The organism is Paenibacillus sp. FSL P4-0081 (assembly GCF_000758565.1).
Taxonomy (GTDB): domain Bacteria; phylum Bacillota; class Bacilli; order Paenibacillales; family Paenibacillaceae; genus Paenibacillus_AQ; species Paenibacillus_AQ phytohabitans.
On record NZ_CP009280.1, the window covers coordinates 3344946 to 3402616 of the forward strand.

The following is a 57671-nucleotide window of genomic DNA, read 5'->3' on the forward strand; positions in this document are numbered from 1 at the left end:
GGAGTTATCTTGCTTATCTGAGGAAAATTATTGTATTTTGTACAACAATCCGTAATTTGGCTCGCTCATCTGCTGAAAATCCTGCATAAAGTACAACAATTCCAGTTGTGTCCCACATTACCGGTGTTATCCCTGCTAGTTAGCCTGTGTCCGCGCTAATCCTTACTATTCTCGCAGCCCTTGCAGCCCCCGCCGCCACGCACCCCCGCCGCCACGCACCCCGCCGCCACGCACCCCCGCCGCCACGCACCCCGCCGCCACGCACCCCCGCCGCCACGCACCCCGCCGCCACGCACCCCCGCCGCCACGCACCCCGCCGCCACGCACCCCCGCCGCCACGCACCCCGCCGCCACGCACCCCCGCCGCCACGCACCCCCGCCGCCACACATTCCGCAATCCACGCACCCCGCAACCCACGCTACGCCGCCACACCCTCCACAATCCACACCCCCCGCCGCCACACCCCCCGCCGCCACACCCCCCGCATCCCCCTGCCGCCACGTACCAAACATCCCCCCACAGATCGCCGTTCAGCACTAAGTACACTTATACAAACCCTCTGACTCCACTATTCAAGCGGGCATAGGCGGTTCAGTATTCTGTCCGTGGATATTAGCAGGGTTTCTGGCTTAAGAGTAGCCCCTCTGAAGCCGCCAAATCGACAAGTGCCACCCGGTAGCGATACAATGGATGTTACATCGTGCATGAAGATTAAGACAGGAATAGGGGAGGTATATATATGACTAAGCTGGTAGTCAATAATATTACAGAGCTGATCGGCGGTACGCCGGTTGTACGCTTGAACCGCATTACCGGGCCGGAGGATGCGGAGCTGTACGTGAAGCTGGAAATGTTCAATCCCAGCGGCAGCGTTAAGGACCGGGCTGCATATAATCTGATCCTGCAGGCAGAGCTGGACGGGCGCCTGCAGCCCGGCGGGACGATCATCGAGCCGACGAGCGGCAATACCGGCATCGGCCTGGCGATGAATGCGGCAGCGAAAGGGTATAAGGCAATCCTGATCATGCCGGATAATATGACGAAGGAACGGATCAATATCCTGAAGGCCTACGGAGCGGAGGTTGTGCTGACACCGGCGGCAGAGCGGATGCCTGGCGCTATTGCCAAGGCAGTAGAGCTGGGCAAAGAGATTGCCGGGAGCTTCATTCCGCAGCAGTTCGAGAATCAGGCGAATCCGGACATTCACCGCATTACCACCGCTCCGGAAATTCTGGAGCAGATGGAAGGCCGGCTGGACGTATTCGTAGCTACGTCCGGAACAGGCGGCACGATTACCGGCACAGGAGAAGCGCTGCGTGAGCAGCTGCCGGAGCTCCGCGTGGTTGTCGTGGAGCCGCAAGGGTCACCGGTGCTCTCCGGCGGCAAGCCCGGACCGCATAAGCTGGTGGGCACCAGCCCCGGATTCGTGCCGGCGATTCTAAATACCGGCATCTATAATGAGATTGTGCAGGTATCCGATGAAGATGCACTGGATATGGTAAGGAGGTTGGCCAGTACCGAAGGGATCCTGATTGGTCCTTCCGGCGGAGCAGCAGTATGGACAGCCTTGCAGGAAGCCCGGCGCCTTGGCCGCGGCAAGCGGGTGCTGTGCATTGCTCCCGATACTGGTGAACGCTACCTTAGTATGGGTATATTCGAATAACTCCACTGGAGGGGACCCTATGAATCGCGTGAAGAGAAGTTCCCGGCAGCGGCTGAAAGCAGCCGGACTGATTATTCTTATGGCGGCAGTAGTCTTCGCCTTGTCCGGCTGTTCAAGGACAGATGGCAATGACAATGCAGGCGGTGCAGAATCTCCGGCCATGCCATCACCTGTGGCGCAGAGTCCGTCGCCAGTCCCGCAGCAGACCGCTGTTCCGCAAACGGCGGACCCTACTGCAGCCGCTGCGGCTACCGAATCGCCTGCCCTGGCGGCATTCCTCGATCCCGCCAAGCTGCAGCCTGTATTCGGCTTCGCCGACGAAACCGGGAGTCATATTCTTGTGACCTCGCAGGAGGAGGGAAGCGGGGAGCAGATGGAATCCCTGAATACCGCTATCGGCAACGGAGGCCAGGTACTGGCCGTGAAGTTCGGGAAGCGGCAAGCGGGGAGTGAGAACAGCAATGGCCGGGAGCTGGCGAATAATTTCGCTAACCTGGCCGGATTTGTCTACACGGTAGAGGGCGGCGCTGCGAAACCGGATGAAACCTATTATCTGGCTGATTCCTCCAGCTTCCCGCCGGCTGCATTAGTAGATCTGCAACCCGCCGACCAGGCAGCTCCGCAGCTTGCCGCCGGAGATCCCGTGCGCAAGAGCATAGCTGCCGTTAAGCACCGGGAGATTCAGTCCGCCTGGAAGCTGGCTGATCTGGCCCTGAATAGGGAGCTGTATCTGGTCCAGTTCACAAGACAGGATAAGGATATGCTGTTCAGTATTGTCCTGAATGAAGACGGTAAGCTCAGCTTCATGGATTATCCTGCGGTTATTGAGAACGATGAATACTCGGTCTGGCGTGTCGATGACGGCGGGGAGATGCGGCCGGAGATGTTCTCGTTACTGTTTGCTGCACAGTCGGCAGACGGATTACTGCTTGGCCTGAACTGGTGGGGAGCGGAGGGTGTGAACTCCTTCTTCCTGCTGCAGCAAGGCAATGCCTTCAAAGAACTGGAGATCCAGTACGGCCGGTACACTTCTCCGATATAAGGCGGGATATAAATCCTTAGCGATGACAAAGGCTCCCCGTCACCTTTTGGTGACAGAGGAGCCTTTGCCGGTTATAACAGGAGGATTAGACTTCGTATCATAGATGATCCTTCTATTATCCGCTGGTGCGGGGTCGTCCTTATTGGCGGCACCGCTTTTTCCGCTTGGATTAAATGCCTTGATCACAGGCCGGAACAGGATATACCCCAGCAGCCCGCCGAAGGTATTCAGAATGAGATCGTCCACATCAAAGGTTCCGATGTAGAATACCGCCTGCGAACATTCAAGCACTGCACTTAACGCCAAAGAACGCAGCAGGACACCAGTGAAAGAGCCGCCGCCTTTCCCGTTCGGGGACAGTAGCACAAGGAATACGCCATAAGGGATAAACAAGGCGATATTTCCCGCGAAATTAACCAGGGTAGTAGCTGTCAGATGATGATACGTATTGGACAGGGTGGCCAGCGGAACGAAGTTTCCTGTATGCAGGCTGCCGGCAATGTTATCCGGGCTCTTCTGCAGCTGCTGCCAGAGAAAGCTGAAGTTAATCGAACCAAACTTGAATAAGATGATTTTGAATAGTACATAGATGTATACGGCGAAAAGTGCCTGCAACCCGTATATTCTCAGTTTGTATGCCGGATTCATTCCGCATCACCGCCTTCTCTAGGTTATATTGTTATATGGCCTGGCTGTTATGGATATACCGTCATAATAACGCCGTCGATATTATTGCCTGAGAACTCCACATGCCGGCCTTCAGGGGTAGGAACCGGAGTATTTCCAGAGACCGCTATATAGGAAATCTGATATTCTGTATCGTTAACGGTAGCGGTAATCGTCTCCTGCTGCTTCAGATAATCCAGGTATTCTTCCAGGGTGAAATGCTTATCCCTCATAATGATGCTGTGCGGCAGGCCGACATAGCGGAAATGCCAAGGCTCATACTGGATGCCGGTAATATCCGTCTTATCTTCAGGATAGCGCAGGATAAATCCGTAATCCCAGGCGTTGTCACGAAGCCATTGCCCTTCCGGAGCCTGGCTCATCGCCATCTGCGAGGAGCCGATATCAAGTGACAAGCCCAGATTATGCTCGCTATGGCCGGGTGGAAGGGCATATTCGGCTCCCTTCTCCTCATAGAGCTGCTTCTGCTCTGAGTTGTTCCGGTATCCGCTGCTGATCAGGAAATTCTGGACACCCTGCCCGGCAGCAGCTCCTATCATAATCGAGAATTGCTCCGCTACCTGCTCGGAGAGCATCGTCTTGTTGTCCAGCAGGCCATAGCCCTCAGTCAGCTCCTGATGCTCAGACAGATTCACAATATCTTTACTGACTCCCGCTTTATGTACAGGGTATTCTTTGTTGACGAGCAGCAGATTGCCCTGATGAACCCTGCTTTTAGGGATAACCGTCAGATTCTTGGAGCCGTGGTCCGTAAGGACTTGAACGATTGGGATGTCCTGTCCGGGGACAACAGCTTCTCTGCCTTGGTACAGCCCTTCATACCCAAGCAGACCGGCAAGAACAACCCAAAAAACCCACTTCTTCATTTCATCTTCCTCCTTGGACTCTATGTCCATAAGAATAGGGGAGTGAATTTAAAAAGAAGTGGGGTAAAGATAAAGTTTTTCTTAAATCTCTACTTGAGCAGACCCGGCAGCCGCACCTCAAAGAGAGTGCGGATCGTGTCACTCTGGACAGAGATCGTGCCGTGGTGCTGCTCGACGATATTTTTGGCAATGAACAGGCCCAGTCCGGTACTGCCTTCCTGATGTGTCCGTGCCCGGTCGCCGGTATAGAACATATCGAAGAGAAAAGGCAGCTCATCTTCGGGGATGCTATCGCCATAGTTGATCACCTGGACAAGCGCATTCTCCCCCTCCGGGTTGCAGCGGATATCGACATACTGGCCGTCTTTGCCATAACGCACGGCATTGGTCAGCAGGTTCTCGAACACCCGGGCCAGCAGCTCGCCGTCCCCGGATATTCTCATCTGCGGAGCCAGCGCAAGGCGGGCAGTCAGCCCGTTGTTCTCCAGCACAGGATATAGCTCTTCGTTCAGCTGGACGAGCAGCTCGCTTAGATCAAGCGGAAGCTTCTGGACGGTCAGCATGCCGTAATTCATCCGGGTAATCTCAAACAGCTCATCAATCAGCTTCTCAAGCCGCTGCGATTTGGTGTAGGCAATCGTTGTGTAATGCTTAACCTGATCGGCGCTTAACTGCCCGTCCTTCAGCACCAGATCCAGATAACCCAGCACGGAGGTCAGCGGTGTCCGCAGATCATGGGCCAGATTGAGCACTAGCTTGTCCTTGCTGTTCTCGGCGAAATCCCCGCGTTCTACCGCCTGCTGCAGCTTATCCTTGGCCAGATTCAAATCGGCGGCAATATCCTCGAACTCATCGCTGGAAGTTATGCTGATGCGGCTTTTGAAATCCCCGTTCGCCAGAAGGCGGATATGGTGGGAGATCTCTTTGAAATAACGGGCATACGGCTTGGTGAACAGGAAGAAGAACAGCAGCGCCAGCGGGATGAAGAAGATCAGGAAGAAATTGAGGTCGCCGAAATTGGCGATCATCCAGCGGAAGCGGGCCAGCGGGTCCTCCAGCTTAACCTGTGAGGTATAGTACATCTGCAGACCTTTATAGAGGGCAAAAGTAATGGCGCCGGAGCAGATCATGCTCAGAACGAGCAGGGAGATCATTTTGAAGCGGAAGCTGCGGAACAGATTAGCCATTGAATGTGTACCCTACCCCCCAGATCGTTTTGATCCACGTGTTTTTGGTCTGTTCTTCGCCAAGCTTCTTCCGCAGGGTGCGGATATGAACCATGACTGTGTTTCCGCCTTCATAATAAGCTTCGCCCCAGACCTGCCGGAAGAGATGCTCTGCACTGAACACCTTCTTGGGATAGCTGGCCAGCAGATAGAGGATATCGAACTCCTTCGGCGTCAGCTCAACCGATTGTCCGTACAGCGTGACCGACCGGCGGTCCGGATCAATGATCAGACCTCCCGTTTCCAGCACTGCCTTGTGCTCCGTAACCGGCTGATTCAGCTGCGTGGACCGGCGGAGCTGCGCATTCACTCTGGCGACCAGCTCCATAGGGTTGAACGGCTTGGTCATATAATCGTCGGCGCCGATGACAAGTCCGGTGATTTTATCCAGATCCGAAGTCTTCGCGCTCAAAAAAATAATCGGCAGCCCGTGCTTCTCCCGGATCTGCCGGGTCACCTCATACCCGTCCATGCCGGGCATCATAATATCCAATACCGCCAGATCAATATGCTGGGATTGGACCGCCTGCACAGCCGCTGTGCCGCTTGTGACCTTGATGGGGTGATAGCCCTCTTTTTCCAGATGCAGTCCGATCAGCTCGGCAATTTCCGCATCATCATCGGCGATAAGAATCGTAATACGTTTCATTTCAATGTCTCTCCTGTATAGTCAGCATGAATTCATACTTGATTGTGCTTTGTTCCTAGTGTACCCTATCGGATATGGTTTCGCGACCTGCTATTATTGTAAGTATGGAGTCCGGACGAGATAAGATTATTTTTAAAATACTTATATTTGTAACATTTATTGCCGGGCATAGCCCGAAAGAGTCATGCCGGGGAAGTCGCGGTAATGATAAAGTTATCTTCAGTATTAGGGAGGCGACAGCGACGTATACCCGAATTAAAGTGCTCATCCTGCTCATTCCAACACTTATGGTCGGCATCTGGGAGTTTGTGCGGCATCAGTTCCTGATGCAGTACATCTCCATGGACATGGGAAACTATTTAACGCCGGTGCTTGTCTTTCTGTTCAGTATTATTCTGCTGCTGCCGCTCTTCCGGATGCTTGAACGGAGCCAGCGGGAGCTGGAACGGGAGCGGGCGGCAACTACGGCGATGGAAGCACGTGAGCTGCTGGCCAAGGAGCTGCATGACGGGATGGCACAGTCGCTGTTTCTGCTCTCCGTGCGGATTGACCGCCTGGAACAGAACCGCAAAGACGGTGAGATCAGCGCAGAGAGCGTAGACCAGATCAAGAAAACAGTTCACGAAGTCAACCGTTATGTGCGTCAGGCCATTGCCAATCTGAAGGTGCCGGTCAGCGGCAAAGAAAGCTTCTCCCTGGAGAGGTCCATTCAAGAGCAGCTTGCCGGAATAGCCGGGGAAGTGATGATTGAGGTGTCGCTGGACTGGCATCTGGACGAGCAGGCGCTAACGTCAGCCGAACAGGCTGAGCTGTTGTCCTGCATCCGCGAAGCCATTATTAACGTGCGCAAGCATACGCGCGCAAGAAAGGTGTCCGTCTCCGGACAAGGCGATAGGCTGAATTGGAACGTGGCTGTTACCGATAACGGTGCCGGATTTGTGCATGCCGATCCTTTTGCGGTGAGCGGGAGCTATGGTCTGCAGATTATGAGAGAACGGGCACGCAGCATGGGCTGGAAGCTTAACTTACAATCCGGTTCTGCCGGAACAGTGGTAGAGATTGCGAAAGGGGGGACGCCGGATGGAACGCTGCCGGGTGCTGATCGTAGATGACCATGCGCATGCGCGTGAAGCCATGAGTGAAATCGTGGCGCTGGATGAACGGTTCGAAGTGATCGGCACTGTTGCGAGCGGGGCGGAGGCGATCGTCTGGACCGGACAATGGATGCCGGACCTGTTTCTGATTGACATCGAGATGCCGGGAATGGACGGGCTGGAGACTACGCGGCGCATTAAGCTGGAGTACCCGTATGTCAAGATCGTCATCGTCACCGTATCGGATGAGATCTCCTATCTGTTCGAAGCGCTCAAGCAGGGGGCGCAGGGGTATCTCCTGAAGAACCTGGCTCCGTCGACCTGGATTGAATATTTGCTGGCGATTGTAAGTGAGGAGGTTCCGCTGAGCCGGGAGCTGGCTTTTCAGATTCTGAAAGAGTTCGCCGTGACCTCCGTCAAGGAGGAGCGGGAGGCATTAACGGCGCGGGAGAAGGAAATACTGGGCTGTGTATCTTCCGGGTCAACGAATAAGGAGATTGCGGCCACCCTCGGGATCTCTGAGCACACCGTCAAAAACCACCTCAAAAACATTCTCCAGAAGCTCCAGCTTCAGAACCGCACGCAGCTCACCCGGTATGCCATGGAGCAGGGACTGGCTTCGCGGGAGCGGGATTTTCCGGGGAAAAGATAGAGCTTACAGAATGATAATGGGATTACATATGAGAGAAGGGGAGATCGAATTGAACAGACTTTTCCGTAAAATAGCAGCACTGGCCGTACCAGCGGCCGCAGCACTAATGGTATTCGCAGCCGTAGCTAGTGCGCATGTAACCGTCAGCCCTACACAATCGAGTGCAGGTGCCTGGGAGACTTACACGCTCAAAGTACCATCTGAGAAAGATATTGCTACAGTGCAGATCGATCTGCGCATCCCGGCAGGAGCTGCATTCAAGCAATATGAGGCTGCTCCCGGCTGGGACGTAACGGTGGATGGCGACAAGGTCAGCTGGATCGCGAACGGAGACGGCATTCTGGCCGGACAGTTCCAGCGCTTCTACTTCACCGTCCAGAACCCGGCCGCCGCAGGCGATATCGCCTGGAATGCCTACCAGCATTATGCCGACGGCAGCGTGGTCCAGTGGTCCGGCGAAGAAGGCTCGGAATCCCCGCATTCCATCACGGCGATCGCCGAAGCTTCCAGCGGAGGCAGCCACTCCCACGGCTCCATGGACATGGCGGATAACGGCACCATGACCATGGACGAGCATGAAGCGATTATGGAGGAAGAGGGTAATAGCTCCAGCGTGTCACCGATGCTGTACATTGCGCTCGGCATCTCGCTGCTGTCCTTCCTGCTGGCGGCGATTGCTTTGCTGCGGGGGAAGAAGGAGTAGGGCTGGGGCATAAGTGGCAACCGTCCTTTGTAGTAATATAATAACCCCGTGCAGGAAGGTGAGCTCCATCATCCAGCGCGGGGTTATTTGTACACTAAATCTGATCATACCCGGAATAATATAGGATTGGGCACAATCAACGGATAACAACTTTCATTAAGGGAGCAACCCCTTAGCTTGCAGTATAGAAAGTTTGGCTTCAGGAATCGCCCGTTGCAGTTCTCCGTTATACAGTTCAATACCTTCCCAGTGCACAAACACGAAAAAATCATCAGTAACCGGCACTTGACCGGTTAAATCCTGTTCATTGAAAGAATAAGCAATTTCCTGCCAGAAATCTTGTCGTTCCTTTTCGCAGTATAAACCCCCGCCTTTAAGATTCCAATATACATAAAGCGTCCGCAGCTTCTCAAGCAGCCCTTCATTCTCAATTCCGGTAAACCAAGTCGGCTGCATTTGAGTATCATTCCAGAGAGTATACTCACATTTCTTGTCTTCAAGCAGTTTCGCCCTTCTCTGCTCAAGTCCGGAATAATATTCCGGATCACTTCCTCCGCTGAATTCATCATTACTCAGATAAAGTCCAAAATAGCAGAGCCTATCATGACTGAATTTTTGGGCGGATTCTTTTAAAAGATTAATAGACTCCGTTACGGCTTCAGTAATCAATGCTGTTCTCAAAGTCAGTGCTTGAGATTCGTTCATATTGTTATACAGCATCTGATTCATTCCGTTGTAGATTTGATATAGCTCACCGGATTCATCGTACTTCAAATAAGTATTAGCGATATGCTGGTAATGATCTTTTCCTACGTATTTAGGATTGCGTATTTCAATAAGCCTTTCTTCTTCATAAATATATTCTTCGATGGTATACCTGTCTTTTGTACTCTCCAGATCAAGACCAGGCATCACATCGTATTCTACTGAATGTTCGGGCTTGCCAGCCTTACCGTAAAAAATCTTGATTGAATCTATCTTCTCTCTGACATACAGCCGTGTAATGATATGATCCGGGTGATAAGAAGTATATCCGACTCCATCAATTAAAAAATCGCAATACGTCACTCTAAGTCTGTTTTCATGATCAAATCCATAATATACTCCAGTGTCCTCTTCAGTAATCTCTCCCCGGCAGTCAGTATTGCGTTCAAACCAATAAGGTGCCAGATCATATCTTTTATCTGTAACAAACTCTGTCCGAACCACACTATCCTCTGCCTCTTTTTTGTAACGTTCATAATGTTCCTGTGCATCCACACAAATATTTAGATAATATTGCGCATCAATCATTTCTGTCAGCCCCTTCTTATCGTAAAATACATCTACTTCGGTAAAACAGTGTAGTCTACAGTTTATCTGCCAATGTATCCCAGGTAAGCTCAAGAATTCCGGTCATATGATCAGGCTCATCAGATACGTAGGTAACCACGGCATTCTTATCCGGAAGCACACCAACATATTGTCCATATGATCCGTCCAGGTGGTATGAATTAGGGTAAGAATTCATCCATAGCTGCTATCCATAGCCCTGCTGATAGTCTGCGGTTGCAAAGTCAGGAGTGAAATCGTCTGTCTTCATCTGGACGGAAGTCGCTTGTTCTACATAACTTGAAGGAAAGAGCTGTTGTCCGTTCCAAGCCCCTTTGTTCAGAAACAGCTGTTCGAATCTGGATAAATGCTCTGCAGTTCAGTGTAATCCTGAAAACTTGGGGGAATCCCAATGGGCATTTGTCCCACTTCAGAAATTCCGTTTCGTGAGTACAGGTATGTAAGTATTCCGGAAAAAATCTACCATAAGGTCATCAAGTTTACAATATCCCTTATAAACGGCAATCCCCACAGCCATGGAAGTAAAAGTTTTGCTTGCAGAATATAATAAGTGAGGCTGGTCCGCCTCAAAATCATGTCTGGCTATTAGCTCGTCGTTCTGCCTGATCACCACGTTCAAAATATGCCGGTTCTGTTCATTCGCAGATACTAATTCGTCTAATATAATATTACAGTGTTCATGGTTCCGCTTCCGTAAGCCACAAAGTTAAGATTATTTGGATTTTGCTTAGTCTTACTATAGCTGGATATGTATTATACTGTAAGTGACGTTGGTATGAAGTTTCTAATATCGAAATCAATTGGAGGAGTGTTTATCTCAATTTAGAAATAAATCTCGTAGACCGTGCTTAGGAGGTGGATATATGGCTGCGAACTTCAATGTAATCACTTTTACCAAAAGCATAATTGATTTAAGTTGGCTATTCGAAGCCGTTCAAGAAAGAGGGTATAACGCTAATATTAATCAGATTGAATCTATCGGAAATTGGGAGTTCAACGACTTAATAAACCACCCGCATGATGTTGAGATAGCGGAAGTCCTCGCGCTTCTTGAGAAAGGCCGAATTATATTAATATTTGGTGAAGTCCAGTCCAATAAGTTTGTGATGATGTTAAGTAAGACCGGAACCACCTATGAAGCAGGACTGTCTCTAGATACAAAATACATAGATTACTTAGACAGAGATACGCTTAATGATGTTACTCGTCCTATCTATGATGAAATTTCGAACCTATTGTTATCTTCTGAAATGGTGAATAATTTACTTGTTTCTGCATTAGGCGTCGAGGTGGTTGTGGACTACGATGAGGATTTTCATAAGATGCATCTTGATAGTCATAATGTGGCGAGATGGGTTTTTGGCACCGAAGAGGGTGCAGGTGAGCGTGATCTTATGGGTTACACGCGGGTAGCTGCTGGTATTTGGGATAGAGAGGGTTAAGTTCTACAGATACGAGATATGAGAATAGCTAATTACGATGACTAGAAGTTCTTCAGGCGGAGATGAGCGAAGTGAGATTCAAGCTATTGATTATTGTGCCGATTGTCATTTTATTAATATCATGTAGTGCTGAAACTAATGTTCATTCTTATAAAAAAGGGGACAACAGGGAGACTGTTCCTGCATTAAGCTACAAAGTTGAAAGTGATAGTTATGCTCAAAACAATATTAACATTACATATCCAAAGCTGGTTGATTTACCGAATGATACAAAGGAAGAAGTTATAAATGACCTGATACGGGTAGAGGCGCTTGGTGTTCTTGAATCTTATTCATTAGATTTGGATAGTCACAATACTTTGGAAATAGACTATCAGATTACATATAAAAGTGATAAGTTCCTAAGCATTCAATATATTGGTTCAGCTCTTAATAAGGGAGGAGCATATCCGTTAAATGTTTTTTATACAACAAATATAGATGTGGATAAAGAAATTAAAGTTAAATTAACCGACTTACTGGAGATCGATGAGGCATTCGTACAAGAATTAAAAAATGGAATCTACAGAAGCTATGATGACAATTTGAATTTGCGAGAGGAAGGAGTTATGAGGGATTATTGGAGCGGGATTAAAGACCAGGAGTTACTTAATGATTTAAAATATACAGATGAAGCGGACGGGGCAAATAATTCAGTGATATTTAGTTATCTCACTCAAGATTCACTGGGGATAAGTCTTTCAGTTCCTCATGCGTTGGGAGACCATCTTGAAATGGAGATCGGTTATGAGAAATTGAGCGAAAATATAAAGGGTGATAATAGCCCGTGGGACTAGTGAAGGAGTATTTATTTTACAAATAAAACCTATAAGTACTACGCCATTTTGCTGAAGATGGAATCACTGTAACTTTCGCTGACTTGCCGGGCTTCAATTGTAATATAGTTGCAAGCACATGCTGAATATTTAAGTAGGAGGTTCATTATGAAAATAGTCAACATAACATTTCCAACTTATCTTTCAAGTATAGAAAACATAGAAAACGACAATATTGATGTCTTCGTAGAGCTAGAGGATGGTGTTACATACACTATGGTTGTGGCTACACCCCAAAATTATTATTGGTATATGGACAAGGAAGGGCTTGATTATGTGCCACCGTCTCCCCCAGATATTATTGTAAGAAGCCTAACGGAAGATAATATCCGGAAAGCTATTGAGGCTTTTGCAGCGGATGATGCTTATTGGATGAAACTTTATTTTCTATCAGGTAAAAGAACAGGTGTTTTTGACATGGATAGAATGAATAAGATGTTGGCAGAAATTAAGAGAATAAATGATGAGATTTTAAATGTTGAATAAGGCGAGGTGAAATGATTTAGAAAACATTTTTCAGGGGAGTAGTGATGATAAGGGCAATTTGTTAGAGTTAGTTTTTAGCACAGTTTATCCGGAATCAATGGGTCTTTAAGAACCAATAAAATGATCTCTATAGAGATTATGGGAAATTATCGGATTTTAAAAGGAGTTCCTTATTTTGAAGATGAATGGTAGTTGTTCTTTCATAATACGTAATGAAACTATAGATTTTGATGACATTACTAGAAGGTTAGCAATTAGACCAACTTCAATCCAGAAGAAGGGGCAGGCCATCAGAAAAGGAGCAGTGAGTCAGGCTCCCTTTGATATTTGGCGATATGAAGTGATAATCTCTGAACATGTTGAACCGGAAGAAGCATTTGAGCTTTTACTGAATGATTTAACTTCAAACTTTAAAGAAATTAATGAGTTAACAGGTCTATATAAAGATGTTGGAATTGATTGTTACTTGAGATCGGATTATGGCCAAATGGGCTTGCAGCTTACGACGGAAATGATGAAGAAAATATCGATTTTAGGATTAGGGCTTAATATACATATTCTTTCCTTTGGTGGGGTTGAAGAGGATGACTAGTGCGAATAGTATTAGTGTGTTTTATTTAGAGGATACGGAACTTGCAGAATTTGAGGCTTCTAACAAAGGTTATCGAAATGATGTTTATGTTATGATATTGAACGATTTATTTAATATAAAGGTTTATGATATCGTGCGTCTTAAACAGGATTTTGAATTGGAGTCAGAGAGTTACGGGTATTACTCAGTCGAACCTAATTTGATTATAGTAAAGGAAGTAACTAAAGAAGCTATAGAATTTGTTGTGAAGAAGTTATATGAGCAGAAGTATTTGGAGTCTATTAAGACTGTTGATGATGATAAGCTTATAGAATATTTTCAATAATGAAACACTCAGAACTACAGGTGGTAATTGCTGCTTATGGTTTCTTTTTTATATATCTAAGTTACCCCTATTAATAGTTCGTGGGAGGAAGTTATGAAAGTTGAAACGTATTTAAAGAAACCCGATTTAATATTGCCCGGCAACTTTATGGATGAACCCAACAAATATTTTATTCATATGGACAATGAAATTGAAATTGAAAAGTACATCCACAAATTTGATCTTAGATATCTGGATGGTGCTATTGTGATCGAATGGAACTACAAAATCGTTCTGGATTATAACTTGTGGGACTCGGTAAATTGTTTGTGGGACTATTTAATGAATGCGTTAGAAGAATATTTGCAAATGGGAAAAGGGGACTTTCTTTTTCCTGATCAGCCCATAAAATTTGAAATGATAAAAGTGAATTCTTATTATATGGAATTGAAAGTTGGAGATGGGAAATACGGACACTTCAAACTTCCCAGTGAAGAATTTATTCATGCTCTATTAAATGGGGCAGAACATTTTTATAGAAGATACAAAGAGTATTTCAATAGTCATAATAATGCGTTTTATCATTCGAAAATAGCTGAAATTAGAAGAAGTTTATATTAAGAATAAAAAATACGCGTAAGATACGGGAAAGGACAGGGGATTCATGTCAATCTCAGCCTCTATAAATATAAGTTTGAGCAATCATAGTTGTGAATGCTTATCGCTACCGGATTTGTTTCAGAATTTTGAAAATGAAGGTTGGACATATGTAAAAAGTAATGGGGAGATTACTATACTGCCTTTGGGTGATGATGACGATTATAATTGGACATCTAGTGTACTTAATAGAGACAGCTTCTTCGATATCTTGAAAAAAAAGCAGGATCAAAAAGAGATTGTTGGAATTGAGTTAATGCGGGTAGATTCTGATGTTGGATGTGAGTTACTTATCTTTAATACAAATCAAATGATGTTTAGTTTATCAATAGCAAGAAAGAAAATTAATGCAAAAGATGATATAGATATTACTGATTTTAGTTGGTATTTGGAACGTATTTTGCCGGTTTTAAAGAATTTACAAGTGGAACAAATAAGCTGTGAACAATTTTAGTAAGGTGTTTTTATTATGGTTCTGATTGAGGTGCTTAGAGGCGATAATTATACGATTTCATATAAATTAATTCAATATGAAGGGCTGATATAATATCTTTAAGATGGAGTTAACATTTGAGAAGCCGTTGGAAAGTATACCTGAAACAGAATACTTAATATCTGATTTAGAACTTGATGATGAAGTGGCTATTCTAATGTGTATATGCAAAGCATTTGAAATTTCACAATCTGTAGCTTTCGTTGTTGGTGGTTTTGGGCAAGATAATTGGCCTGTTGATTGTAGAACGGATCTATGTACTGTTATTGAACAAGTTCCTGATATATTAGGGAAAACAAGAGCGGGTATATACTCCTTTGAATTAGATTTCTACGAACAGGGAATTGAAAGACGGCTCCTATTCAAGGAGGATACAAATCTTGTTAAGGTCACTTGCATTAGTCGTACTAAATGGGAACCTCATCCAAGTTCAATGGTTATGGAAAAGGCCGTAGTTTCCAAAATATTCGAAAAGATTTATAGTGATTTTTGGCATTTAAGCGCTGTGTTGTGTGAAGGGATACATAAGAAATTTTCACGTACTTGCAGTTAGCCCTGATACTTTTATTTATGCACCATCCTATTACGTTATTGAATTTTATCATAATGGTGATATATATTTTGTTAACGGGAAACGGTAGTTTCATTCGAGAGAGTATTAATAAAATAAATGCAGAAAAAGAAACTAGCCTGGACGGTTAACGTCCGGGCCAGTTTAATTAAGCAGAATTATGAGAGATTAGAGTCTATAGCCGCTTCCGCTTATAAAAGCTAACAAATACCGCGGCCAGTAAAAGCAAAACAATCGCTATGCCGGTAGTAACAGCTTCGCTGGTACTACCTTGCTGCTGCGGTGTATTGCCTTGGCCGCCGAAGTCGCCGCCCATGCCGCCACCGCCGAAACCGCCGCCGCCCATGCCGCCGGCGAAGCCCATACCGCCACCCGGGCCGTAGCCGCCCTCGGGGAAGCTCGGACCGCCCATAGCGCCCGGCTCACCGCCGGGAACGCCTTGGCCGGTCTGCCCACCTTGCGCCGCTTGACCTTGCGGCGCACCGCCATTGCCGCCTTGCGGCTGCTGCCCCGCCGCCGCACCGGCACCGCCCTGTGCGGCTTCGCCAGCCGCCGCGCCCGCCTGCCCTAGCGCCGCGCCGCCAGCCGCCGCGCCCGCCTGCCCTTGCGTCGCTGCGCCAGCCGCTGCGCCATCGCCCTGCGCCGCCTGCCCGCCAGGCGCAGCACCAAACCCACCGCCGCCGCGCCCGCCGCCAGCGCCGCCCATACCAGCGCCGCCGAATCCGCCACCACTGCCGTTGCCGTCATTAGTAGCGGGAATCGTGCCGTCGAGCTGCTGCGAGACGTTGCCCGCCATGGTCGACATGAAGGTCTTCACGGACTCGAGGCCGCTCTCATACTGCTCGAAGGTATAGAAGGCAGAAGGGTCGGCCTTCACGTAACTTGCAATCATGGTATCCAGCTCGTTGATCCGGGCCTGGAAGGTCTCATCCTTCAGGTAGCCGCTCAGCATGCTGCGGACAATCTCGTGATATTTCGCTAAGTAAGTCTCATTCGCCAGCAGCTTCGCTACCAGCGGCCGCTCGGCGAGGGTGCCCTGAGTAGGCTCGTCAATCAGCACATCCGAGCCGCCCATGCCGCCGAAGGCCATGTTGTAATCCCACGGCAGGATGGAGAAGATGCCGTCATCTTCATACAGGTAGTAATTCTGCTTGTTGCTGCCGAGATAACTGTCCATATTGCCGGTCACTGCGTTCAAGGCAATATAGCCGAGAGCGTCATCGACATCGATGTATTTTTCATAGTCGGTGCCGTTGTTCAGCTCATCCAGCATGTCGACGAGAATGTCATCGTTTGATTTCTTCGATTTCATCTCAAGGCCGGTGTAGAGTGAAGCGTCATCCCCGAGCCAGGTCAGATCGCTGCCCTGTCCGGTCATCTGGCCTTTATAGAGTGCGCCGTAGGTGTTGCCGAAATGGCGTTCCAGATAGGTATCGCCGATCTGCTCTACCGCCAGATAGAAGCCCTTAAGCTCCCCGTTGACATAGATATTGACGAACGAGTATTTTGGCACGGGCAGTCCCATGCTCTCCGCAAGCTCATAGGTCAGGAATTCCCGCATGTATGAGGCGTCGCTGTAGTTGTTGTTGAGATTGATTTTGGTAATTCCGAACAGGTTCTGATTCACATACTCGTCAAAAGACAGCTTGAAGCTGTACCGGTCCGAATCGCTCATCTGCACCACGCTGCGCAGACTTAAATTCCCTTTGGTCCGCACTCCGACATTATCCATTTGGATGCCGTTATATTCGACGGAGGCCGTCTTGTATTCCTCGGCGCTGGCATTGTCCAGCATATCCTGGAAATCATCCGGGTCCAGCGTGATTTTGACATCTACAACCTTGTCCTTCGGAAAAACCTCTGTACCCTGACTCTGTTCCTCGCTTGATACCGCCTTGTTCTGCGTGTCCGTCATAGTGGTGCTGTTATCCGCAGAAGGATTTGAAATCTGACAACCAGCTATAGCGGTAACCAGCAGCAGGCAACTAAGAATGAGCAGAATCTGCTTACCTCGTGCTTTCATCTTGGGCACCGCCTTTCATGAATATAGATCTACCAGCCTGCAGCAGGCCCGTGATCATGAGACATAGTCGCCGCTATAGCTGATCAGCAGGGCATTCTTGACACCGGTAAGGCTGGAGACCGTGTTCACGAATCCGCCTTCCTTGTCGTCTAGCCGTAGCTCAAGCGTAAGCTCAATATTGCCGGCCGTTACCGTTTTTTGCTTCATATTATACCGTTTCACCGATTTGTTCAGATGGCTGTGGATTTCCTTCTCGCTGTCGTCGCCGTCGCAGTTAATCACCAGCAGGTACGGAGTTTCGATAGAAGAACGTTTAATGAACAGGAACAGGATCAGGCCGATGATGATGGAGCCGATAATAGCCAGTGTGAAGAAGCCCGCGCCCGTTACGATTCCGGCAACAGCTGCCCAGAACAGGAAGATCAGGTCGGTTGGATCTTTGATAGGCGTTCTGAAACGGACGATAGACAGCGCACCGACCATACCGAGTGACAGCACGAGGTTCGAGTTGATCGCGATAATGACGGTTGCCGTGATCATGGTCATGCCCATCAGAGAGACGTTGAAGCTTTTGGAGTATAGGACACCGCTGAAGACCCGTTTGTACAGAATGTAAATGAAGAATCCGATCAGAAAAGCAACGCCGAGCGTAATCAGTATTTTGGAGATGCGGATATCGGAAACGAAGTTGTCGGTCACAGAGCTTTTGATCATATCGGAAAAGGTAGTTGCCGTGTCGTTCGCTCCCTGTGCTGCGGCTGCAGCCAGACTTGCTGTGATGCTCATATCAATAATCCTCCCAAGTGTTGGTTTTTAGAAATTTCCGGCAAATGACGTATTTAGAAGCGGACTGCCGGTTCAGACCTTCAAGCTGCAGGGCAATCCGGATATAATCGGGCAGGTATTCATCGAATTTGACCTCGAAAATAATTAAGCTCCCGTCAAGTGCCCGGACCGGCTGCAGCTCCTTGCTGAATATATCCACCGCATGCAGTCCCGTACGAAGCTCTTTGTCAAAAGTAATCCGCACGTTGCCGTTATGGCATACATAAGGCTCGCGGACATAATCGACGATCACCTTCGGGCGCAGCAGGTTATGCCGCATCTGATTGTAGAGCTCCATAAACAGCGGCTTATCCGGTACATTCAGCACCTCATAGTTGCCGGCCATAATCTCATCGTACATGTCCCGCGTCAGCGGTTCTTTGATTTTGGCGATATAATCATCCATCTTTATTTTTTTCTCAAAATGAATGACATCGTCCTGCACATTGTAGATCCGTATGCGGTATTTGGCACGTTCACGCAGGCCTCCCAGCTTGTCGGACAACGCTGTATTGTTCATATCATCGAAATACAGGCTGCGGATATGGTATTCCCCGCTCTCGTCAGCATTCTGGTCTGTATCCATTAGGCTCTGGAGCCGCTGCCGGATGATAAGATATTGATGATAGCTAATGAAGAATTTCAGCTCGTGCCGGAATTGCAGCCTCTTGTTCATCTCACACCTCATTTCTCTCTCTAAGTTCTTGCGTGATCTGGCCGCTGACCCTATTCTAAGGGACCGACCTTATGATTTTCTTAAATTGAACTGAACGTCAGCTGAATGTTTTTACACTGCGTTTACAAATGTCACGAAATGTAAGGTTATTCCGGGGACGGGGATTTGACTTCCTGATGCCACTGGGGCTACCCTAGAATACAGAAACAGAACGGATCGAGCGGCGGGCTCAGAGAGATTGCAAGAATTGAAGCTGCAGGCGGAGGGAGCACATGAAAGACTTGAAAACATTCATTATCATCGGAATTATAGTCGTTGTGTTGATCATACTGGCGCTTGGCGTGGAGCGGCTCAAATCGGAGCGGGCCGCAGGGGGAGGATCTGAATTCTCGGGTGTACTCTACGATTTGGTCAGTACGTTTAAGGGTGATGCGGCCACCAGCCGCGCCTTTACCTGGTACACCGGGGACCCCGGAGCAGACGGCTGGCTTGAGGCAGTGAAAGGCGGGGCGGCTGATTTTACCGGAGATGGGGTCATTAGGGTTCAGGCAGCCAATACTGTGATCAAGACGGATCAGGGTACAGCAGGCGTGCACAAAGCCGAGATTACCGGACTGGAGCCGGGAACACGCTACACTTACCGGGTTGGCAGCGGGGAGGAACAGGAGTGGAGCCTTGCGTATGAGTTCAGCACTGCGGAAGCGGACAGCGGTCAGGTGACCTTTATCAACGTTACGGACTCCCAGGGAGTAACAGATGCGGATTTCGCAATCTGGGGCAACACCCTGGAACAGGCATTCAAGACCTTCCCGGCAGCAGAGTTTATTGTGCATAATGGTGATTTTACTGAAGATCCGGAGGATAGTGCGGCATGGAACAGTTTTTTCACTCACGCACAAGATTACATGGTTTCGTATCCCCTCATGCCTGTGACCGGTAACCATGACGAGATTGATGAAGAGGCGGAGCTGTTTACCTCACATTTCCATCTGCCGGATAACGGGGCCAAGGATTCGATCGCCGGTACCTCCTATTCCTTCGATTACGGCCCGGTTCATGTGACTGTGCTGAATACAGAGAGTAATCTGAAGAAGCAGGCTGACTGGCTGAAGAAGGACCTTGCAGGTACGGATAAACCGTGGACAATCGTAGCGATGCACCGTCCGGCGTATGGCGGGAACATGTACAGTAAGGTGGAGGACTGGACGGAGATTTTTGACAAATATAACGTGGATCTTGTGCTGCAGGGGCATAATCATGAGTATTCCCGTTCTTATCCGCTGCGCGCCGGTGAAATCGTGCCTGAGAGTGATGGTGGCAATGTTACAACAGGCGGAACGGTCTATGTGGTGACCAACGCCTCCGGGGCCAAATTCAACGAGAAGAAGGAAGACCAGTTCTACCATAAGGTTCATTTCCAGAATAATAAGCCGATGTTCGCCGGAATCACGGTTAGCGGGGATACCCTGACCTATCAGGCGTATGATACCTCTGGCAACAAGCTGGATGAGTTTGTTCTGAAGCATTAGAAATAGGGGTTCTTTTGGATGACATTCCATTAGAACCTTTTATTGTTAAAATAGTAATAAAAAGTGTGAAAATGGTACGATGATTGCTGACAGTTTTCTTATGGATTCGACCGTTTTCCCTCACTGTACAGGTTGTCAGCGCTCTATAATGAAAGCGTTATCAAAGAAAGAACCTGGGAGGTTAGAACCGTGATTCGAAAACGTATCCGAAGAATGGGAATGGTTGTCCTGCTGGCTGCAATGCCCTGCTCATTGTTTACCGTTTCTCCCGCAGTAACTCATGCCGCAGCAAGTGAAGCCTACAACTGGAACAGCGTGGTTACCGGTGCAGGCGGAGGGTTTGTTCCGGGTATTATTTTTAACCAGACTGAGCCGAATCTGATCTATGCGCGGACGGATATCGGCGGTGCCTACCGCTGGAATCAGACATCCGGCAGCTGGACATCGATCAGCGATGCTGTCGGCTGGGTGGACTGGAACAAGAATGGCGTAGATGCGCTGGCAACCGATCCGGTGAATCCGGACAAGGTGTATATGGCTACCGGCACCTATACGAACTCATGGGACGATAATGGACAAATCATGCGCTCCAGCGACCGGGGAAATACGTGGCAGACAACGCCGCTGCCGTTCAAGGTTGGCGGTAACATGCCCGGACGTTCGGCAGGCGAACGGCTTGTGATTGACCCGAATAAGAACAGCATCCTGTTCTTCGGGGCGCGGAGCGGGAACGGTCTGTGGAAGAGCACCGACTCCGGGGTCACTTGGTCCAAGGTCAGCTCCTTCCCTAATGTGGGGACGTACATTCAGAATCCGACGCTTGATTACGGCAATGATCTTGTAGGATTATCCTGGATTACTTTTGATAAAAGCACAGGCACCTCCGGGAATGCCACCCAGACGATTTATGTGGGAGTAGCGGATACGGCAAGCAGTGTCTACCGCAGCACGGACGGGGGAGCAACCTGGAGTGCACTGCCCGGCCAGCCTGTAGGTTATCTGCCGCATCATGGTGTTCTGTCTTCTACAGGTGATCTGTATATTACCTACAGCAATGGCGTTGGGCCGTATGACGGCAGTAAAGGCGAGGTCTGGAAATGGAACAAAACAAGCGGGGTGTGGACGAATATCAGTCCGTCTACGGGAACCGATAACTGGTACGGATTCGGCGGACTTGCCGTTGATGCGCAGCATCCTGACACCGTGATGGTCTCCAGTCTGAATGCCTGGTGGCCGGATGAAGTCATCTTCCGCAGCACCAACGGCGGGGCAACCTGGAGCCGGATTTGGGATTGGGGTAATTATCCGGAACGGACCTATAAGTTCGCAATGGATATCACGGCTGCCCCGTGGCTTGACCATGGAGTAACGTCCACCTCCCTTGATCCTTCGCCCAAGCTGGGCTGGATGATGGGGGATCTGGAGATTGATCCGTTCAACTCCAACCGGATGATGTACGGTACGGGTGCTACCATCTATGGTTCAAATAACTTAGGCGCTTGGGATACCGGCGGTAAAGTCAATATTTCCGTGATGGCGAAGGGAGTGGAAGAGACTGCAGTGCTGGGGCTGATCAGCCCTCCAGCAGGAGCACACCTGATTACTGCACTCGGGGATGTGTCCGGCTTCCGGTATGATGATGTCACTGCAGCACCGGTGAAGTTCCAGACAAGTCCTTCCTGGGCAACCACAACCGGCATCGATTATGCTGAGTTAAGCCCAGCCTATGTAGTACGTGTTGGCGGTGCGGACAAGGAGAAGTCCCCAAGCATGAAGTCAGTCGGGATCTCCAATGACGGCGGCACGAACTGGTATATGCCGAATGCAGAGCCCTCGAACGGGACTAAGACGACTGCCGGGCAAGGCCAGGTAGCTGTATCCGCGAGCGGCAACTCTATTCTGTGGAGCACCTCGGATATTGGCGTGTACTATTCCAAGTCGACCGGCAATTCCTGGACAGCCAGCAGCGGTGTGCCTGCCGGGGCCAAGATTGCTTCGGACCGGGTGAATGCGAATAAGTTTTATGCCTTCTATGCGGGAACCTTCTACGTCAGTACGGATGGCGGAGCAACGTTCACGGCTACGGGAGCAACAGGCTTCCCGACCAATAATGTCGGTAATCTTCAGCCGAATCAGGCCCAGATCAGCATCAAAGCCATGCCGGGCATCGAAGGCGATATCTGGTTTGCCGGCGGCAATACGGTTGAGAACAAATATGGCTTATGGCACTCTGTCAATTCAGGCGCAAGCTTCACCAAGCTGGCCAATGTTGATGAAGCTGACCTCATCGGGTTCGGCAAGGCAGCGCCGGGCCAGAGCTACATGGCACTCTATACAGTAGCTCAGATCGACGGTGTGAGAGGGGTCTTCCGGTCTGATAATGCCGGGGCCAGCTGGGTACGGATCAATGACAATGCCCATCAGTATGCCAAAATCAACATGGCCATCACTGGAGATCCGCGCATCTACGGACGCGTATATCTGGGAACCAATGGCCGGGGCACTTTATACGCTGATCCGGTGAACCCGCCGGCGGCAGGCTCAACAATTACACCGGTCAGTGCCAGCTTCGATAAGAAGACGGCGAATCAGGCGGATATCAACGTGACGGTGACGCTGAACGGGAACACACTAAGCAGCATTAAGAACGGCGCGGCAACGTTGACTGCCGGAACGGATTATACTGTGAGCGGCTCGGCAGTCACGATCAAGAAAGCATACCTGGCAGCGCAGGCGGTGGGCACGACAACGCTGAGCTTCAATTTCAGCGCCGGAGCGGCGCAGACCTTGGCTGTTGCGGTAGTGGATACAACAACGCCGGCCAGCAATTCTGCGATCACGCCGGTAAGCGCCAGCTTCGACAAGAAGACGGCGAATCAGGCGGATATCGCCGTGACGATGACGCTGAACGGGAACACGTTAAGCAGCATTAAGAACGGCGCGGCAACGTTGACCGCCGGAACAGATTATACTGTGAGCGGCTCGGCAGTCACGATCAGCAAAGCATATCTGGCAGCGCAGGCGGTGGGTACGACAACGCTGAGCTTCAATTTCAGCGCCGGAGCGGCGCAGACTTTGGCTGTTGCGGTAGTGGACACAACAACTCCGGCCAGCAATTCTGCGATCACGCCGGTCAGTGCCAGCTTCGATAAGAAGACGGCGAATCAGGCGGATATCGCCGTGACGATGACGCTGAACGGGAACACGTTAACCTCGATTAAGAACGGTGCGGCATCGTTGACCACCGGGACGGATTATAGTGTGAGCGGTTCGGTTGCCACGATCAGCAAGGCGTATCTGGCCGCGCAGGCGGTGGGTACGACAACGCTGAGCTTCAATTTCAGCGCCGGAGCGGCGCAGACCTTGGCTGTTGCGGTAGTGGACACAACAGCACCGGCCGCTGGCGCCATTAAAGTTCAGATGTACAACAGCAGCACAGCGGCTGCGGCCAATACGCTGAGCCCGAAGATTAAGCTGATGAATACCGGCACGGCTGCTGTTTCATTGGCCGATGTGAAGATCAGATATTATTACACTATTGACGGTGAGCAGACCCAGAGCTTCTTCTGCGACTGGTCGCAGGTGGGAAGCGCGAATGTGACCGGGACGTTTGTGAAGCTTCCGGCTGCCAAGACCGGAGCTGATTATTACCTGGAGCTTGGATTTACAAGCGCAGCAGGTTCCCTTGCGGCCGGGGAGAGCATAGATATTCAGCTGCGGGCGTCCAAGTCGGATTGGAGCAATTACACCCAGACCGGAGATTATTCCTTTAATGCAGCAGGTACGGCTTATGCGGATTGGGCCAATATTCCGGCCTATATCTCCGGCAGCCTGGTATGGGGGAATGAACCATCTTGATTAGGAGTTCAAGTAAGTAGAGTAGCAGAGTCTTGAACAGCTTCGAACAGACAGCCCCCTTCCGCAATAGTGCGGAGAGGGGGCTGCTTGCTGTGTGTAGAATGAATCTGCCAGCGCTATAGCGGCTATAAAGTCTGCCCGCTGTCGACTGTGATAATCTGCCCGGTCATGGCTTCCTGAGCGAGCGCGGAGCAGATGAAACGGGCGATATCTTCCGGCGCGGCAATGCTCTGCAGCAGCAGGTTCGGTGCGAGCTTGTGCATCTGCGCTTCCCGGCCCGCCCACCAGCGTGTCGCTACGGCTCCAGGGGCAACGCAGTTGACCCGGATGTCAGGGGCGAGAGCCTTGGCCAGCGACCGGGTCAGACCGTGAACAGCCGCTTTGGACACCGCGTAAGGAAGTGACGAACCGGCACCCGTATTTCCGGCAATACTGCCGAGATTGACGATGGCTCCTTGTCCGCTTGACTTCATATACGGGGCGGCTGCCCGGGCACAGAAGAACATACCTTTGACATTCACGCCGTATAATTCATCCCACACCTCCGAGGTGACGGCTTCCAGATCATCCATAGGAATATGCTGCGTGATACTGGCATTATTCACCAGCAGGTTTACAGTGCCGTAGGTCTGTACTACTTGTTCTACCATTGCCCGTACCTCGGTATTTGCGGACACATCAGCTTGTACAGCAATGGCCTGCCCGCCCTGCGCTATGATCATGTCAACCGTTTCCCGGGCTTCCGCTTCCGAACGGGAATAATTCACGGCAACCTTTACACCTTGCCCGGCAAGCTGAAGGCTGGTTGCCCGCCCGATACCTGTTCCTCCGCCTGTCACTATCGCGACTTTACCCTTCAGATCCATCCTTATCCGCTCCCGACTTCTTATTGTTATGGAATATCCTGAGTACAATTGTATTCAGTTTGCCTGGTTTTGTATAATTGAATGAAATGAAGGATTGGTTCAATAATATTGAACTATATCGAGCGCACTAGAGCAATCTCAACAGCAGATGGTCAATGGACTCTGTAATGAAACATCCTCAAGCTCAGGGAGGCTGAATGCTATTCGCCATTCCCTATTGCACTCTGTACAGTAGAATTCTGTGAAATCGGTGAATGTGAGCAGAAATGAGGAAATCAATTGTATGAAGGACTTGTAGAAAATGCAATGAAGAACGATAGGACGGCGAAAAACGGGATAAGTGTAGGGATAAAATAAATGTATTTTGCCGGGAGTCTTACTGGAAAGAGGTTAGCGAAAATGGATTTCAAAACTTTAAAAACCTTTCAGGCCATTGTGAGCACAGGAAGCTTTAACCGTGCAGCCGAAGAGCTTAGCTATGCCCAGTCTACGGTAACTATGCAGATCCAGAAGCTTGAGGCTCAACTGGGCGTTCAGCTGCTGGAGCGCGGCAAACAGCAGGTGATCCTGACGGAGGCCGGGAGGCTGTTCCATGAGCAGAGCCTGCAGATTGTGAAAGACATGGAGCGGCTGCAGAGCAGTCTGGCTGATCTGCAGTCGGGCGGAGCAGGGAGCGTCCGGATCGGTGTAACCGATCCGACTGCGAGTTACCGGCTGCCGCAGCTTTTGCGCATATTCATGGAACAGTTTCCCCGGATCGTACTTTCAGTAGAGATTGCCGGAACAGCGGCTCTCAGCGGGCGGCTCCTCCGGGGAGAACTCGACATGATTCTGTGCTCCGCCCCGCAGCTTGGGACGGAGCTGTATTTCGAGCCGCTTTTCACCGAGCAATTCGTGCTGCTGCTGCCCGAAGGTCATCCTCTGGAGACGGAGAAGGAGATTACTGCGGACCTGCTTCGCGGACACCGTCTGCTCATTACGGCTGCGGATTGTCCTTACCGTAAGAAGCTGGAGAGTATTTTGCAGGAAGCAGCCGGTCCCCCGCTGAACACCATGGAAATCGGCAGTATGTCCGCCTTGAAATTCTATGTGGAGAACGGTATTGGGATGGCTTTTGTACCTGAGATTACCTTACAGACTCTTCCGTCTGGTACAGTGGTCAGGAGACTATCAGGGCCGGCAGTTGATATGAGCTGCGGAATCGCCTGCAGAATAGCTGATTACCCGCTGAGGGGGGCGAACTTACAAGTCTATCAATTCCTGAAGCGGGAATTGGGGATACCTGTGCATATGTAAATAGAGCTGATAAGAACCGTTTTTGACAACTATACTTTACTTCCACATCCGGCAATTCATGACGAAACTCATGGGCGGCCGGCTTTTTTTGTGTAAGGATTGAATTTATTGTACTCAAAGGGAACCATTGTCCCGCAGCGGACCAATATAGAGTGAAAACCAAGACAGAGAGGAGAGAGACGGATGACTGAGGAAGAGCTGCATGGCTGTCTGCAAAGGCTGAAAGAAGGAGACAAGGATGCTTTCACTGCGCTGCATGACAGCATCAGGCACCAGGTGTACGGGACAGTCTGTCTGCTTGTTGACCGGCAGGGCGATGTGGCTGATGTAGTGAATGAAATCTACATCGAATTGTTCCGTAGTCTGCCGCAGTATGACAGGAATCGGCCTTTTGGGGCATGGCTGAACGGAATGATTGTACGGCAATGCAGCAACTGGAGCCGGAGGAGCTGGCGCAGGCTGCGCATCCAGATCCGCAGCAGGGAGAATGCAACAGAGTTGTTGCTGCCGGGAGCGGATACACCGCTCCTTGAGCAGGAACAGCGGGGAGAGCTGCTCCAGCTGGTTGCTGGGCTTCCCCCTAAACTGCGCAGTGTTGTTGTCCTTCGCTACTATGGGGAATGCAGCTTTGACGAGATTGCCTCTGCCTTGGAGATACCGCTGGGTACCGCTAAATCCAGGCATCACAAGGCAATGCGCAAACTGCGGCAGCATGCCGTATTCACAGAGGAAGATGAGATGAAGGGGGACTATACATGCCTGTCGAAAGTCAATTGAAACGGGAATTTGCCAGCCTTAAGCAGAATACAGTAATGCCGGAACAGCTGGAGACACAGATTTCCGCAAGCTTTGATCAGTACTTCAAATTCCAAAACGAACGGAAAACCAAAAGACATATGCGCGGCACTGCAAGGATAGCGGTTGTTCTCTGCGGCCTGATGCTGTTCGGAGGCGTGGTTTATGGTGCGGAAAGGTTATGGGCCGTTACATATGGTTCTACTGGAATAAAGGTGATCGTTCATTCGGACTATACTGAATCCGATGAACACGGTGAGCACGTGAAGCTGCTTGTTGAAGACATTCAGACTAAACTGGCTGTGAATGAATCCGCCTTCCTGTACGTGTCACTGCCCAATGGGGGATATGACCTGCTTAAGGTGAACTGTCCGCAGCTGTTCTCCGATATAGAGAGCTGGAAGGAGGTCATCGAGCCAATTACCGGAAAGCTGGCTGTGCCAAGCAGTCTGCCGGAAGGATATTATTTTGCCGAAGCGAGATCTGACAGTCAGATTGGGATTATAGACGAGTCCTGGGTAAAGAAATACACCAATGTCCTCTCGAAAAGGGTCAAGCCCGGTGAGGATTATGCCTGGATCAAGAGCTTCAACACTCCTAATAGAATAGCTAAGACTGTAAGCCCGCAGCTCATATATGAGGGTCCAAGAGGGAAAAGTGATGCAATTGTGGTTAAGTATACGCCTAGCGGACCGGAAGCGCAGCTCACAGCAAATTTTGCAGCGGCTACTACGGTTGAGGAGATGAAGGTTGGAGCTTTAGATGCTTTATATATTGTGAATAAAGAAGCTTATGGGAACCAAAACAACTATTATGCTTATATCCAGTGGATCGAGCTAGGGGAGAATAACGAATGGAACATTTTGCATGAAGTAAGCACAGAATCACCGGATGTATCCAAAGAGACTCTGCTTAAAGTTGCCGAAGGCCTGCGCTAAAGCGGCCTATGCCAAGGTCAGCTGCATGCTTGTCCCGCTATAACTAAAATAAATCCCCCTATAACACATATAAACCTCTATTATTGATAGCTTCATCAACAATAGAGGTTTATATAATAACCACTATACCCATGTTCTTCTCAGACTCCTTATCCTATCCTTTGTACTCAGCCGGGTAGAAATCGTCCGAGGCGGCAGTCAATTTGCCTATCCTGCCCGTTAAATCTTCTCTAATTCATCCGCTGACCACGATAGGATTGATTGTGGGCTTTTGAGCTTTAAGAAGCTCATACCATTTCGTGTAGGGATGGATTGAAAGCTATAACGCCAGGATCAAAGATATAGTCTCAAGCTCAGGGAGTACAGCTGCTTAAGAGGACTGCCGGAGATTCTGCCCCCGCATGCGTTCTTACCGCAGTGTATGGTTCCTTGAGTTGATACCTGTATTATACCGTGACATGCCGCAGCCGTAAAAAGGCGAATACTTTAAATTTGCGGTTATTTTTCACTGTAAGATCATGTAAGCGCTATTATGCTTCCTTATCCTTAGTTTTTTAGGAGGATTCCGAACACAAGCCCTTATTTCGCCAAAAAGCCTCCTGATCAGGAGGATTCGGACTGAGAATCCTTTATCCTGTTCTTTTAAGCGCTATAACAAGGCGTTTCAGGACATTAACGGAATCTCAGTCCGAATGTCCTGGCAATTCGCCATTTCTTCGCAAATAACGGAATCCCAGTGCTCCTCACGAGCTGATGCGTTCATGAGCCCGTGATGCTCTAGCCAATCTCCAGCCAAGCTCCAGGTGAGGAAAAGTGCAATTGCTAAGCTACTTAGCTCCAGCATGATTTGTCCGCAGGTAGCTTCACAATCTCTAGCTTGATTCACCTGCAGGGCAAATTTGGTGCCCTGGAACAGTGCTGTCTTATAAAATGGACGGCAAAAGCGTTGCCGTTTGCTGTATAATTTACTGATTGTTATGTTGCGGTTCAGCTATCCGGGCACTTGAGGGAGGAAGAAAAGGATGAGTTTGTTTGGAGTGAGGCTTGACGGAACCCGCAGCGGGTTAATCAAGTCTTTTCTGGAGGATAATTATGTATGTGCGGGAGATCCTGTTGTTGGAGATCTGGAGTCCAGCGGGAGAGAGGATATCCGCAGCAGGCTGGCTGCATCCGGAGCTTATCAGGGGCAGGAGCTGGAAGAAGCTCTCAGCAGTTTAGACACGTTCGTCAACGTGATGCAGGACGGGGATTATGTGCTGATTGCGGATGAGGAATGGGTATACCTTGGCGATCTGGGTGATTATTTCTTTGATGCCCGGCAGGAGAGTGTGGAGGGCGGAACTGCGCACCGGCGCGGAGTAACCTGGCTGAAGAGTCTGCCCCGTACAGCTGTGAATTCTGCAGTACAAGCACGGCTTGCTTCGGATCAGGAGGTTACCCGCTATTCAGGGCTGCTGCCTGCAGCAAGAATGGATTTGTGGCTTGCAGATTCTTCGGCTGGCGATATGGAGACTGCTCATTCCCCGGCCCGTGTGGATGAAGCCACAATAGCTGAGGCGCTGGCTGTTCTGAAGGCTGCCCTGCACAGTCCCGATGCGGAGCGGCGGGAACGCGCGGCAGCGGCTATACTGCATTATGCCAAATGAACATCAGACTGAAGCTTTATCTTATAAAATCACAGCAAAAAGGTCTTCCGGTTAAGCTGCCGGAAGACCTTTTTGCTGTCAACTATTAAACAGGGACTTCGCTGGACCGGGTTTATTCTCAGATAAATTCAACGAACTCATTAACCGGCTTGCGGTAGCCGCGCGGTCTAATTTTGTGCTTGTTGTCTTTGCCGATCGTAATCAGCATTACCGGAACGAAGTTGTCGCTGAGCCCGAGGGTAGCTTTCACCGCCTCCGGATCAAAACCGATCATCGGGCAGGTATCCCAGCCCTTGTCTTTGGCAATCAGCATGAACTGCATAGCTGACAAGGAAGCATTGCGGATTGCTTCATCCCGCTGGAAAGCGTCTTTTCCAGTATAAGAATCATTAATAGACTGAATGGTGCGGTCGTAATCCTCTTCGCTCATGGCTCCCAGCATTTTAAGTCCGCTATAGATTTCTGGAGCCTGCTGGTAGGCGTTTTTGTCACCCAGCACGACGATGACAGCCGAGGCGGTGTGGATTTTGTATTGACCGTAAGCACCTTTACGGATTTCTTCCTTCACAGTGTCATCGCTGATGACTTTGTAGTGGGCGTGCTGCAGGTTGAAGGCCGATGGAGCCAGGCGGGCCAGTGAGAACATCTCCTCCAGCTCATTCTGTGGGATTTGCACCCCTTCAACGAAATTCATTGCCGATCTGCGGGACTGTACCAATTCTGAAAAAGCACTCATAAATAATGACCTCCATTGGGATATGTATGTTGGTTAGTAAAAATCAATAGCTGATATTAATAAATAAGCTTACAATAAGTTACTTGCTTAAAATATCACAACTACAAGTGTACGTCAATGATTAAACAACAGTAAATTGTGAATTTTAGTTCAAATAGTCGATAAATTTTGAAAAAGCGAGAAAAGAAGTGATTTTAATCACAAAATAAGGCTATAAAGCCAAAAACATTGTGACATTTATTACAACCGGAATGTTATAATAGTCACATAGTTTCAGTGGATGAATACTTTTAAGCAGCAATGCCATTGTAAAGGAGACTTCAATATGTCAGAAACCATTACCCAAACCCCTTTGGAACAAGAAATACCCGCAGCAGGCCTTCCCCAAGAGGATTTGCTGAATCAGCTTCTGAAGCCGGAAGTTCAGGAATCCCTGATTCTTCTGGTGGAGCAGCTGCCGCAGATTACCCAACTGGTGAATGTATTAACCAAATCGGTCGATTTCGTACAGTCGGTTGCAACGGATGAAGTATTGAAAAATGATACGGTAGGCGCAATCAAGGAGATGGCGGGTCCTGTGGTAGGCTCTGTCAAGAATTTGGCGGCTACGGTTATTGAAGCGAAAGACCGCGCGGATGCAAGCAGTGAAACCATCAGCCTGTTTGGCATGATGAAAATGATCAAGGACCCGCAGGTACAAAACGTGCTCCGTTTCATGAATGCATACCTGCAGGTCAGCGGCGAACGCCAATCCGGTAAGTAATTATTGTTCAATTCTTAATCGTAGGGATGGAGGAAATATGATGTCAAAACACATAGTTATTCTAGGTGCAGGTTACGGCGGCTTATTGAGTGCGCTAACCGTGCGCAAATATATGAGCAAAGCTGAAGCCAGAGTTACAGTGGTTAATCAGTATCCGACACACCAGATCATTACCGAACTACACCGCCTTGCAGCAGGAAGTGCTTCTGAACAGGCGGTTGCCATGCCGCTTGCCAAGCTGTTCGCCGGTAAGGATATCGATCTGAAGATTGCCAAGGTTAATTCGTTCTCGGTGGAGAACAAGCAAATCATCCTCTCGGATGGTGTAATGCTGACTTATGATGCTCTTGTTGTCGGTCTGGGCAGCACGACGGCTTATTTCGGCATTCCGGGACTTGAACAGTACAGCATGGTGCTGAAATCGGCGGCGGATGCACTGCGGATTCACGGACATATTGAAGACCGGATTCGTGAATATGCCAAAAGCGGCAATGCGGCCGATGCAACCATCCTGATCGGCGGGGGCGGCTTGACAGGTGTTGAGCTTGTAGGTGAAATTGCCGATGTACTGCCCAAGCTGACTAAGAAATATGGAGTGAATCCGGCTGAGATCCAGCTGCTGCTCGTAGAAGCCGGCCCGAAGATTCTTCCGGTTCTGCCGGATCATCTGATTGAGCGCGCTACAACCAGCCTCGAGAAACGGGGAGTTCAGTTCCTGACAGGTCTTCCTGTTACTAATGTAGCAGGCAATACCATTGATCTGAAGGACGGCCGCCAGATTGTGGCGAATACCTTCGTCTGGACCGGCGGCGTGCAGGGCAACCCGCTGATCGGTGAGTCCGGGCTTGAAGTGAACCGCGGCCGCGCAACCGTGAATGAGTTCCTGCAATCCACTTCACACCAGAATGTATTTGTAGCCGGTGACAGTGCGGTTGTGTTCGCACCGGACGGCCGTCCGTATCCGCCAACGGCACAAATCGCCTGGCAGATGGGTGAACTGATCGGTTATAACCTTTACGCTTACCTGAATGATAAAGCCTCCGAGACCTTCAGTCCGGTGAATTCCGGGACACTTGCCAGTCTGGGACGCAGAGACGGAGTAGCGATTGTCGGCGGCAATTCCACACCGCTGAAGGGTCTGCCGGCAACGCTGATGAAGGAAGCAAGCAATATCCGGTATTTGACCCATATTCACGGGTTGTTCAGTCTGGCCTATTAATTCTCTCCTAACCATCTATCCTATAGCAGGCCGCTTCCATGCGGCAGATCATCCCCTTTAACCGCCGGCAGGCAGTTGAAGGGGATTTTTCATGAATTCAGACGGTGAAAGGAGAGCTGTGTGAAATTACATAGTAAATTACTGGAAGGACCTTTATCCTGAATGAGGCATACATCCTTTATATGAACTTTTTGCGCAGCACTAGGAGGAGAAGATGATTCAGAACGGATTTACATGCAATTGGATGGAGGTTCAAACGGACGGGCAGGGCCGCGGATTGTATTATAAATATTCTGCATACCGTGCGCCTGCTGTCATCTTTATTTCCGGATTAGGGGATGGTTGCGATTCCTGGAGCGGTGTCCAGGAGAATATTGCGCAGCATGCCTCAACCCTCGCTTATGACAGACCCGGTACCGGGACCAGCCCGGGAGTGCCGGGGCCGCGCTCCTGCCAGGATCTGGTGGAGGAGCTGTACCGGCTGCTTGCACTGCTGGATATTAAAGCCCCTTACATTCTGGTCGGTCATTCCTTTGGCGGTCTGGTAGCCAGACTCTTCGCTTGCTGCTATCCTGAGCGGACTGCGGGAATTGTACTGATAGATGCTGCAGGCGAATATAAGGAGCTTACTTATGAGCAGGTGCTGCCCCCGCAGCATATCGCTGCGAACCGGGCGTACCTGCTGAACCCTTCGCTCAATAGGGAGCAGATCGATAAGATGCAGAGCTATAAGCAGATCTCTGCTGCCCGGGGTTCCATGCCAAGCCAGGTTCCGCTGTCGGTGATAACCAGGGGGCTTGCGGATGAGGATGGATCAGACTGGCCGGCACACGCGATACTGGAGATTGAGCAGAAGAGCCAGGCGGAGTTCCTGGAATTATCTGCGGCCAGCAGACAGCTGATTGCGCCGGGTAGCGGTCATTATATCCATCATGACCAGCCCGGGCTCGTCATTGAAGAAATTATTGGGATGATACAAGCTCATTCCAATCGGGCTTAAAAACTGATATCAGCGTCTTCACAAGAACCTTCACAATACTGGAGATTATCAGCAATCAACCGAGAAGCCGCAGAAGGCAACCTGCATACTGCCCTGCATGAAGCGCTTAGAGCTGTGAACAGATTTACTCCGTAAATATGTAATGAAAACGTATTCGCAGAAAAATCTATTTGTTATAATGTTGATGTTTATACCATTACAGATGTTTTCATAGGAGGATTTCAGGCATGCCATTTCAAAAGAACGATATCATCCTGTTCCAGGGTGATAGTATCACGGATTGCGGCCGCAATTACGCAGACGCTTCATCACTTGGTGTAGGTTACGCGCTGATGGCGGGCGCTCGTCTTGGGCTGCAGTATCCGGAGAAGAACCTTACCTTCATCAACCGCGGCATCAGCGGCAACCGCGCCGTGGATCTGCAGGAGCGCTGGGACCGGGATTGTCTGGAGCTTAAGCCGACCTGGGTGTCGATTTATATCGGTGTTAATGATACCTGGCGCTGGTTCGATTCCGGGCAGGAGACTACTGCAGCTGAGTTCGAGGCTTCCTACCGTGATCTGATTGAACGCACCAAGCAGAGCCTGGATGCCAAGCTGGTGCTGGTTGAGCCGTTCGTACTGCCGGTGCCGGAAGACCGTAAGGGCTGGCGTAAGGACCTGGACCCGAAAATTCATGTGGTCCGTGAGCTGGCCCGTGAATATGGCGCTGTATTGGTCCCGCTGGACGGACTGTTCGCCGCCGCATCGGTTAAGGCCGAGCCTGCCTTCTGGGCCGGGGATGGCGTACATCCTTCACCTGCCGGCCATGCGCTGATTGCAGAAGCCTGGATGAAGGCTGTAGGGGCTATAAGCTAAAGCGGAATATAGCAGACTACTCCCAACATATTGAGTTTGCTGCTCAGACCGGTTCCTGCGTATCAAGCGGACCGGTTTTTGGCATACGCCGGGGCGGATAGGTTGCCTTCTGAACGGAAGCGGGAGATCCGTGAATTTCACTCTGCTTAAGAAGGCTGTTATACTTGTATCATACATAAGGATGTGGAGGTGGAACCCATAAGGCGGCTACTGCTGATTCTGCCTGTTCTTCTGGTTGTTCTATTAAGCGGCTGCCAGAATGCTTTCGGCTACATTAATTCAAGATGGATTTCTGAAATTGATTTGACCTATAACTCTATAGAGAGCCAAGCGGAGACGGCTCCCTTTGAGTCCAGGATTTTCAAAGACGGCGAGTTCATTAAGACGATGGCTTCTGCCATGAATACAAGCAAGCGTATTGCGGGAGAGCTGGATTACGATGCGGATTTCCGCATGAAGCTGGTGTACGGGGACGGCTATACAGAAGAATTTATTCTGGGTCTGGGCGAGCAGGAGGGGAACACCGGTCTGCTGCTGTCCGCTGAGCGCAGCGGGACAGGCTATACAGTCTCCGCCAAGAATGCCGATAAGCTGCGCAGGCTGATCTTCAGCGGCGGAAGTCCAGCAGCGGCGAAGTCCGAAGCGGATGAGGCATCGGTGGTAACTCAAGGTCCGGTAACGGTCTCACGCAATGATTTATTCCCGGTCACAGGAAACAAGGAATTTCTGAACCTGCAGCTGCTGAAAGGCAGGTACAGCGAGGATTGGTCCAGCCCATCACCGCTGGCTGGACGGAGCTGGAGCGGGCAATTCCGGCTGGCCATTACGGATGAACAGGGCGCAGCACTGGGCACGTTCGCGCTGAGCCGGCATTTCACCGAAGAATTGAGCTTCGGCGATTTGTTCCAGATTCAGTTCGCTGATTACAACGGAGACGGTAATCCCGATTTTACGGTTGGCCAATATGGTTCTTCGAACGGATCATTGTTCAAGCTGTTTACAGTGAAGCCGGATCATTCGATCCAGGAGCTGCAGATTAAGGGGGCGGCATCCGGGCTGTTTATCAGTAGTCCTGACCGGTATTCGGTCAAGCTGGAGACAGTCGAAGGCGGTTTCCGGGCGGATCATTATGACAACTCTGTTGGCAGGCAGGTTGAGACTTCATACCTCTGGGACGGAGCCGCTTTTCAGGAAGTTGCCGGAGAATCAACAGATACGAGAGGAATGTGAACAGGATGACGAGCGAGACACTGCAGGATTTGCAAGGACTGAAGGCAGCCGGTAAAGTGGTAGGCCACACCATCGCCGAGATGAGGAAAAGTGTAGTTCCCGGAATGACGACTGCAGAGCTGGACGAAGTGGGCGCGAGGATTCTGAACCATTTTGGCGCGAAATCTGCCCCTAAGGTAACCTATAACTTTCCCGGAACCACCTGCATCAGCGTCAATGAAGAGGTGGCACACGGAATCCCGGGTCAACGGGTGATCCAGGCCGGCGATTTAATCAATATTGATGTCTCGGCCGAGCTGAACGGGTACTACGGGGACGCCGGAGTATCTTTTCAACTGCCTCCTTATAATGAGAAGCTGGTCCATCTCTGCCGGAGTACGGAGGAAACCATGATGAGCGTGATTAATCACCTCAGAGCGGGAATGAAGGTGAACGAGATCGGCAGGGTTATGGAGTCGGAGGCACACAAGCGCGGCTATAAGGTTGTGCGCAATCTGTGCAGCCACGGCATCGGCAAATCGTTGCATGAGAAGCCCTATGAAATCCTGCCGTTCTATAATCCGCGGGTAACGACGGTGCTGAAGGAAGGACAGGTCATCACGATAGAGCCATTCCTGTCTACGGGTGCGGATTTTGTAGAGCAGCAGTCGGATGGATGGACGCTCAGTGTGGCGGACAACAGCCGTGTTGCCCAGTACGAACATACGATTGTGGTCACCAAAGGCAAACCGATTATTCTGACAAGCGCCTAAGAGCTTAGCACCTAAGAACGAACAGATACGGTCTGCCCTGAAGAGGGTGGACTTCTTTATTATTGTATTCTACCAATGGAGGGACAAAGAATGGACAATCTACCGCAAGTCAGCAATGCATTCATGACGTTTATGAAGGAAGCACCGGAGCAGCAGAAGGCCTGGGGGGAAGTCGTGCAGAAGCTGGATGCAGCAAGTGCGCTTGACGCCAAAACAGAAGAAATTGCCTATATCTCCGTACTCGCGGCGGTCAGGCTGGAAAGCGGGCTGGCCTTTCATGTCAAGCATGCCAAATCACTCGGCGCTACCCGTGAGGAGATTATAAGCGCAGTCCTGCTGCCTCTTCCGGCTGTAGGCAATGTGGTCATTCAGGCCTTGCCCGTTGCTTTGCAGGCTTACGACAGCGAGTAAAATTACAGGACGACGGATATTGAAGGAGCGGGTAGCGTGAAAATTGCTTTTATTCTGTTTGACGGCATTACGTTTCTGGATTTCGCGGGTTTTTATGATGTAATCTACAGGCTGCGCCAGTTCCCAGCAGGGGAAGGGCTGGAGTGGGATATCTGCGGTCCGGCCGGGGAAATCACAGATGAAATGGGGCTTACGGTCAAAACCGGTAAAGTGCTGCCGGATTTATCAGTGTATGATCTGGTATTTGTGCCCGGCGGGTCCGGGACGAGGGCATTGCGTCATGACGAGAGCTTTATCTCCTGGCTTCAGGGAGCAAGCGGGGTTCCATATCTGGTATCCGTATGCACCGGTGCCCTGCTGCTGGGTGCTGTCGGATTACTGGAGGGACGAAGGGCCACAACGCATGCATCGGCATATGAGCTGCTTGAGCCGTATTGCCGGGAAGTGGTTCAGGCCCGGATTGTGCAGGACGGGAATGTTATTACCGGAGGCGGGGTCTCAACCTCAATTGATCTGGGATTATATCTGGTATCCTTATTTGCCGGCCGGGAGGCTATGGCTGCCGTGAAGCAGCAGATCGACTATCCGTATGATGCGCAAGGCGTTGTAATGTACTCCAATGAAGGAAACCATTGAAACCGGAGGGATGAAGGTGAATAGTGGCAAGCTTGCCGCATTGCCGTTTCAGCAGCAGATAGAGAACAGTGAACAATGGCCGCTGCTCGCAGAGGATTACATGAACCGGAGCGGGCTGCCGGGTCCGCGGGCGAACCTGAGCCTTGCCGGGGAGTTCTCCCGATATTACGCCCGTACTGGGCTTTCAGCACAGTCGTTGTCGCTGCTCACTTCCTGGACGGATATTTCTGCAGCGGAGGCGGAGGCTAATGACCCGGAGGAATTTCTTCCATTCTGTGCTTTACTGGCTTACGGTGCGTATTACGGATATGCGGAGCAGGGAGAAAGATCCGGGATAGAAGTCAGGCTGCGCAGGGCAATGAATGATTCAAGATGGCGCGTTCGTGAGGCGGCGGCCATGGCATTGCAGCAGATTGGAGAGTTCGGCTTCGGGCTGCTGCACAGGCTGCTTGAAGGCTGGAGAATGGAAGCGACCGTGCTGGAACTGCGTGCTTTTATTGCCGCGCTGGCGCATCCTCCCTTGCTTAAGGAACAAGCCTGTGCCGACTACAGTCTGGAGCTGTCAGAGCAAATCCTGAACGAGCTGCTGTCGGGCAAATACAGACAAGCCGATCCTGAGCATCTCCGCGTATTATCCAAAGGAATGGAGTATGCGCTTAGCCTGTTTGTTGCCAGCCAGCCGGATGCGGGCTTTGCCTTGCTGCGCAGACTGGCCGGGAGCGGCGATAAGCTGATGATCCGGATCGTGAAGAGTAATCTGGGGAAGAAACGTCTGAGTCAGAAGTACCCCGAGGAGGTCACGGAGCTCCTTGCAGGATTGACAATTATCTAGAATGTAACTATTATTGTTACATCTGCCGGGAAGCATTCTGGTCAGTATGAAGGAGAGATTCCCATGAACATCAGCACCCGGTTTGCGGTCGCTATTCATATTCTAACTTTAATAGACAGCAACAAAGACGGTAAAAGCACCTCGGAGTGGATCGCCGGCAGCGTCAATACGAATCCGGTTGTCATCCGCCGCCTTACAGGCATGCTGAACAAGGCCGGTCTGGTGGAGGTACGCCCCGGGGTAGCCGGTGCGAAGCTTACCCGGAGTAGCGCGGATATCACGCTTCTGCAGATTTACAAGGCGGTCAATGCAGTGGAAGAGGATTCACTCTTCTCTGTCCACGAGCATCCGAACCCGGAGTGCCCGGTCGGCAAGAACATTGCCGGGGCAATTATTCCCGTGTTCTCTCTTGCGCAGAAAGCGATGGAGAATGTGCTGCAGGAGGTTACACTGGATCAGATCGTACATCAAATTCCTGTTTCGTGAGGCAGAGGAGGAATATGGTATTCGAAACTCTATGCGCAAGCGAAAAGGCGCTGCTTTTTATATAACGGTATTGCTCGGGCTCGGGTTATTGTATCTGCTCATTTGTCCTTCTCCTACCCCTGAGCTCGCTGTACGCAAGAGCCTGCTGATTCGTGATCCGGCGGCTGCATTGGCAGGCAGGGTTACAGAAGGACGGATTAAGGATGATCCAAGGTACGGTAATCTGTACTTTGCTGAACAAACAGAGCGAAGCTACATCTATGTGAAGAAAAGCAGACTGGGCTGGAATGTAACCTCAAGCGGCACCGGCCCGTGATGTAAGATTTTGTAGACTGCCACAGAAACTTAAGGAAACTTTCAGCAGAGATTTATGTACTTTTAAGGTTCGGGGAGTATATTAAAGGTCTCCACCCCCCAGTGGATACATTTATGATAGACCCCGCCGTGCCTCGGCAGGGTCTATCTCTTTGTTTAGGACTTATAAATTCATCAAACCTTTATGTGATTTTCATCAGGCATTAAGCTTCAGCCTGTATATTAATCACATGACCCCCTTATAATAGACTTTGGCCCTGCCGGATCCCGGCAGGGCCCCTTTTTTGATTGATAAGAATTTATATGTTTTGGGGTCCCCGCAATGTAACTGAGTCATAATCGAAGCCAAAGCCCCACTTTGTGAGGCTATTTCATGAGCGGATCTATGCTTTACACATTATTCCAGATGGTTTAGACTGACACCATGTGTGGCTTACTGGAATAAGGGGGAAGAGCATTGATATGATGGTATTTTTGGCACTGATTATATGGTTCCTGTCGTTGCTGGTCTTTATGCTGATTATCCGCAAGGCCATTGATGGATCTAGGGCTACCTACAAACTGGACGAATTGATTCAGGAAATCCGGCTGCTCCGCAAGGAGATCAAGGAGAACAAGCATATTATAGACAAGCGGCTGTAGCGGCAGATAGGGGACTGTCTGCACCTTGATTTTACAAAGGAGTAAGGGGATATTGTACATGAAGAATCAAATTACAATCCTGGGAGCAGCACTGATTCTGGGTCTTTCTTTAATCGCAAGCAGTCTGATTATCAGCAACGAACGTGCATCCAGCAATGAAAAGGCGATGGAAACACAGATTGCCCAGTTGCAGACGGAGGCCAAAGAGCAAGCGGAACTGTTAGAGCAGACTGTATCTACTGCCGCTGAGAGCCCATTAATGACAATGTCGGAGGCAGCGGAATTTCTGCATTTAACTGAGAATGAGGTGCTGAATATTATCAAGGCAGAGCACGAGGTTCTAAAGTATAATGGTTCACTTACGGGAATTCCCTATATGAAAGTCGATGAGCAGTTCATGATTAACCGGGCGGAACTACAGAACTGGGTTCAGCAGGCGACGCTTGAAAAAAGGGTATATATGGGCACGAAGATTACCAATAGATGAGACTTGGGGAGTAAAGGAGCGCCAAATGAAATTTTATACATATTCATGGTATGAAGAAATGCAGGTGCGCGGCTTTATGGTGTTCCCTGAGATGGAGCAGGATTGGCTGGAGGATGTTGCGTGGCATGCTGCGGAGGGGCTCAGCTATAAGGAGAGGACGAGGGATTTCCTGGAATACCTCAAAGCGGATTTGCTGAAGTACCTTCCGGAATACTTCCATCCATCCATTCATGACGGAACAATCAATTCTACTTATCCAGAACCTGAGTTCAAAGAACAGGCGCAGCAGTGGCGTAATGAATACGAAGCCAGGATGAAGGTGCTGGATGATGAATACTACAGAGGGTATCTGTCTATTAAGGACAGCTTGCCTGTACATGCTGTTCAGCTAGTTGAGAAGTCCCTTCATGATTCAAGGGTGATTTCATATACTGCACCGGCGGAGGAGGTTGTGGAGATCGTTCTGGACTGCAGCGGAGCCATGCATTATCAGTGTGATATCAGACTAACCTTTACCGGGGTGACCGGGTTGGTTCTGCCTGAACGCCTGAACAGAATGGTCTGGTTGTATACCGAGATCTATGCGGTGGAACAAGGGTTTGAATTACGGGTTCTGCTGGACCCGCCGCTGAGTGAGCTTAGGATTACTGCACAGGATGTATCATTTGAAATGCTTAGTGAACCCAAATACAACGGATGACTGCTTCGCAGCCTGGCCAATTGGCCGGGCTTTTTTATAAGAAGTTATGATATTCGTCTGTTGTAGATAAATTTCATTGAAATTTGGAGTTTATCCGTAGAGATGAGCCAATGTATGCGAAAAACCGAATACAATGTGCCACTGATAGGACAGATGAGCCGAATGTATGCGAAAAACCGAATACAATCGGTGCGACCCCCTTATCCCGGAGTCCTCCGTATAAAATCAGTACTTGTTGTAGATATGCTCTTTATTTCGCTTTTTCTCTCGGCCAGAAGAAGCGGGAGCGGTCTTCTAGGGTCAGCACCCACTCTGCAAAGGTAGCTGGCGGCAGGTTACGAAGGCTCGTATGCATTCTGCGATTGTTGTAAAAGTCCATGTACCGGTCCACCGCTTCATAGGCCTCTTCGAACGTTTCGAATGCCTCTTTGCGGAACAAATCCCGATCGATATTACTGTGGAATGATTCAATAAAAGCATTTAAATCCGGCGTTCGAGGCGGAATACGTTCATGGGTCATTTCCCAGCTTTCACACATGTCGCCAAACAGGTGGCTGACGAACTGTGGGCCGTTGTCGGTGCGGATCACAGGGCGAGCGCTGTCAGGGGCGCAGTGATGCTCCATGGCGCGCGCCAGCGTCTGGCAGGCGTGCTTGGCCTCACACGACGATCCCCGGTGGTAGCCGACGATGACACGGGTAAACACATCGATAATGCTCAGGACAAAGAAATGCCGGTCACGTCCCTCCACATACCCGTATTTAATGTCCATCTGCCAGAGCTGGCTCGCTCCTGTAATGACTCGGTTCTCCGGCAGCTTCCGGGGATGCTTAAAGCGCTTCTGACGCTGGGGCTGCAGGATATCCAGCGCCTGACACAGCCGGTAGCTTTTCTTGTGATTGAGCTTCAACCGGTGCTGGTTCCACAAGCACTTGGCCAGGAGTTTGTACCCGTACACGTGCTCTTCTCCAGCGATTAATTCCAGCAGCCATTCCTGGATCTCCTCGTCACTAATCTTTTCCCCAGACTCGTTAAAGGAGTAGCCTGGCTGGGGTCTTCCACGCCCCCCTTGAACGGCCTTTGGGGACAGTGACCTGCGTTTCTTACGGTCGTAGTACGTGGACTCTGCTAGCCCCATGAGACGCAGTACCAAAGCTGCGGTATTCCCCTGCTTAATGAACATGTCGGCTACCTCGATTTTTTCGGATAAGCAGGGGTTGGCTTTTTTAGCAGTTCACGCAGAATCTCAATCTCTAACTCCTTTTCGCCGAGTATCTTGACGGCCTTCTCGTATTTCTGCTCCACTTCCAGGAGGCGCTTCAGTTCCTCCACCTGCTCCTGGGGATACGGATGATCTTGTTCCCCATGGGCCCCTCGGTAATCTCTCACCCACTGATTCACCGTCGCTGGGGTCACCCCATATTTTCGGGCAACCACCGCTGCCTTAATGCCAGACAACACCTCTTGCGCTGCCTTCTCTCTTGTTCCCGTTAAGTGTCCCATTGTGTTCATCCTCCTCCTGTATTCAGTCTACATTTTTATGGGGGAGGACTCCAACTTCATTAGGGGGCTGTGGAGCAATGTGCCACTGATAGGACAGATGAGCTGAATGTATGCGAAAAACCGAATACAATGTGCCACTGATAGGACAAATGAGCCGAATGTATGCGAAAAACCGAATACAATGTGCCACTGATAGGACAGATGAGCTTAATGTATGCGAAAAACCGAATACAATGTGCCACTGATAGGACAGATGAGCTGAATGTGTGCGAAAAACCGAATACAATGTGCCATTGATAGGGTAGATGAGCCGAATGTATGCGAAAAACCGAATACAATGTGCCACTGATAGGACAGATGAGCCAATGTATACGAAAAACCGAATACAATGTGCCATTGATTGATTAGGTAGACCAACCAAATGAGTTATGAATTCCTCTGATTGCGCCGGAAGTCGGCTGAATGGGGAATTTAAGGGATATATTCCTTTGATCTCACCGGATATAACTATTGGATTACCGCCTGATTCGCCTCTCCGGACGATTTTTAAAAGTAATTGACAAACATATAGAGTGCAACTATACTAAAGTTAGTTAATGTGTAACGGAAACAGTTACAAGCTTGAATGATGATTCTATAAACAGTCAAGACTAAGCAGCACTGAGCACGAACGGCACCGGAGGGTTTAGCCTTTTATATTATCCATATGTTTTTATTCAGGAGGGGTTTATATGACAACAACAGCAGCACTGCCGCAAGAACTGGAAATTGGACTTGTACAGATTAGAGTAAGCAATTTGGAGCGTTCGCTCACCTTTTATCAGAATGTAATCGGACTGAAGATCCTGCGCCAGCAGGGGCGTGAGGTTGAACTGACGGCGGACGGCGTGCATGTGCTGCTGGTGCTGCGGGAGATTGAACAGGCTCAGATTCTGCGCCGTAATTCGGCAGCCGGACTGTATCATTTCGCGATTCTGGTGCCCGACCGTCCGAGTCTCGGACTGGTGCTGCGTAATCTGATTGATGCGGGCATCGAGATCGGCCAGGGTGATCATCTGGTCAGCGAAGCGCTGTATCTTCAGGACCCGGACAATAACGGCATTGAGATATACCGCGACCGGCCGCGCGACACCTGGAAGTATGAGCCTACTGGCAATGTGGTGATGACTACAGACCCGGTTGATGTGGACGGCTTGCTGGCGGCTTCCGAAGGGCTGAACTGGACCGGACTGCCTGCGGGCACCGTGATCGGGCATGTGCACTTTCATGTAGGCGATCTGGCGGAGGCCAAGAAATTCTATGTGGATGCGCTTGGTTTTGCAATCACGGCTCATTACGGGGACGCTGCACTATTTATCTCGGCGGGCGGATACCATCACCATATGGGGCTTAATGTCTGGGCGGGACAAGGAGCTAAGGCGGCTCCGGCCAATGCGGCGGGCATCGATTATTTCACTCTGCTGCTTCCGGGCAGCGGGGATGTATCTGAAGTGGCGGAACGTGTGAAGCAAGCGGGGTACCGTGTAGAAGTAGAAGGCGGCATCACTACCTTGAGAGACCCGTGGAATATTGGAATCCGGCTGCTTGTCAAAGGCTGAGAGGAATGAAAACTTGTCCATCTTCGCTCATTCCCCTATAATATGTGGAAATAAATGAGCGAAAGGATGAATCTTTTGCACAATTTCAAAATGGCTTATGTTGTCCTCTGTCACAAGAGCCCTCAGCAGATTAATTTGCTGATCGATCGTTTAACGGATGAGCATGTGGAGTTTTTCCTTCATGTGGATAAAAAAAGCGGTATCGAAGAGCAAATTATCCATCGCGAAGATATTCATTTCGTAGAGCAGCCGGTAGACGTACAGTGGGGCCATTACGGCCAGATTGAATGCATCCTGAAGTGCTTCGAACTGATCCGGGCAAGCGGGAATTATAACTATGTTCATATCATCAGCGGACAGGATTTGCCTCTTGCCTCCAATAAGGTGATTGCTGATTTCTTCAAGGAGCATGAAGGGCAGGAGTTCGTCAAGCATCTGCAGCTTCCGAATGAGGCGGAAATGTGGGGCTGCCTGTACCGGGTGTCTGTGTATTATCCGCGGTTCCTGGTCTCCCGGGCCAAAGCTGTCTCAGAGATCCGCAACCGTTATATCAATCTGGTGATGTCTGTACCCTGGCTTAAGCGCAGCCTGAAGGATCTGCCGGAGGCGCTGTATAAGGGCTCGAACTGGATGTCACTTACCGGGGGATGCATGCAGTATATCCTCGAATTCATCGCGGAGCATCCCGGATACGTCCGGTTGTTCCGGAATTCGTTCTGCGGCGATGAGATCTTCTTCCATTCAATTATTTTGAACAGTAAATATAAGGATAATGTAATCAATGAGATCAAACGTTACACGGATTGGAATACCGGACCGGAATTCCCCAGAACACTGCGGGCCGAGGATTATGAACGGATTCGCGAACAGGGTGCAGGCTGCTTCTGGGGCCGGAAGTTCGATCTGGATGTCGACAAGGAGATCATCAGCGATATTCTGCGGCTGGCTTGAGGCTCTAACTACTTAGGAGGCATTTATCATGAAAATAGCAGTCATTGGAGCAGGCGGCAAAGCAGGCAGTGAGATTGTGAAGGAAGCGCTGGACAGGGGACATGAGGTTACCGCTATAGTGCGGAACCCTGCGAAGGTAACGGACAGTAGAGCATCGGTGCTGGAAAAGGATATCCTGTCCTTGACGGCTGAAGATTTGCGGATTTATGATGCCGTCATAAATGCGTTCGGAGCGCCGTTTGGACAGGAGCATCTGCATGTGGAGGCCGGAAATGTTCTGATTGAGGCTCTTAAGAATGTGCCGGATACCCGGTTGATTGTCGTCGGCGGTGCGGGAAGCTTGTACGTGGATGAAGCCCGGACGGTGAAGGTTGTGGACACACCGGGGTTCCCGGATTTTGTGAAGCCGACAGCCCTGAACCAAGGTAAGAATCTGGAGATTCTTCAAACCACGGAGGGACTCCGCTGGACGTTTGTCAGTCCGTCAGCTAATTTTGCCGTCGGGGAGAGAACAGGTGCATATGTGAAGGGCAAGGATCATCTGCTCGTTAATTCCAAAGGCGAGAGCTACGTAAGTTATGCCGACTATGCGATTGCGATTGTAGATGAGCTTGAACAGCCGCAGCATATCGGCGAACGGTTCACGGTGGTGTCCGAATCCTGATCCTAAAGCTGCTGCTTCTGCAGTGAGGCGGCAGGATGGACGCTGGATAGAATATAGCGGGAGGCACAAGCGGAAATTCCGGTGTGTCTTCCGTTTATTGGCGTTTATGCAGTTGCTGCAAATAGCTGCAAATATAGGATATAATATTTTGAAAAAAGATATTCGGGAGATGATGGGGCTTGGAGACTTTTCTTGCTGTGCTGCTGATGCTCGGGCTAATCGCGGTATCGAATATCGTGAACCGTTTCATTCCGTTTGTGCCGGTTCCTCTGATTCAGATCGGACTCGGGATCATCGCCGCACTTGTGCCGACCGGAATACATATGTCCTTTGAGCCTGAACTGTTTTTTGTGTTGTTCATTGCCCCTCTGCTGTTCAATGACGGGAGACGGACACCGCGTGATGAGCTGTGGAATCTTAGAGCACCGATCTTGCTGCTGGCGCTGGGGCTTGTATTTGTAACGGTTTTTGTCGCAGGGTATGCCATTAACTGGATGATTCCTTCAATTCCGCTGGCGGCATCTTTTGCACTGGCGGCGATTCTGTCCCCTACGGATGCTGTAGCGGTCGGTGCGCTGGCCGGAAGGGTACATCTGCCGAAGAGTATACACCGTATCCTTGAAGGTGAATCGCTGATGAATGACGCCTCCGGTCTGGTTGCCTTCAAATTTGCGATCGCGGCCATGGTTACGGGAGTTTTCTCGCTTCCTAAGGCATCGCTCAGCTTTGTAATGATTGCCGCAGGCGGTCTGCTGCTGGGTGCGGCGCTCTCCTTTCTGCTGATCCGCCTCAGTGTATTCATCCGCAGATTCGGTATGGAGGATGTGACGATCCATGTGCTGCTGCAGATTCTTACGCCGTTTATCATTTATCTGATCAGTGAAGAGATTGGCGTATCCGGCATCCTTGCTGTTGTGGCCGGTGGTGTAATGTACGCCATTGAGAAGGACCGGGCCGTATCGCCGCAGTATAAGCTGCAGCTTGTATCAGCCAGTACCTGGTCGGTGCTGCTGCTGGTGTTGAACGGACTGGTATTCCTGATCCTCGGAGTGTCCGTACCGGATGTAGTGGAGGTCATCTACCGTGATCAGACGCTGAACAACTTCATGGTTGCAGGGTATGTGATGGCGATTACCGCGCTGCTCATTGTGCTGCGGTTCCTCTGGGTCTATGCCTATTCCCTATGGGAGAGCCGGTTCCGCCGGGTAGAGAAGGCGCCGCTTAAGTCACAGGTCATTACTTCAATCTCCGGCGTGCGCGGAGCGGTTACGCTTGCCGGTGCCTTCTCCATTCCGCTGGTGCTCGGGGACGGTATCACGCCGTTCCCTGAACGGGATCTGATTATTGCTCTGGCCGCAGGTGTCATTCTGATGTCGCTGGTTATTGCCAGTATCTTCCTGCCGCTGCTGGCCGACAAAGAGGAGACCGTGGTGCAGACGATTGGCTACGGAAATACGGAACTGGCAGCCAGGAATGTAGTGATCGATGCCGGGATGTCGATGCTGCGCAGCCTGGTTACGGAAAGCCCGGAGCAGACGAAACAGCCGGTGTTACTGGAGTTCACAGACAAGATCGACCGGCTGTGCACCGCCAAGCCGGACAGTGATCCGGCAACGGAGCAGTTCCGGCGGCTGGGCGTTGAAGCCCGGTTGAGCGGCCTGGAGGCAGAGCGCACAGCACTGCGGCGGATGCTGGAGAACGGAGCGGTGCCCGCCCCTGTTGCCGTTAAGATGGAGGAGCTGCTGGATCATACGGAATCGCTGCTCTGCAGACGGCTGGATACGCAAATTAAGTTCACCGTAACTGAAATTCAGCGCCTGTTCTCCGGCCTGTTCTCGGGCCGCTTCAATGGGGAAGAGGGCCGGCGGGCGGTGCAGAATGCTGAAAGTGCCCGGACAGCGAAGATAGCGATGTGTCAGGCGGCCGTGTCAGCCGTCAGCGCCGGGATAAGCGACGAGAACCGGCTTGCCTCGCAGAAGGTCATCGACAAGTATGAGCGGCTGGAATCCCGGCTGGTGCAGGGCGAAGGCTGGAGCAAAGACGGCGTTGTCGATGACGAGAAGCTGGAGCTGAAGCTGCAGGCCATTCAGGAGCAGCGGAATACCGTGCAGGAGATGTATCAGAACGGGGCTATTAATCTCAAGATCGCGGGTAAGCTGCGGCGGTTCGTAGATCAGCTGGAAACATCTATATGGGAGGATTAATGAATTATGGGGGAATTGCTTGCTAGCGGGCTGCACTTTGCAGAAATTACTGAGGAACATCTGGCCGGTGTGCTGGATATCTATAACTATTATGTACTTAACACTACCGTATCGTTTCATACCGAGCCGCAGACCCTGATGCAAATGCGCCAGTCTGTGCTGAACGGGGACCCGCGGTTTAAGTCATACGTCCTTCTGCAGGACGGGGAGCTGCAGGGCTACGTGCTGATTACCCGGCACAAGAACAAAGAAGCCTACGATACCTCCGGTGAAGTCAGCATTTACCTGAAGCCCGGGAGCGGAGGACAAGGTCTGGGCGGGCAATCGCTGCGGTTCATTGAAGAGCGGGCTAATGAGCTTGGGTTCCATGTACTGGTAGCTACCGTATGTGCAGACAATGAGCCCAGCCGCCGCCTGTTCGCGAAGCACGGCTACGAGCAGAGCGCCTTATTCAAGGAGATCGGCCGCAAGTTCGGCCGGTGGCTGGATATTGTCAGCTATCAGAAAATTATCGGCTAATCGTGAGCCGAACCCTGGAGCCGCTTAACCAGAATCCTGCACGAAATACAACATTCCATCCATGATATCGAGAGTAATTGGGAAATGTTGTATTAAATGCAGCATTTCCCCTTATCTGAGCGGTTACGAACAGAAATTATTGTATTTCATACAACAACTCTTACAAATCACCCAGTATCTATAGGTACAAGTTGCAATACGTACAACAATTAGGCTTGTGTATGTATACAGTTCAAACAATAATTAGCTCACTTGGCTACAGGGCGTCGACTTAGAGAGTTGAGAGTTCTGTGCTGCGAATTCCACGTACCGATTGCCAAATGTATAGACTCAGTATAGTTACTGTTAATATTGCATTTAATACGGACGGTTTGGTGAACTTAATAGGGAAGCAGACATCGGTGTGCCCCCATACAACGCAATAAGCCCGCTTGCCTTGCAAGGACCAGGTCCCTGCAGGCAAGCGGGCTTATTGTACGTTAAGGCGCACCGGTGGGCGGAGCCCCGGGGGAACAACTATCCGGATACGTGCTTCCTCCGGAACATCTGTCCCAGTACCTCGCTCAGCACAAGGCCGGCGGCGATGGCCCCGGACAGCAGCAGCGCCTGTACCGCAAACTGAATCCCCTGGTTGTTGTCACTCTCCACGAACTGGCGCATGGCATCATAAGCCAGGCCGCCCGGAACCAGCGGGATAATTCCGCCGACGCTGAATATAATCACCGGCATTTTGAAGGAACGCGCAAAAAATTGGCTGATCACTCCGACAACCACGGTGGCTCCAAAGGTGGCAACAACGGTATCCCATCTGTCATCCAGCTGCAGATACAGTATCCAGCCGATCATTCCGGCGAAACCGCATTGAAGCAGTGCGCGCACCGGCGCATTAAACAGAACGCAGAAGGCTGAGGCAGCGATGAAACTGGTTATGAGTTGCAAAATCATGTAGGACTACCTCTTTCAAGTGGTAATTAGAAAAGGGACAGCACGAGTCCGATGCCGGTTCCAATGGCAAAGGCGGTCAGGAAGGCATCGGCTCCCTTAGACAGGCCGGAGACCAGATGGCCGGCCATAAGGTCACGGACGGCATTCGTGATGAGCAGCCCCGGTACAAGCGGCATTACGCAGCCGATGATGATCTTGTCCATCTCTTGTCCAATGCTAAGCCTGACAGAGAAGAAAGCCAGCAGGCCGATGATAAAGGAGGCGATGAACTCCGCGAAGAAACGGATCTGGACCAGGCGGTGCAGATAGGTGACGGCGGCGAAGCCGACCCCGGAGATCAGCAGCGACGGCAGGGCATCCCACAGGCTGCCCTTGAACATTACGGTGAAGCAGGCGCCGGTCAGGGCGGCAGCTACAGTCTGCAGCCAGACCGGATAAGCATGCGCCGCGTCGTCGACAATCCCCAGACGCTCGCGGGCTTCGGCTGCGGTAAGCTGGCGTTCGCTCAGCCGCCGCGAGATGTCATTGACCTCTGACACTTTTTGCAGATCGGTCGTCCGTTCAGCTATCCGGAACAGCTTCACCGGTTCGGTTCGGCTGGTGGTGAACATAATGACTGTCGGCGTAACGTAGCTATGCGCTCCAGGGAATCCGAGCGATGCGGCCATACGGCTCATGGTATCCTCCACGCGGTAGGTTTCGGCGCCGCTTTGCAGCATGATTTTGCCGGCCAGCAGGCACAGGTCTATGATATCATGCGCGGTAGTATTGCTATTGTTGCTTGTGCTATCCAACTTCGTCGATCCTCCCCGGGAATGTTATCTATTCGATTGTCGCCGCAATGTGTGAAAATTTCAACCTTTATTCCATATATTCTGACGAATAATAAAATTTTATCAAAAAGGTAATATGAATATACATTTTTTAACACAGAAGCATAGAAGCTCTGGCAACCGGACAGCCTAAGGACGCGTTCTTTGCAGTCCAGTCTAGTCTTCCAGCGTACATAGACCGGTGGCAACACCGCCGGAGACAATAGTCAGTATGGAATGAAAAAAAGTCTCTTTGGAGATCAGTACACCGCCGGCGCCGATAATTACGAAATCCGTCAGGAAAATAATCACTCCGACATTGAGCGGAATGTAACGTTTCATGAACTTGGCCAGCAGATCTGTTCCGCCCGTACTGGCTTTGAACCGCAGCATCAGGCCGAGCCCGCTGCCCATCAGGAAGCCGCCGATAATAGCGCTGGATATGGAACCGAGTTCGATATAATACAGAAAGTAATATTGCAGCGGCCCGAGCAGTTCGATCAGGAAGGATGAGGTCATCAGCCCCAGGATGCTGTTATAGAAGATATCCCGCTCCCGGAACCAGGCCAGCAGGAAGATCGGAAGACTGCAGACAATGATGGCCAGTCCGATTTTGATGCCGGAGATGTAATTAATGATGAGGGCAATGCCGATAATTCCCCCATCGAGTATTTTATAGGGCACTAGAAAAAAGTTGGTTCCCGCTGCAATCAGCAGGCTGGCCAGCAGAATAATGACATACTTGGGATATGAGCGCATCTTCAGCATCTCCAGACTTAAGGCATGTCTTAATAAATATGCACCGGTCTGGAAAAAAATAGCTATAAAACAAAAAATCCTGCTTGCGCAGGATTAGGGGTGAATTGCTCAGGCGTGAACCAGCTCTGGTTTCTTTAGCTGCAGCGGAGGCGGGATCAGCCAGCCTTTCTGCTTGTTCATTTTGAGCAGTGCCATGCCGAAGGCGGCCATTTGCGCGTGGATCTTCATGAACATTGCGCCGATATCCTCGCGGACCGACATGCCCATGATCTGGCTGCAGACCACTAGACTTAGCGATACTGCCCCGGAGAGGGCCGCAGCAATCTCAGGGTCGGAGAACCTTGCGCCTGCCGGGATATCCTCGAGCTTGACGGAGGGACGGTCCGGCAGTGCAGGCGGAGGCGCGAAGCCGTTCACCTTGAGGATTTTGTCACAGTCCTTAATTTCCTGCTGTGCCTGATCCATAAGATCATCGATAATCTTCTTCAAATCCTGGTCCCCGGCATGAAAGTGAAATGCCTGATAGGTAGATAAGGACATTTTGGCTGTTGCCGAGACCTGCCACATATTGAAGATTTCACCATAGTGAAGCGGTTCATCTTTGGGGTTGCCGTTTAGAACTCCCATAATTACAGAACTCCTCTACAAATAGGTTATGAACGTAAATTAGGTTGTCCAGTGCAATCAGCGTTATTCAAGTGCACTAAATAAAGTCACAGTAAAGCAGGTGTAGCCCGATGGATTATATCTATAAAGTGCTGGAGAGCGACATGGAGCTGCTGGCTGCGGCACTATCGGAGGTTCAGGTAACGGTTGTGCTGAAGGAGGGTACAGAGGAGGTGCTGGAACCGGGGGGACAGATCAGAGCATACACCGCGAAATCTGTCCGGATCCGGGGATTATCGTATTGCCGGGAGGTACATGAATTCCGAATTCTTCCGGCAGAGCCTATGTAGACTCCCCGCTCCGTGGATAGAAGCGCTTCTGCAGCAGATTCAGCGGGAGTAACGCTTGCGGAAGCGCAGGGGAGAGATGCCAACCTTCCGGCTGAAGCGCCGGGAGAAGTAGGCGGTGCTCTCGAAGCCGGTGCGTTCTGCAATCCCGGATATAGGGATTTCTGTCTTGAGCAGCAGCAGCTTGGCCTGCTCCAGCCGGTAATCCGTCAAGTATTCCATAGGGGTCAGCCCATAGACACGTTTCATGCAGCGGGCCAGATAATTGTAGTGAAAATGCAGCGCATCCGCCAGGGATGCATTCGTGAGATCCTCCGTAAAATGATTGCGCAGGTAGGCTTCCGTCTGTTCAGCGATCTCTGCCGCCTGGCTGCCCGCAGTATCCTGCTGGGCCATATCCATCATCCGCAGCATCTCTTCAAAGATGCGCTGCTGCTGCCATACGGAGCTGGAGCGCCGTCCCTGACTAAGCTGCAGTAATTGCTCTGCCTGTCCGCTCCGTGCGAAGGGGTCCGGGAGAGGTCCGAACTGGGGTATGCGGATCGTATAAGGATGAATCAGGAATTGCCGGAAATGCTTCTCCCGCTCAGCATATACAGGATCACCTTCCGCTTCCATCCACTCACCGACCGTGTGAAAATGAACCCACGTGAAGGAGGTGATCTCCTCGCAGGGTTTAACTGAATAATGATAGCGGTCCGGCAGCAGAAGGAGGGTGTGCCCGGAGGTTACCGTCCACTCCTTATCATCCTCACCGATGAACAGGCAGCCTTGTTCTACAATAATAAGATCGAATTTCCCCATACGGCTGCGGTTTGGATGCTGCTCGCCGGGCAAATATACGGTATGGCCGCATTCCAGGAAATAGGGGAACGGCGGTGCTGACAGATGAATATAGGCAGGACTGGGTGGCATATCTGCTCCTTTCGCAAGCTCTTTTCTATTAGCCGGACTTCCGTAGAAGGTTGGTAATCCGAGTGTGAAATAGTACAAAAACAGGGTTGCTTATGATTCTGTTTTTTATTCATTTTACCGTCTATAATTGCAAATAGCGAGGATGAAATGAAAAGGGGAGAAAACACTTGAGTAAATTTGCAGATATTCAGCAAGCTGCGGACACAAGCCGGCAGGTAGCTATTCAGGATGAATTCTGGGGGCGTTATATCCGGCTGGTTCAGGATACCGTTATTCCGTACCAGTATGAGGCGCTGCATGACCGGGTGGCCGGAGCAGAACCCAGCCATGCCATTGCCAATTTTGAAATCGCTGCCGGCAGGAGGGAAGGCGAGTTCAACGGCTGGGTCTTTCAGGATAGTGATGTAGCAAAATGGCTGGAGGCAGTGGGGTATTCGCTTAGCATCAAGCGTGATCCTGAACTGGAGCGTCAGGCGGATCAGATGATAGAGCTGGTCGGCGAAGCACAGCATGAAGACGGATACCTGAATACCTATTTTACACTCAAAGAGCCGGGCAAACGGTGGACGAACCTGCTGGACTGCCATGAGCTGTATTGTGCGGGACATTTCATTGAAGCGGCAGTGGCCTATTATGAAGCGACCGGCAAAGACAAGCTGCTGGTCATTGTGCGGCGGTTCGTTGACCACATTGAAACCGTCTTCGGACCGGAAGAGGGGAAGCTGAAGGGCTACGACGGTCATCAGGAAATTGAGCTGGCCCTTGTGAAGCTGTACCGGCTGACCGGTGAAGAGAAATATCTGAAGCTCAGCAGCTTTTTCATCGATCAGCGTGGACAGGAACCGAACTTCCTGCATCAGGAGTGGGAACAAAGAGGACGGGTTACGCACTGGACAGGTACGGCTACAAGCAGTGTGGATGTCAGTTATAATCAGGCCCATATCCCGGTCCGTGAGCAGAGCGTGGCCCTGGGACATTCCGTCCGTGCAGTCTATATGTATACAGCCATGGCCGATCTGGCCCGGCTTACCGGAGATGAAGCGCTGCGCGAAGCCTGCGTGCGCCTGTGGAACAATATGACGGAGAAACAGATGTATATCACCGGCGGAATCGGGTCAACACATCATGGTGAAGCGTTCACCTTTGATTATGATCTGCCGAATGATACGGTCTATGCGGAGACCTGCGCTTCGATCGGGCTGATCTTTTTTGCCAAGCGGATGCTGGAATTGACCCCGGACGCCCGGTATGCCGACGTGATGGAGCGGGCGCTTTATAATAATGTGCTCGGCTCCATGGCACAGGACGGCAAACACTATTTCTACGTGAATCCGCTTGAAGTATGGCCGCAAGCCTGCAGCTGCAACCCCGGCAAACATCATGTCAAAGCAGAGCGCCAGGGCTGGTTCGGCTGTGCCTGCTGTCCACCGAACGTGGCACGCCTGCTGACCTCGCTGAATCAGTATATCTACACTGAGCATGGCGACACACTTTACACTAACCTGTATATCGGCAGTGAGCTGAAGACCACACTGGGCGGCACAGAGGTAGCAATCCGCCAGCAGAGCCGTTTCCCTTGGGATGGAACGGTGACCCTGAAGGTTGATCCTGCGCAAGCCGGAGAGTTCGGGATGGCGCTGCGTATTCCTTCCTGGAGCGGGAACGCGGAGATCAGAGTGAACGGAGAGGCGTTAGGCGATGCTGCTGCAAGCCTGCAGCAGGGTTATGCTGTGATCCGCAGGGAATGGAAGGCTGGCGACGTGATTGAGCTGAAGCTTCCAATGGAAGCGCACCGCGTATACGCCCACCCGAATCTGCGTGCCGATGCCGGGAAGACTGCCATTCAGCGCGGACCGCTGGTCTACTGCCTGGAAGCGGCTGATAACAGTGAACCGCTAAGCTCGATTTCCTTGAGTAGAGACAGTAAGCTCATGGAGGTCTACGACAAGGAATTGCTTGGCGGAGCTGTGGTGGTGAGGGAAGCGGGCTACAGGGTAGACGGGCTGAGCTGGAACGGCGGTCTTTACAGCCGGACCAGAGCCGATGTGCAGCCGGTGGAAGTAACGGCTATCCCGTACTATCTGTGGGGCAACCGCGGCCGCGGCGAAATGAAGGTATGGATTTGGGAGTGAGCCGCAAGCGTAACAGACAGCAACTTTGGAGCGAGTTCGGCGTCTAACAAGCATCTGATACAGGGAGGATGCGTATGAAGCGGACATGGTTTTGGCTGCCGGTCCTGGCAGTACCGCTGCTGCTTGCCGCCTGCGGCGGGCTCGTGAATCCGGCTAGAGACAACGGGTCTGCGGATGCCGAAACTACCAGCAGGCCGGAATCAACTCTTAAGTCTGGAGAAGTCTCTCCGGATAATCCGAGCAGGATTGCTTTTGACATCGATGGCATTCATGATCCGCTCGTTAATGAAGAGATCAAGGCGAGCCTGAGAGATGCACTTGAGGGAATTGTGAATGAGGACCTTGAACAGTTTAACCGGGCTTTTGCCAGTATAAGTCTGGCAAAGGCGAATGAATTCGCCTTCACTCCCGGCAGCATCACTTTCACCGGAGTCGATGAGATTTCGGAGCAAAGCAGCAGCAGAGTTGTCATAAACGTGCATGATGTCCGTACAACAGCGGATGGGGAAGTGAAGCACAGCTGGAATTACTGGTTCATGCCGGATAAGGACGGCAACTGGAAGCTGGTCACGATTGACTGAGGACCTGCCCGTTTAGACGTTTTACCTGCATCACAAAAAAGGAACCCGGTCGCACCGCCTAGGCGGACAACCGGGTTCCTTTTTTATACTCAAAGTTTAAAACTCGCTAATTAACCCAATACAACTACAACCTGGTGAACCGCACCGTCGCCCACAGGAGCAATGATGTTGCCTTCAACAGCAGTGCCGTCGAGAGTCAGGCTGGCCACGCCTTTGGAGACATGGTTCGGGTTCTGGATCGAGATGACATAAGTGTCGCCGCGGAAGACGCGGGTAATCTCGAAGCTGTCCCACTCCGTAGGAATACAAGGATCAACCTTCAGACCGGCAAAGTCAGCCTGGATACCGAGGATGGACTGTGTAATCGCTACATAGTTCCATGCCGCTGTACCTGTCAGCCAGGAGTTTTTCGCTTCACCGTGACGTACAGCGTCTTTACCGGCGATCATCTGCGAGTACACGTAAGGTTCCATACGGTGAACTTCGCTGATGTCCTCCAGGTAAGCCGGAGCAATTTTTTTGTAGATATCAAAGGCTCTGTCGCCGTGTCCAAGCACCGTTTCAGCGATCATGATCCATGGGTTGTTGTGGCAGAAAATACCGGCATTTTCTTTATAGCCCGGAGGATACGTAGAAATTTCACCCAGGTTCACATAGTACTTGGAGTAAGGAGGCTGCTGCAATACGATACCGTAATCCGTATCCAGACGTTCCTGAACGGAAGTCAACGCACGGGCTGCTTCGCCGTTCTCCACACCGATACCCGCCATTACGCACATCCCCTGCGGCTCGATGAAGATCTGGCCTTCTTCGTTCTCCTTGCTGCCGATCTTGTCGCCGTAGTGGTCATAAGCGCGCAGGAACCAGTCGCCGTCGAAGCCGTGGGACAGCGTAATGGCACTCATGTTCTCGATCTTCGCAACCGCATCAGCAGCTACATCATCCAGTCCGCGCATGCGGCAGATTTCAGCATAGTCCGGTCCAACGAAGACGAACAGACCTGCGATGAACACGGATTCCGCAACGCCGCCTGCGATATTCTCAGTAGTCTGGAATGATTCGCCCGGCTCTGTGGAGAAGCAGTTCAGGTTCAGACAGTCATTCCAGTCCGCGCGTCCGATCAGCGGCAGGCCGTGAGGTCCGAGGTTATTCGTTACATGCTCGAAGCTCAGCTTCAAGTGCTCGAACAGGGTAGCCGTGTGATCCGGATTGCTGTCAAAAGGAACCTGCTCATCAAGGATCGAGTAGTCGCCGGTTTCCTTAATATAAGCAGCCGTACCGGAGATCAGCCAAAGCGGATCATCGTTGAAGCCCGAGCCGACTTCGTTGTTGCCCTTCTTGGTAAGCGGCTGGTACTGGTGATACGCGCTGCCGTCAGGGAACTGGGTAGCAGCGATATCGAGAATACGCTCTCTGGCACGCTCCGGAATCTGGTGGACGAAGCCGAGCAAGTCCTGGTTGGAGTCGCGGAAGCCCATACCGCGGCCGATTCCGGATTCGAAGTACGAAGCGGAACGGGACATGTTGAAGGTAACCATACACTGGTACGGATTCCAGATGTTAACCATCCGGTTCAGCTTGTCGTCACCGCTCTGGATCTGATATTTGGACAGCAGGTTATCCCAGTGTGCAGCCAGGGTAGCCAGGGCAGCATCAACCTGGGCATCTGTAGCGAACTGATCGATTACAGCCTGTGCAGGCTTTTTGTTGATAACGTTCAGGGATTCCCATTTCTCATCTTCAGGGTTCTCGATATAGCCGAGTACGAAGATGAAGCTTTGCTCTTCACCTGGTTCCAGGGTGATTTCCAGTGCGTGGGAGCCGATTGGCGACCAGCCGCTGGCCACCGAGTTGGTAGCTTCACCGGCAGCAACTGCCTGCGGAGCGTCCAGACCATTGTACATACCCACGAAGGATTCGCGGTCAGTATCGAAGCCGGCGATTTCCTTGTTTACTGAATAGAAAGCGTAGTGGTTTCTGCGCTCACGGTATTCGGTTTTGTGATAAATGACGGAATCCTTCACTTCAACTTCACCGGTGCTGAGGTTACGCTGGAAGTTTGTCATATCATCATTGGCATTCCACAGACAGAATTCGGCAAAAGAGAACAGCTTAACAGTTTTCTTCGCGTCGCCTGTGTTCTTAACGACAAGGCGGTGTACTTCAGCATTGTGGCCCATCGGTACAAAAGCAAGCTGATTAACGGAAATTCCATTGCGTTCGCCAGTGATGGAAGTGTAGCCAAGACCATGGCGGCATTCGTAGAAGTCCAGATCGCGTTT

Annotated in this window: 60 protein-coding genes (1 of these 60 only partly in view); 41 read left to right on the plus strand and 19 right to left on the minus strand. The window is 50.7% G+C overall.

Features of this window, described 5'->3' with window-relative positions:
• Nucleotides 1–740: 740 nt before the first annotated feature.
• Together cysK and P40081_RS13880 are read left to right on the plus strand one after the other, a co-directional pair.
• Complete coding sequence (gene cysK / locus P40081_RS13875; protein ID WP_042136199.1) at nt 741–1664, plus strand: cysteine synthase A; 924 nt, start codon at nt 741–743, stop codon at nt 1662–1664.
• Between the two features lie 19 nt (nt 1665–1683).
• The gene (locus P40081_RS13880; RefSeq protein WP_052421818.1) at nt 1684–2706 is read left to right on the plus strand and encodes a hypothetical protein; all 1023 of its coding nucleotides are present in this window, start codon (nt 1684–1686) and stop codon (nt 2704–2706) included.
• Between the two features lie 39 nt (nt 2707–2745).
• On the opposite strand, the gene P40081_RS13885 is transcribed toward P40081_RS13880, so the two are convergent.
• The 4 genes from P40081_RS13885 to P40081_RS13900 all read right to left on the minus strand — a co-directional run bounded on the left by P40081_RS13885 (nt 2746) and on the right by P40081_RS13900 (nt 6134).
• Nucleotides 2746–3354 (minus strand): VanZ family protein, encoded by a 609-nt coding sequence (locus P40081_RS13885; protein WP_052421819.1) that lies wholly within the window; start codon nt 3352–3354, stop codon nt 2746–2748.
• Between the two features lie 47 nt (nt 3355–3401).
• Entirely contained in the window at nt 3402–4259 is an 858-nt protein-coding gene (locus P40081_RS13890) for a D-Ala-D-Ala carboxypeptidase VanY (RefSeq protein ID WP_042136200.1), read from the minus strand.
• An 89-nt stretch (nt 4260–4348) separates the two neighbouring features.
• A complete protein-coding gene (locus P40081_RS13895; protein ID WP_042136201.1) occupies nt 4349–5446 on the minus strand; it encodes a sensor histidine kinase in 1098 nt (365 codons plus the stop codon).
• Nucleotides 5439–6134 (minus strand): response regulator transcription factor, encoded by a 696-nt coding sequence (locus tag P40081_RS13900; protein WP_042136202.1) that lies wholly within the window; start codon nt 6132–6134, stop codon nt 5439–5441. The genes P40081_RS13895 and P40081_RS13900 overlap by 8 nt, the downstream gene beginning before the upstream one ends.
• 341 nt (nt 6135–6475) lie before the next feature.
• Between P40081_RS13900 and P40081_RS13905 the strand changes: the two genes are divergently transcribed.
• From P40081_RS13905 to P40081_RS13915, 3 genes are read left to right on the plus strand one after another with little or no spacing between them, the layout of a single operon-like run.
• A complete protein-coding gene (locus P40081_RS13905) occupies nt 6476–7246 on the plus strand; it encodes a sensor histidine kinase (protein WP_231575353.1) in 771 nt (256 codons plus the stop codon).
• A complete protein-coding gene (locus tag P40081_RS13910; protein WP_042136203.1) occupies nt 7215–7880 on the plus strand; it encodes a response regulator in 666 nt (221 codons plus the stop codon). Before P40081_RS13905 ends, P40081_RS13910 begins: the two co-directional genes overlap by 32 nt.
• Before the next feature lie 49 nt (nt 7881–7929).
• Nucleotides 7930–8583 (plus strand): YcnI family protein, encoded by a 654-nt coding sequence (locus P40081_RS13915; RefSeq protein WP_052421820.1) that lies wholly within the window; start codon nt 7930–7932, stop codon nt 8581–8583.
• 156 nt (nt 8584–8739) lie between these two features.
• Here the strand turns inward: P40081_RS13915 and P40081_RS13920 are convergent, their stop codons facing one another.
• Together P40081_RS13920 and P40081_RS39350 are read right to left on the minus strand one after the other, a co-directional pair.
• Nucleotides 8740–9876, minus strand: a complete 1137-nt coding sequence (locus P40081_RS13920) for a hypothetical protein (RefSeq protein ID WP_042136204.1) — start codon at nt 9874–9876, stop codon at nt 8740–8742.
• Between the two features lie 55 nt (nt 9877–9931).
• The gene (locus P40081_RS39350; RefSeq protein WP_231575354.1) at nt 9932–10093 is read right to left on the minus strand and encodes a hypothetical protein; all 162 of its coding nucleotides are present in this window, start codon (nt 10091–10093) and stop codon (nt 9932–9934) included.
• A 685-nt stretch (nt 10094–10778) separates the two neighbouring features.
• Between P40081_RS39350 and P40081_RS13930 the strand changes: the two genes are divergently transcribed.
• From P40081_RS13930 to P40081_RS13965, 8 genes are all read left to right on the plus strand, one after another.
• Nucleotides 10779–11357, plus strand: coding sequence for a hypothetical protein (locus P40081_RS13930; RefSeq protein ID WP_042136205.1), 579 nt, complete (start codon nt 10779–10781; stop codon nt 11355–11357).
• Nucleotides 11358–11428: 71 nt separating this feature from the next.
• Entirely contained in the window at nt 11429–12193 is a 765-nt protein-coding gene (locus tag P40081_RS13935) for a hypothetical protein (protein WP_042136206.1), read from the plus strand.
• Nucleotides 12194–12340: 147 nt separating this feature from the next.
• Nucleotides 12341–12718, plus strand: a complete 378-nt coding sequence (locus P40081_RS13940) for a hypothetical protein (RefSeq protein ID WP_042136207.1) — start codon at nt 12341–12343, stop codon at nt 12716–12718.
• Nucleotides 12719–12899: 181 nt separating this feature from the next.
• Complete coding sequence (locus P40081_RS13945) at nt 12900–13310, plus strand: DUF4279 domain-containing protein (RefSeq protein ID WP_231575417.1); 411 nt, start codon at nt 12900–12902, stop codon at nt 13308–13310.
• Entirely contained in the window at nt 13303–13635 is a 333-nt protein-coding gene (locus P40081_RS13950; protein WP_042136209.1) for a hypothetical protein, read from the plus strand. Before P40081_RS13945 ends, P40081_RS13950 begins: the two co-directional genes overlap by 8 nt.
• A gap of 93 nt (nt 13636–13728) precedes the next feature.
• Entirely contained in the window at nt 13729–14235 is a 507-nt protein-coding gene (locus P40081_RS36395) for a hypothetical protein (protein WP_052421821.1), read from the plus strand.
• 43 nt (nt 14236–14278) lie between these two features.
• Nucleotides 14279–14725, plus strand: a complete 447-nt coding sequence (locus tag P40081_RS13960) for a hypothetical protein (RefSeq protein WP_042136210.1) — start codon at nt 14279–14281, stop codon at nt 14723–14725.
• A gap of 103 nt (nt 14726–14828) precedes the next feature.
• On the plus strand, nt 14829–15317 hold the full coding sequence (locus P40081_RS13965; protein ID WP_052421822.1) for a hypothetical protein: 489 nt from the start codon (nt 14829–14831) through the stop codon (nt 15315–15317).
• 193 nt (nt 15318–15510) lie between these two features.
• Here P40081_RS13965 and P40081_RS13970 read toward each other — a convergent pair whose 3' ends face one another.
• From P40081_RS13970 to P40081_RS13980, 3 genes are read right to left on the minus strand one after another with little or no spacing between them, the layout of a single operon-like run.
• Entirely contained in the window at nt 15511–17358 is a 1848-nt protein-coding gene (locus P40081_RS13970; protein WP_042136211.1) for a CotH kinase family protein, read from the minus strand.
• 54 nt (nt 17359–17412) lie between these two features.
• Nucleotides 17413–18144 carry a DUF4956 domain-containing protein gene (locus P40081_RS13975; RefSeq protein ID WP_042136212.1) on the minus strand — a complete coding sequence of 244 codons (732 nt, stop codon included), beginning with the start codon at nt 18142–18144 and terminating at the stop codon, nt 17413–17415.
• Between the two features lies 1 nt (nt 18145).
• Nucleotides 18146–18859 carry a polyphosphate polymerase domain-containing protein gene (locus P40081_RS13980; protein ID WP_042136213.1) on the minus strand — a complete coding sequence of 238 codons (714 nt, stop codon included), beginning with the start codon at nt 18857–18859 and terminating at the stop codon, nt 18146–18148.
• Nucleotides 18860–19131: 272 nt separating this feature from the next.
• Here P40081_RS13980 and P40081_RS13985 point away from each other — a divergent pair, with 272 nt between their 5' ends.
• Nucleotides 19132–20388 carry a purple acid phosphatase family protein gene (locus P40081_RS13985; protein ID WP_042136214.1) on the plus strand — a complete coding sequence of 419 codons (1257 nt, stop codon included), beginning with the start codon at nt 19132–19134 and terminating at the stop codon, nt 20386–20388.
• A gap of 192 nt (nt 20389–20580) precedes the next feature.
• Nucleotides 20581–24246: a X2-like carbohydrate binding domain-containing protein gene (locus P40081_RS13990; RefSeq protein WP_442950226.1), complete on the plus strand. Its 3666-nt coding sequence runs from the start codon at nt 20581–20583 to the stop codon at nt 24244–24246.
• Nucleotides 24247–24371: 125 nt separating this feature from the next.
• Here P40081_RS13990 and P40081_RS13995 read toward each other — a convergent pair whose 3' ends face one another.
• Nucleotides 24372–25112 carry an SDR family NAD(P)-dependent oxidoreductase gene (locus P40081_RS13995; protein ID WP_042136215.1) on the minus strand — a complete coding sequence of 247 codons (741 nt, stop codon included), beginning with the start codon at nt 25110–25112 and terminating at the stop codon, nt 24372–24374.
• A gap of 399 nt (nt 25113–25511) precedes the next feature.
• Here P40081_RS13995 and P40081_RS14000 point away from each other — a divergent pair, with 399 nt between their 5' ends.
• The 4 genes from P40081_RS14000 (at nt 25512) to P40081_RS14015 (ending at nt 29787) form a co-directional block, all read left to right on the plus strand.
• Nucleotides 25512–26408 carry a LysR family transcriptional regulator gene (locus P40081_RS14000; protein ID WP_042136216.1) on the plus strand — a complete coding sequence of 299 codons (897 nt, stop codon included), beginning with the start codon at nt 25512–25514 and terminating at the stop codon, nt 26406–26408.
• A gap of 183 nt (nt 26409–26591) precedes the next feature.
• A complete protein-coding gene (locus tag P40081_RS14005) occupies nt 26592–27185 on the plus strand; it encodes a sigma-70 family RNA polymerase sigma factor (RefSeq protein WP_042136218.1) in 594 nt (197 codons plus the stop codon).
• Nucleotides 27164–28141: a hypothetical protein gene (locus tag P40081_RS14010; RefSeq protein ID WP_042136220.1), complete on the plus strand. Its 978-nt coding sequence runs from the start codon at nt 27164–27166 to the stop codon at nt 28139–28141. Before P40081_RS14005 ends, P40081_RS14010 begins: the two co-directional genes overlap by 22 nt.
• A 1022-nt stretch (nt 28142–29163) precedes the next feature.
• Nucleotides 29164–29787, plus strand: coding sequence for a hypothetical protein (locus P40081_RS14015; protein WP_042136221.1), 624 nt, complete (start codon nt 29164–29166; stop codon nt 29785–29787).
• 118 nt (nt 29788–29905) lie between these two features.
• On the opposite strand, the gene P40081_RS14020 is transcribed toward P40081_RS14015, so the two are convergent.
• The gene (locus tag P40081_RS14020; protein ID WP_042136223.1) at nt 29906–30523 is read right to left on the minus strand and encodes a nitroreductase family protein; all 618 of its coding nucleotides are present in this window, start codon (nt 30521–30523) and stop codon (nt 29906–29908) included.
• Between the two features lie 325 nt (nt 30524–30848).
• Here P40081_RS14020 and P40081_RS14025 point away from each other — a divergent pair, with 325 nt between their 5' ends.
• The 14 genes from P40081_RS14025 (at nt 30849) to P40081_RS14090 (ending at nt 40853) form a co-directional block, all read left to right on the plus strand.
• A complete protein-coding gene (locus P40081_RS14025; protein ID WP_042136226.1) occupies nt 30849–31286 on the plus strand; it encodes a DUF1641 domain-containing protein in 438 nt (145 codons plus the stop codon).
• 40 nt (nt 31287–31326) lie between these two features.
• Complete coding sequence (locus tag P40081_RS14030) at nt 31327–32505, plus strand: NAD(P)/FAD-dependent oxidoreductase (RefSeq protein ID WP_042136228.1); 1179 nt, start codon at nt 31327–31329, stop codon at nt 32503–32505.
• Between the two features lie 214 nt (nt 32506–32719).
• Nucleotides 32720–33505 carry an alpha/beta fold hydrolase gene (locus P40081_RS14035; protein WP_231575355.1) on the plus strand — a complete coding sequence of 262 codons (786 nt, stop codon included), beginning with the start codon at nt 32720–32722 and terminating at the stop codon, nt 33503–33505.
• Nucleotides 33506–33732: 227 nt separating this feature from the next.
• Complete coding sequence (locus P40081_RS14040) at nt 33733–34362, plus strand: SGNH/GDSL hydrolase family protein (RefSeq protein ID WP_042136230.1); 630 nt, start codon at nt 33733–33735, stop codon at nt 34360–34362.
• A 189-nt stretch (nt 34363–34551) separates the two neighbouring features.
• Nucleotides 34552–35592: a YhfM domain-containing protein gene (locus tag P40081_RS14045; protein ID WP_042136232.1), complete on the plus strand. Its 1041-nt coding sequence runs from the start codon at nt 34552–34554 to the stop codon at nt 35590–35592.
• Nucleotides 35593–35597: 5 nt separating this feature from the next.
• Nucleotides 35598–36344 (plus strand): type I methionyl aminopeptidase, encoded by a 747-nt coding sequence (map, locus tag P40081_RS14050; RefSeq protein ID WP_042136234.1) that lies wholly within the window; start codon nt 35598–35600, stop codon nt 36342–36344.
• A gap of 90 nt (nt 36345–36434) precedes the next feature.
• On the plus strand, nt 36435–36755 hold the full coding sequence (locus tag P40081_RS14055; RefSeq protein ID WP_042136236.1) for a carboxymuconolactone decarboxylase family protein: 321 nt from the start codon (nt 36435–36437) through the stop codon (nt 36753–36755).
• Between the two features lie 36 nt (nt 36756–36791).
• Entirely contained in the window at nt 36792–37391 is a 600-nt protein-coding gene (locus tag P40081_RS14060) for a DJ-1/PfpI family protein (RefSeq protein WP_042136238.1), read from the plus strand.
• Between the two features lie 16 nt (nt 37392–37407).
• A complete protein-coding gene (locus P40081_RS14065) occupies nt 37408–38223 on the plus strand; it encodes a hypothetical protein (RefSeq protein WP_197074356.1) in 816 nt (271 codons plus the stop codon).
• A 63-nt stretch (nt 38224–38286) separates the two neighbouring features.
• A complete protein-coding gene (locus P40081_RS14070; RefSeq protein WP_039297077.1) occupies nt 38287–38709 on the plus strand; it encodes an Rrf2 family transcriptional regulator in 423 nt (140 codons plus the stop codon).
• Between the two features lie 31 nt (nt 38710–38740).
• Entirely contained in the window at nt 38741–39025 is a 285-nt protein-coding gene (locus P40081_RS14075; RefSeq protein ID WP_042136242.1) for a hypothetical protein, read from the plus strand.
• A gap of 461 nt (nt 39026–39486) precedes the next feature.
• Complete coding sequence (locus P40081_RS14080; protein ID WP_042136244.1) at nt 39487–39666, plus strand: hypothetical protein; 180 nt, start codon at nt 39487–39489, stop codon at nt 39664–39666.
• Nucleotides 39667–39724: 58 nt separating this feature from the next.
• Complete coding sequence (locus P40081_RS14085) at nt 39725–40153, plus strand: MerR family transcriptional regulator (RefSeq protein WP_042136245.1); 429 nt, start codon at nt 39725–39727, stop codon at nt 40151–40153.
• 25 nt (nt 40154–40178) lie between these two features.
• Complete coding sequence (locus P40081_RS14090) at nt 40179–40853, plus strand: DUF4085 family protein (RefSeq protein WP_042136247.1); 675 nt, start codon at nt 40179–40181, stop codon at nt 40851–40853.
• A gap of 250 nt (nt 40854–41103) precedes the next feature.
• Here the strand turns inward: P40081_RS14090 and P40081_RS14095 are convergent, their stop codons facing one another.
• Both P40081_RS14095 and P40081_RS14100 read right to left on the minus strand, forming a co-directional pair.
• Complete coding sequence (locus P40081_RS14095; protein ID WP_063779797.1) at nt 41104–42036, minus strand: IS3 family transposase; 933 nt, start codon at nt 42034–42036, stop codon at nt 41104–41106.
• A 5-nt stretch (nt 42037–42041) separates the two neighbouring features.
• The gene (locus tag P40081_RS14100; RefSeq protein ID WP_052421685.1) at nt 42042–42356 is read right to left on the minus strand and encodes a helix-turn-helix domain-containing protein; all 315 of its coding nucleotides are present in this window, start codon (nt 42354–42356) and stop codon (nt 42042–42044) included.
• A 731-nt stretch (nt 42357–43087) separates the two neighbouring features.
• Between P40081_RS14100 and P40081_RS14105 the strand changes: the two genes are divergently transcribed.
• The 5 genes from P40081_RS14105 (at nt 43088) to P40081_RS14125 (ending at nt 48292) form a co-directional block, all read left to right on the plus strand.
• Nucleotides 43088–43954, plus strand: a complete 867-nt coding sequence (locus tag P40081_RS14105; protein ID WP_042136250.1) for a VOC family protein — start codon at nt 43088–43090, stop codon at nt 43952–43954.
• Between the two features lie 75 nt (nt 43955–44029).
• A complete protein-coding gene (locus tag P40081_RS14110; protein WP_052421824.1) occupies nt 44030–44905 on the plus strand; it encodes a beta-1,6-N-acetylglucosaminyltransferase in 876 nt (291 codons plus the stop codon).
• Nucleotides 44906–44933: 28 nt separating this feature from the next.
• The gene (locus P40081_RS14115) at nt 44934–45569 is read left to right on the plus strand and encodes an NAD(P)-dependent oxidoreductase (RefSeq protein WP_042136253.1); all 636 of its coding nucleotides are present in this window, start codon (nt 44934–44936) and stop codon (nt 45567–45569) included.
• A 179-nt stretch (nt 45570–45748) separates the two neighbouring features.
• Nucleotides 45749–47773, plus strand: coding sequence for a Na+/H+ antiporter (locus P40081_RS14120; protein ID WP_042136256.1), 2025 nt, complete (start codon nt 45749–45751; stop codon nt 47771–47773).
• A 6-nt stretch (nt 47774–47779) separates the two neighbouring features.
• A complete protein-coding gene (locus P40081_RS14125; RefSeq protein WP_042136258.1) occupies nt 47780–48292 on the plus strand; it encodes a GNAT family N-acetyltransferase in 513 nt (170 codons plus the stop codon).
• Between the two features lie 516 nt (nt 48293–48808).
• Here P40081_RS14125 and P40081_RS14130 read toward each other — a convergent pair.
• From P40081_RS14130 to P40081_RS14145, 4 genes are all read right to left on the minus strand, one after another.
• Nucleotides 48809–49237 (minus strand): threonine/serine exporter family protein, encoded by a 429-nt coding sequence (locus P40081_RS14130; protein ID WP_042136260.1) that lies wholly within the window; start codon nt 49235–49237, stop codon nt 48809–48811.
• A 26-nt stretch (nt 49238–49263) separates the two neighbouring features.
• Nucleotides 49264–50031 (minus strand): threonine/serine exporter family protein, encoded by a 768-nt coding sequence (locus tag P40081_RS14135; RefSeq protein WP_042136262.1) that lies wholly within the window; start codon nt 50029–50031, stop codon nt 49264–49266.
• A 195-nt stretch (nt 50032–50226) separates the two neighbouring features.
• On the minus strand, nt 50227–50808 hold the full coding sequence (locus tag P40081_RS14140) for a YitT family protein (RefSeq protein ID WP_039297036.1): 582 nt from the start codon (nt 50806–50808) through the stop codon (nt 50227–50229).
• A gap of 108 nt (nt 50809–50916) precedes the next feature.
• On the minus strand, nt 50917–51435 hold the full coding sequence (locus tag P40081_RS14145; protein ID WP_042136265.1) for a DUF3231 family protein: 519 nt from the start codon (nt 51433–51435) through the stop codon (nt 50917–50919).
• Between the two features lie 110 nt (nt 51436–51545).
• On the opposite strand from P40081_RS14145, the gene P40081_RS14150 reads away from it, so the two are divergent.
• Entirely contained in the window at nt 51546–51764 is a 219-nt protein-coding gene (locus P40081_RS14150) for a hypothetical protein (RefSeq protein WP_042136267.1), read from the plus strand.
• Between the two features lie 39 nt (nt 51765–51803).
• On the opposite strand, the gene P40081_RS14155 is transcribed toward P40081_RS14150, so the two are convergent.
• Entirely contained in the window at nt 51804–52676 is an 873-nt protein-coding gene (locus P40081_RS14155) for a helix-turn-helix transcriptional regulator (protein ID WP_042136268.1), read from the minus strand.
• Between the two features lie 167 nt (nt 52677–52843).
• On the opposite strand from P40081_RS14155, the gene P40081_RS14160 reads away from it, so the two are divergent.
• Together P40081_RS14160 and P40081_RS14165 are read left to right on the plus strand one after the other, a co-directional pair.
• Nucleotides 52844–54808 carry a glycoside hydrolase family 127 protein gene (locus P40081_RS14160; RefSeq protein WP_081969949.1) on the plus strand — a complete coding sequence of 655 codons (1965 nt, stop codon included), beginning with the start codon at nt 52844–52846 and terminating at the stop codon, nt 54806–54808.
• A gap of 74 nt (nt 54809–54882) precedes the next feature.
• Nucleotides 54883–55389 carry a hypothetical protein gene (locus P40081_RS14165; RefSeq protein ID WP_042136270.1) on the plus strand — a complete coding sequence of 169 codons (507 nt, stop codon included), beginning with the start codon at nt 54883–54885 and terminating at the stop codon, nt 55387–55389.
• A gap of 110 nt (nt 55390–55499) precedes the next feature.
• On the opposite strand, the gene P40081_RS14170 is transcribed toward P40081_RS14165, so the two are convergent.
• A protein-coding gene (locus P40081_RS14170) for a glycoside hydrolase family 94 protein (RefSeq protein ID WP_042136271.1) crosses the window boundary here: on the minus strand, nt 55500–57671 show its 3' portion. The gene runs 264 nt beyond the window's last position; only the last 2172 of its 2436 coding nucleotides appear in the window; its start codon lies off the right edge, out of view — the gene reads right to left on this strand; its stop codon occupies nt 55500–55502.

Coding starts and splice junctions, on each gene's coding strand:
- cysK (WP_042136199.1), top strand. CDS start 741: ATGACTAAGCTGGTAGTCAATAATATTACAGAGCTGATCGGCGGTACG.
- P40081_RS13880 (WP_052421818.1), top strand. CDS start 1,684: ATGAATCGCGTGAAGAGAAGTTCCCGGCAGCGGCTGAAAGCAGCCGGA.
- P40081_RS13885 (WP_052421819.1), bottom strand. CDS start 3,354: ATGAATCCGGCATACAAACTGAGAATATACGGGTTGCAGGCACTTTTC.
- P40081_RS13890 (WP_042136200.1), bottom strand. CDS start 4,259: ATGAAGAAGTGGGTTTTTTGGGTTGTTCTTGCCGGTCTGCTTGGGTAT.
- P40081_RS13895 (WP_042136201.1), bottom strand. CDS start 5,446: ATGGCTAATCTGTTCCGCAGCTTCCGCTTCAAAATGATCTCCCTGCTC.
- P40081_RS13900 (WP_042136202.1), bottom strand. CDS start 6,134: ATGAAACGTATTACGATTCTTATCGCCGATGATGATGCGGAAATTGCC.
- P40081_RS13905 (WP_231575353.1), top strand. CDS start 6,476: ATGGACATGGGAAACTATTTAACGCCGGTGCTTGTCTTTCTGTTCAGT.
- P40081_RS13910 (WP_042136203.1), top strand. CDS start 7,215: ATGGAACGCTGCCGGGTGCTGATCGTAGATGACCATGCGCATGCGCGT.
- P40081_RS13920 (WP_042136204.1), bottom strand. CDS start 9,876: ATGATTGATGCGCAATATTATCTAAATATTTGTGTGGATGCACAGGAA.
- P40081_RS39350 (WP_231575354.1), bottom strand. CDS start 10,093: ATGAATTCTTACCCTAATTCATACCACCTGGACGGATCATATGGACAA.
- P40081_RS13930 (WP_042136205.1), top strand. CDS start 10,779: ATGGCTGCGAACTTCAATGTAATCACTTTTACCAAAAGCATAATTGAT.
- P40081_RS13940 (WP_042136207.1), top strand. CDS start 12,341: ATGAAAATAGTCAACATAACATTTCCAACTTATCTTTCAAGTATAGAA.
- P40081_RS13945 (WP_231575417.1), top strand. CDS start 12,900: ATGAATGGTAGTTGTTCTTTCATAATACGTAATGAAACTATAGATTTT.
- P40081_RS13950 (WP_042136209.1), top strand. CDS start 13,303: ATGACTAGTGCGAATAGTATTAGTGTGTTTTATTTAGAGGATACGGAA.
- P40081_RS36395 (WP_052421821.1), top strand. CDS start 13,729: ATGAAAGTTGAAACGTATTTAAAGAAACCCGATTTAATATTGCCCGGC.
- P40081_RS13960 (WP_042136210.1), top strand. CDS start 14,279: ATGTCAATCTCAGCCTCTATAAATATAAGTTTGAGCAATCATAGTTGT.
- P40081_RS13965 (WP_052421822.1), top strand. CDS start 14,829: ATGGAGTTAACATTTGAGAAGCCGTTGGAAAGTATACCTGAAACAGAA.
- P40081_RS13970 (WP_042136211.1), bottom strand. CDS start 17,358: ATGAAAGCACGAGGTAAGCAGATTCTGCTCATTCTTAGTTGCCTGCTG.
- P40081_RS13975 (WP_042136212.1), bottom strand. CDS start 18,144: ATGAGCATCACAGCAAGTCTGGCTGCAGCCGCAGCACAGGGAGCGAAC.
- P40081_RS13980 (WP_042136213.1), bottom strand. CDS start 18,859: ATGAACAAGAGGCTGCAATTCCGGCACGAGCTGAAATTCTTCATTAGC.
- P40081_RS13985 (WP_042136214.1), top strand. CDS start 19,132: ATGAAAGACTTGAAAACATTCATTATCATCGGAATTATAGTCGTTGTG.
- P40081_RS13995 (WP_042136215.1), bottom strand. CDS start 25,112: ATGGATCTGAAGGGTAAAGTCGCGATAGTGACAGGCGGAGGAACAGGT.
- P40081_RS14000 (WP_042136216.1), top strand. CDS start 25,512: ATGGATTTCAAAACTTTAAAAACCTTTCAGGCCATTGTGAGCACAGGA.
- P40081_RS14005 (WP_042136218.1), top strand. CDS start 26,592: ATGACTGAGGAAGAGCTGCATGGCTGTCTGCAAAGGCTGAAAGAAGGA.
- P40081_RS14010 (WP_042136220.1), top strand. CDS start 27,164: ATGCCTGTCGAAAGTCAATTGAAACGGGAATTTGCCAGCCTTAAGCAG.
- P40081_RS14015 (WP_042136221.1), top strand. CDS start 29,164: ATGAGTTTGTTTGGAGTGAGGCTTGACGGAACCCGCAGCGGGTTAATC.
- P40081_RS14020 (WP_042136223.1), bottom strand. CDS start 30,523: ATGAGTGCTTTTTCAGAATTGGTACAGTCCCGCAGATCGGCAATGAAT.
- P40081_RS14025 (WP_042136226.1), top strand. CDS start 30,849: ATGTCAGAAACCATTACCCAAACCCCTTTGGAACAAGAAATACCCGCA.
- P40081_RS14030 (WP_042136228.1), top strand. CDS start 31,327: ATGTCAAAACACATAGTTATTCTAGGTGCAGGTTACGGCGGCTTATTG.
- P40081_RS14035 (WP_231575355.1), top strand. CDS start 32,720: ATGATTCAGAACGGATTTACATGCAATTGGATGGAGGTTCAAACGGAC.
- P40081_RS14040 (WP_042136230.1), top strand. CDS start 33,733: ATGCCATTTCAAAAGAACGATATCATCCTGTTCCAGGGTGATAGTATC.
- map (WP_042136234.1), top strand. CDS start 35,598: ATGACGAGCGAGACACTGCAGGATTTGCAAGGACTGAAGGCAGCCGGT.
- P40081_RS14055 (WP_042136236.1), top strand. CDS start 36,435: ATGGACAATCTACCGCAAGTCAGCAATGCATTCATGACGTTTATGAAG.
- P40081_RS14070 (WP_039297077.1), top strand. CDS start 38,287: ATGAACATCAGCACCCGGTTTGCGGTCGCTATTCATATTCTAACTTTA.
- P40081_RS14075 (WP_042136242.1), top strand. CDS start 38,741: ATGCGCAAGCGAAAAGGCGCTGCTTTTTATATAACGGTATTGCTCGGG.
- P40081_RS14080 (WP_042136244.1), top strand. CDS start 39,487: ATGATGGTATTTTTGGCACTGATTATATGGTTCCTGTCGTTGCTGGTC.
- P40081_RS14085 (WP_042136245.1), top strand. CDS start 39,725: ATGAAGAATCAAATTACAATCCTGGGAGCAGCACTGATTCTGGGTCTT.
- P40081_RS14090 (WP_042136247.1), top strand. CDS start 40,179: ATGAAATTTTATACATATTCATGGTATGAAGAAATGCAGGTGCGCGGC.
- P40081_RS14095 (WP_063779797.1), bottom strand. CDS start 42,036: ATGTTCATTAAGCAGGGGAATACCGCAGCTTTGGTACTGCGTCTCATG.
- P40081_RS14100 (WP_052421685.1), bottom strand. CDS start 42,356: ATGGGACACTTAACGGGAACAAGAGAGAAGGCAGCGCAAGAGGTGTTG.
- P40081_RS14105 (WP_042136250.1), top strand. CDS start 43,088: ATGACAACAACAGCAGCACTGCCGCAAGAACTGGAAATTGGACTTGTA.
- P40081_RS14115 (WP_042136253.1), top strand. CDS start 44,934: ATGAAAATAGCAGTCATTGGAGCAGGCGGCAAAGCAGGCAGTGAGATT.
- P40081_RS14125 (WP_042136258.1), top strand. CDS start 47,780: ATGGGGGAATTGCTTGCTAGCGGGCTGCACTTTGCAGAAATTACTGAG.
- P40081_RS14130 (WP_042136260.1), bottom strand. CDS start 49,237: ATGATTTTGCAACTCATAACCAGTTTCATCGCTGCCTCAGCCTTCTGC.
- P40081_RS14140 (WP_039297036.1), bottom strand. CDS start 50,808: ATGCGCTCATATCCCAAGTATGTCATTATTCTGCTGGCCAGCCTGCTG.
- P40081_RS14145 (WP_042136265.1), bottom strand. CDS start 51,435: ATGGGAGTTCTAAACGGCAACCCCAAAGATGAACCGCTTCACTATGGT.
- P40081_RS14150 (WP_042136267.1), top strand. CDS start 51,546: ATGGATTATATCTATAAAGTGCTGGAGAGCGACATGGAGCTGCTGGCT.
- P40081_RS14155 (WP_042136268.1), bottom strand. CDS start 52,676: ATGCCACCCAGTCCTGCCTATATTCATCTGTCAGCACCGCCGTTCCCC.
- P40081_RS14165 (WP_042136270.1), top strand. CDS start 54,883: ATGAAGCGGACATGGTTTTGGCTGCCGGTCCTGGCAGTACCGCTGCTG.